Here is a 45,134-nt window from a genome sequence, read left to right as displayed (position 1 = left end):
AGTTCAAGATCAAGGCTTGCGCGATTTCGAAGAATGCAGCGTACTTATCCGTACGTGAAATTCTGAGAAATCGCGCGTAACGCAGATATTGGACTTTTTCCGGTGCCATCAAAAACCGGCGGCAAGCCCCGATAGGAGAAAACCATGAGCTCCTCTTTGTTTGATTTCCTGTCCACTGTCCCGCCTTTTGACGTGCTGCCTGAACATGAACTGCGAAAAGCCGCCCGGGAACTGACCAAGAGCCATCGCTACCGGGACATGGTTCTTTTTGTTCAAAACAAAACCGTGCTCAATTATGTGTATATCCTCCTGGAAGGCCGGCTGGAAAAATATATCCAGGACGGGGACAAAAAAACCCTGGACGGGGTGCTCGAAGAAAAAAGCATCTACGGGGCCCTGTCGATTTTGTTTAACAAAAGCGTTTCCATCCGCACGGTCCAGACCCTTGAAGACAGCACCTTTTACTGCCTTCCCAAGGAGCTGTTTCTCGAATTTTGCTCCCATTACCCCAAGTTCACCAGTTTTTTTACAGAGCAGTTCAGCGAAAAAATGCTGCAGGAACCCTACGTGGATTTAATCGCCAAAACCCCGGAAACCCGGGAATCCGGCGATCAGAGTTTTTTGAACCTGACTTTGCAGGATATTTTTTCCAGGGAATTTGCCGCGTGCAGCACAGATGCCACAATTCAGGAGGCAGCACAGCTCATGACCCAAAAAAAAAGAAGCTCTGTTGTGGTCATGGACGCGGACGGCAAAAGCATCGGCCTGATCACGGATCATGACATGCGCAAAAAAGTGGTGGCCGAGGCCTATCCCGTACACAAACCCGTAAGCGACATTGTCGGCGGCCCCCTGATTACCATGCCCGCCCAGTCCCAGATATTTGAAGCCATAATGCAGATGATGAAATACGACATCAAGCACCTGGCTGTCACAGACAATGCGCAAAAAATGCTCGGAATTGCAACCGAGCAGGACCTGCTGCTGGCCCAGGGCCGATCCCCGGTCTATCTCATGCGGGAAATCCAGCTTGCAGACAGTGTGCAGGAGCTAAAAGCCCGGCACAAACAACTTCCCGGCCTGATCAAGTCCATGATCGACAGCGGGGCCATCGCCAACCATTTAAACCGCATTATCACAGAACTCTCTGACGCCATTCTCAAAAAAATTATCGGCTTTGCAATCGATGAGATGGGAGAGCCCCCGGTTGAGTTTGCCTTCATGATCATGGGCAGCGAGGGGCGCAGGGAACAGACCCTGAAAACCGACCAGGACAATGCCATTGTTTTCAGAGATGTGGCCGCAGACAAGGAAAAGGAGGTTCAGGCCTTTTTCCTGGCCCTGGGCCAAAAGGTCTGCACCTGGCTCAATGAGGCGGGCTACAGCCTGTGTGAGTACGAAATCATGGCCCAAAACCCCAAATGGTGTCAGCCTCTTGGCAAGTGGAAACAGTATTTCCGGCAATGGATCCACGAAGCCGACCCGGAAGCCCTTCTTCATTCAAGCATCTTCTTTGATTTCCGGCTCGGATTCGGGCAGGCCGATATTGTCGATGAACTGCGGGCGGATCTGTTTAAAGCCCTTTCGGGCTGGGCGGGCTTTTACCGTCATTTTGCCGAAAATGCCCTCCATTTTAAACCGCCTCTGGACTTTTTCGGCAACCTGATCCTCAAAACCAGGGACGGGCGAAAAAACAGCCTGGACATCAAAACCCCAATGCGGCTCATTGTGGATTTCGCCCGCATCTATGCCCTGCAAAACCACATAGAATCCACCAACACCATGGAACGGCTGGAAGAAGTCCAGCTAAAAGGCGCCCTGGAAAAAAAGGATTATGAGGAACTGGCCCTGGCCTACGGATTTCTGATGCACATGCGCCTGGCCCACCAGGTGAATGTGCTGGTGGAAGAAAAACAAAACCCCGACAATTTCATCGAGCCCAACAAACTCACCCATATGGAACGGCAGTCCCTGAAAGAAGCCTTCAAACGCATAAAGATCGCCCAGGGAAAGATGCGAATGGATCTGACTCAGGACATCGGCATCACCTGATCCTTTTTGGGACCCACATACTTGACCTGCTCGGTGACCGCCCTGGCCTCCTGAAGCGTATTGACGCCCTTGTTTTTCAGAAGCGCAATCAACTGCAGAAAAATCTCTGCAGTGGTCAGGGCATCTCCCATGGAGGTGTGTCTGGGATATATTCGGGTACCCAGCCTGCCGGCAATGGCTTCCAAAGAATGATCCTTTTGGCCGGGATGCACATACAGGGAAAGCAAAAGCACGTCAAGTACCGGATTTTCAAACTTAAGACCGATATTCTGCTCCTTTAGCTGCAGAAAGGTCAGATCAAAATCCGCGCAATACGCCACCAGCACACTGTCTCTGGCAAATTCCCAGAAATGCGAAAGCACCTGTTCAATGCCCGGCTGGTTGGCAACCATTTCATCGGTGATGCCGTGCACACGTATGGATTCGGGACCAATGGAGCGATTCGGATTCACCAGGCGGTCAAACGTCTCGCCGGGTACAATTCGATAGTTAAAAATCCTGACTGCGCTGATGGAAACAATCTCATCGCCGCTCAGGGGATCCAAGCCGGTGGTTTCCAGATCCAGCACAGTGTATGTCAGCTCGGAGAGTTCGCGCATGTCCATGGGCGAACTTTTCTGCTGCCGGTACAAAAGCTGAAAATCATAGGTACAGGGCCGGCCGTTTTGCAGTATGCCCGCCCCCTGATTTTGGGCAGCAAAATCCGGGCTGCCCATGCTATGCAGAAAAAAAGACTGCTGATCATGGGGCTGGAGCAGACAATAGTCCTCGTGTGCATGCAGAAAAAGGCCATATCCCAGAATTGAATGTTCATGATCCTGGATGCAGACCATCTGGGCCGGCACGTCCTCCCCCTGTTCCTGCCTGACCTGGAGGTAGGAAACAGGCTCCCGGACACCATCGTCGAGCTGAGCATGCAGATCATGCATGGCCAGGGCGATATCGTCCTGGTTTAAAAATGCGGACAGGGATCGCCCCAGCCCGAGTGATATTCCGGAACCGTTGGCCGGAAAACCCCTTTTGCAAAGCAGTTCATCTGCTTTCCTGTTATATAAAAGAATTTTGCCCCGCCGGTTGCAGACCACCACCCCCAGGGGCATGCGGGTAAAAAGAGAGGCCAGGGTCTCCCGGTCGGTCCGCAGTTCCGAGTCGGGCTGGTTTTGCTGGCGGACCTGCTCCTGTAAATACTGCAGCTTGTCTGCGGCCTTGTTGATCTTTTGCACCACGCTTTTGATCTCTTTGCCGCCCTCTGTCACGTTGATCCTGTGGCCGGCGTTGACCGTGCTGATCAGTTCGATTTCCTCGCTGATTCTCGACAGGGGCAGGATATAACTCTGGAAGATCTCGTTTAGCAGAAATAAAAATCCCATGAGGATCACCAGGCCGATTAAAAACAACAGCCCGAAAAATTCCCCCTGGGATTGCCAGATGCTTTGCCTGGCGGTTTCCGGCAGCTGAGTCCACAAGCGAGAAAACAGATACCCGAGCAGGGCGAGCTGGACGGTGATGATGGTAAGGGTCAGCACCCAGAACTTACTTTTCAGATCCATATACCTTCATCTCCTGACGCCGGGATATCTGTCTTAAGCAACGACCCTGATAATGCCGAATTTTTGCCGGCCGGATACAACATTGTATTGCCGGCCCGGAAAAAGTCCGGGCCGGCATTTCATCTTTGCACTGCGGTTATGTTATCCCAGCAGGCCCATTCCGATAAGAATGACCCACAGGATGGAAAAACCCACGACAATCAGCATCCACATATCTTCTGGTTTCATATTCCCTCCTTTTGCCGGTTAAATCATTAGGGCTTTTTTCTAAGTGGTTTCCTCCACCACGATGTTGGGCTCGTTTTCCGCCCGCTGGATCATCTTTTCAGTAATGCTTGACATCTCGGCCTTAAAAGCAAGAGCCCACATCATGATGATGCCCAGGATCCACCACGTGATCTGCCAGGACCACAGGGGCGGAAATCCGGCAAACGAAAAAGCGCTGTTGCCGAGAATACACAGGGGGCCGATGGCAAATATGTACCATGCCGGCACCACGAATTTCATGGCATTGCGCCATTTGCGGCCGCTTTCACTGGGCACTTCCACGTTATCCAGCCAGCCCCGGAACTCACTTTGCCGCTCCACGGTCTCGGCACTGTCCTTGATGCCAAGGCCCCGGCACAGATACGCCACGACAAGGCCTGTGGCCGTGCCCCAGAACGCGCTGTGCATGGTCAGGGGGTTGGGCCAGACCTTGTAGGTCAGAAAGACCGCGATCAGCCCGGCCAGAATACCCAGGACCGTGCCGTAGGAAGGCCAGCGGAAACCCCAGAGCGTTCCCAGCAGGGGCACGTACATGACAAAGCCGAATGCCGTTGCCAGGGCCCCCAGGATCACCAGGGCCGCCTGGGAATTTAATCCCACGGCAAGGGCGATAATGGTGATAATGGTGACAAACAGCCGGTTGACCCAGATCTGCTCGGCATGCCCGCCTTTTTTCTTGCGGATCTTGAGCCACCAGATGTCTCTTAGCAGCATGGAGCCGGCAGTGCCGATATAGGGCGCGGCCGTGGAGTGCATGGCCGCAATCAGCCCGACAAAAGTGACACCCAGCAGAAACGAGGGGATGTAACTGGCCATGAGCTGCGGGACCACGTCACTGTCAGCAGCCAGGCTCAGCTCCCCGGCGCGGTTTAAAATAATGGCGCCCATGCCCTGGAAGGCGGTGAAGAAAAACAGGGCAAAGCCCACGATAAAGGTGGACATAAACACCTGCTGCCAGGCAAAGGGCCTGGGGTTTTTGTTGGAAAACTGCCACATGATAAAGGCAGGCGAAGACTGAATACCCATCAAAGCAAACATATAGGTCAGAATCATCACCGTTGTCCATGTGGTCTTGCCCACTGTAAACTCAATCAGTGACGGCACCTGCAGATACCTTTCCGGCAGGTTGGCCACCTGCTCGCTCATGGCGCTCCACCCGCCCAGATGGGCCAGGGTAAAGGCGCCCACCAGGATGATGGCCAGAACCAGCAGAACAAACTGGATCACCCCCACCCAGGTACTGGCCCGAAGGCCGCCGGTGACCACGTAAAACCACACAATGCCGGCCATGATGATGGCCCCCCAGGCCAGGGGAATGCCCGTGACCCACTTAAACAGGGCGGCAGCGGCCATGAGCTGGACCGCGGAGTAAAACACCCCGTAGAGCACCGCTGTGATGACCACCAGATAACGCACGCCGTCATTGTTGTAATAATAGGCAAACATGTCGCCGGGAGTGACAAAGCCGTATCTCTTGCCGGCCAGCCAGACCCGTTTGGCAAAAAAGGTTCCCGTGATCGGGATGGTCAGCACGTAAAATGAGGCAAATGCATAGGCCAAACCGGCGCTCCAGATCAGTCCGGGATGGCCGACCGTGGTCCAGCCGCTGAATGAGGCAGCGGTGGCCGCCATCAGAAAGGCGATCATGGGGATTTCTCTGCCGCCGAGGGTATAGCCCGAAGAGGTCTTCTCCGTGAAATACCCTCTCAATCCCCAGTAGAAACAGTAAACCACATACAACCCAAGAAAAATCCAGACCCATGTTGTGTCAACTCCACCGTTTCCCATAATTTTTCCCCCCTTTTGTTTGTTTGCTTGCCGGCCGGGATCCGGCCGGCAAGCCGGTCAAAAAAACACGGTTATCCCTGGACCATGTGACGAATCTCCTCGACAATTTCCGGGTTGGCCAGAGTTGTGACATCGCCCACATCATTGTAACTGGAAATCGAGGCCAGAATCCGGCGCATGATCTTTCCGGAACGGGTCTTGGGCATATCGGGAACAATATAGACATGGCCTGGCTTGGCGATCTTGCCAAGAACATCTGAGACCGCGTCAGAAACCTTCTTGGCCAGCTCAGTGGTTGCTTCATAGCCGGGTTTGAGAGACACGTAGAGATCCGGCACAGTGCCCTTGATTTCATCAGGCACGGCCACCACAGCGGCTTCAGCCACTTCCACCGCAGACAGGGCCGCAGACTCGATCTCCTTGGTGCCCAGCCGGTGACCGGAGACATTGATCACGTCGTCTATTCTGCCCAGGATGCGCACGTAGCCGTCTTCTGCCATTACCGCGGCATCCCCGGCCATGTAAGGCCAGTCTCTCCAGTCCGTGCTCTGGGGGTTTTTGCAGTATTTACCGTAATAACTCTTGATATAGCGTTCCTTGTCCTTCCAGATGGTCTGAAACGCCCCGGGCCAGGGGTTTTGAACGCAGAGATTGCCGGCCTTGCCCGCCCCGGGCGGAATCTCGTTGCCGTCATCATCATAGACTATGGGATGGATTCCCGGAAGGCCCGGGCCTGCACTGCCCGGTTTCATGGGCTGAAGTGCCGGAATGGTGCTGCACAGAAACCCGCCGGTTTCCGTCTGCCACCAGGTATCGACCACCACGGCTTTGCCCCTGCCCACAACCTCATAGTACCAGCGCCAGACCTCGGGCTCGATGGGCTCGCCAACGGTAGTCATATGTTTGAAATGATAGTTGTATTTTGCCGGCTCATCACCGCCCACCTTGCGCAGGGCGCGGATGGCGGTGGGTGAGGTGTGGAAGATATTGACATCGAGTTCCTCGGCAATGCGCCAGCAGCGCCCGGGATCCGGGTAAGTGGGCACGCCTTCATAGATCACGGTGCTGGCCGCAAGGGCCAGGGGGCCGTAGACAATAAAGGAATGACCGGTGATCCAGCCGATATCGGCCATGCACCAGTACACGTCCTCGGGATGGATGTCCTGGACATATTTCGACATCCAGGTCACATAGGAGAGATATCCGCCGATACTGTGCTGGCAGCCTTTGGGCCGGCCGGTGGAGCCGCTGGTATACATGAGAAACAAAATGCCCTCGGCCGGCATGGATACCGGCGGAACTTCGGCATTCTTGTACTTTTGCATCAGCTCGTCTGCAAAGAAATCCCGGCCCTCGACCATATCCGTGGACGATGAATACGTGCCCGGATAACGTCTCCAGACCAGAACCTTTTTAACCTTCTGGCCCTGCTTTTCCGCCGCTGCAACGGCCTCGTCGGAATTGGCCTTGTGATTTAACAGCTTGCCGCTTCTGTAATAGGCATCCATTGTAATCAGGACCTCGCTTTCCGAGTCCCAGATCCTGTCGCCGCAGGCCTTGCCGCTAAAACCCGCAAAAACCTGGCAATGAATGATCCCCAGCCTGGCGCAGGCCAGCATGGTAATGGGCAGCTCCGGAGTCATGGGCAGATACAGGGTGACCCGGTCGCCGGCTTTAAGTCCGCAGAAATCCTGCAGCACGGCTGCGGTCTCATTGACCCGGCGATAAAGCTCCTGATAGGTCATGTGAACGATGGGCTCTTCTTCAAGCTCAGGGACAAAATGGATGGCGGTCTTGTTTTTATATTTGGCCAGATGGCGGTCCACACAGTTATAGGAGGCATTGAGTCTGCCACCCACAAACCATTTCCAGACCGGGGCCTCGCTGGTATCCAGGGTGGTGTGCCAGTATTGGTCCCAGTCCAGCAGATCCCCGAATTCCTTGAAGCACTCAGGGAAATTGTCCAGACTGAAGCGTTCAAAAATATCCGGATCAGTGCAGTTGGCCTGGCCGATAAATTCCGGCCTGGGGTAATAAACCCCCTCTTCCTGCCAATGAACAGCGTAGTGGGAATTTAAACCTTGTTCACTCTCAGCCATGTGCCCCCCTTTCGTTGATGTTAAGTGTTTTGTTCAGTGAAAGGTGTTTTCTAAGCTGTAATGTGTTTTTTTCTAAAAAAAAGTTTTACACAATGCTTTATTGATGACTGAAAAGTGTTTGAGCAAACAAGATCAGGAGTCGAAGTGCGACGATAAAAACTTCTTCTTATACGCCTTGTACCTTAAAATTGCAGTCAGGGGTGGAGATTGTCAAGTTTTTTTTCCGGGTAATCGGTTTTTGCCATTTTTTTTTATACAGACAGCTTTTCCCATTTCAGAACGTCTACCACCACTATTTCGAAAAATATAACCTTGCACAGCACCGGCCGCAAAAAATTTTTAAGGCCTGCGGTTTAGCTCTCCAATGTGTCAGCAAGGCTTTCAAACAGCTCATCGAGTATCTGCTCTGCCCTGCGCAGCTGCTCCCCGGATACAAACACCGAATGCAGATGCCGGAATATCTGGTCATAGCCTGAACCGGACCGGCCGGTTTTGGTGTAATCAACCCGGGGTTTGGGGTATAGCTGGTCATTGAAAAAATAATTGGCCATGGGCCGGGATTCTGCGGCAAAAGGCCAGTTGATTTTCAGCTCAAACAATTTGTTCCACAACCTGAAAATTTCCGGATCTTTGATGGATTCGGGATTCGGCCAGGCCCCCTGACTGCGGGTGGTGATTTGCGCATAAAAGGCCTGCAGCAGTTCAGCTTCCTGGACAATAAGGCCGAAAACATACCAGTCCCGGATCACCCCTTGCAGCATTTTTTTCAAATCATTGGGGACCTTGTGATGAGTGGGACAGAAATACATCCTGCAGGTCATGGATCCGTAGTCGCTCAGCCCCCGCAAATCCACTCCGGCATTGTACCTTGCTTCGGGATGGAGCATGCAACCCACCCGGCTTTTGTCCCGGCCGATGAAACCCAGATATGGACAATGATGAAATTGCGGCATGGGGACCCCTTGGGCGGCCACCCGCTGCGACTCTTTGCTGCCGAATGCAAGGATGGCATCCATTTGCCGGGGCACCCGGGCAAAGGCATGCGTGCGTCTTTCCAGCATGCGGCAGAGGCCCTGCCTGGAGGCATCGGCCACATTGTAGAGCCCGCAGCAGGCCCCGCAGGAAACCGTATCCCCCACCTGGCAGAGATAGATTTCCTTTGGGCCGTCGGCAACCCCGGGCGTTTTTCGGACTGTTACGGGCATTTGTCTTTCTCCTCCTGCAAACTCATCTGCATGCAAAAAAATACCAGTGCTTATGCATGCCGGAAAAAATCGTGGAAAAGCCGGGTGCCGATCTGCTATCATCATTAATTCAGGTAACAATCAATGATGGAATCGTAAAAAGGCCCAAATCGGATATAACCGCTAATCAATGAAGAAATAACTTATTGATTTTACTTAACACTTAATCACTTAAAACTTAACACTGCCTGTAAAAAAGACTTTTTACAGGCTTATCAATCAATACAAAATCAAAACCACGGGCCCGCCGTCAGCAGGCCCCGGATCAGGCTTGTGTGCGCCCCATGGACAACACCCGGCTTGTGAGCATTGAAAATACGGATATCACGTATCATCAGCAACGGATTTTTTCAAACCTGAACCTTGAAATCCGAAAAAACCAGCACCTGGCTGTGGCGGGAGAAAGCGGATCGGGCAAAAGCGCCCTGCTCCGGGCGCTTGACGGGCAATTGCCTGTGTTAAGAGGCAAAATCCGGCACAACGAATATGAGCGCATCCGAAAATCCCCTCCCGCAACCCCGGCTGCGGCCAACCGGCGCCGATCCGTATACGTGGACATCCGCCATGATTTTCAGCCCCCTGCCGGCGCCGGCCGTTTTTATTACCAGCAGCGCTTTAATGCCGGCTATGCCGACCACGCGCCAACTGTGGCGCAATACCTGGCTGAAAAGGCGCAAAAAGCAAGCCCGGACACCCCCTGGACATTGGAACGCATATATGCCTGCTTCAAACTTGAATCCATCGCCCGGCGCCACGTGATCAAACTTTCCAGCGGAGAAAGCAAGCGACTGCGCATTGCCGCAGCCCTTTTACAGCATCCGGTTTTGCTGCTGCTGGATTGCCCCCTGGCCGGTCTGGATGAAAAAACGCGTCAAACCTTTGAGGATCTTTTTTTTCAAATTGCAGAATCCGGCATCTGCCTGGTCATGGCCACCAACCCGGACCAGATCCCGGGTGTAATTACGCATGTGGCCGTACCGACACCGGAAAAAAACCTCCAGGTGTATGAAAAAAAGGCATTCTGCCCATCCTTTGGGCAAAACCGGTTTCCGGGCCAGGCAGACACCCGTCGGCTCAGGACACTGATGAACAACAATGCCAGGCAGCGATTTAACCTGATGGTGGGCATGAAAAATGTCCGGGTGGCCTATGGCGGCACTGTGATTTTTGAAAACATCAACTGGCAGATCCGCCAGGGCGAGCACTGGGCCTTGTCCGGTCCAAACGGATCCGGCAAATCCACATTGCTCAGCCTTATCAACGGGGATCACCCGCAGGCCTACGCCAATGACATTGTCTTGTTTGACCGCAAACGCGGCTCCGGGGAAAGCATCTGGGAGATCAAGAAAAAAAACCGGTTTCATGTCCCCGGAGCTGTTCCAGTACTTTCCGCTCCGATACACCTGTGTTGACGTGGTGGAGTCGGGTTTTTACGACACCCTGGGCGTGTTGCGGCAAACCAGCCCCCAAAACCGTCAAAAAGCAGAGCAGTGGATGGGCATCCTGGGCTTGTCTGAATTTGGCGCCAGGTATTTTTCGCAATTGTCAGCCGGAAAACAGCGGCTGTGCCTGCTGGCCCGGGCTCTGGTGAAAAATCCGTATCTTTTGCTCCTCGACGAACCCTGCCAGGGCCTGGCGCGCAGTCAGCAAAGGGCGTTTCAGCAGCTTACAGACGCCATTGCCGCCATCAGCGATCTCACCATTGTTTATGTAACCCACCAGGCAGAACAGCTGCCGTCCTGTATCCAGCACACTCTGCACCTGCCCGCCAGGCTTTCTTGAACAATCCCTTTTACATGGAAAGAATTTTTGAAAATTGTTCTGGAAAATCATGACAATTGCATGTAGAATGGGGTTTTGAAATATGAACGGACAATCAAAACACAATACCGGGTAAAAACCCGCCGGTTTTTTTTGAAAGGAGCATGAATCGTGGCGTTAAGAACCCTTGAACAACTCAAGACAGAGGAAAGAGAAGCCCGCCGCCGGCTGATTGCCGATACAGCCCGGGATCTTTTTTCCAGAAAGGTTTTCCGGGATGTCACGGTCCGGGAAATCGCAAAAACCGCCGGTGTGAGTGTGGGTACCATTTACAATCATTATACCAGCCTGGGCGAAGTCTTTCTGGACGTATTTCTGGAAAGCGCCAAGGAAATCACCGACCTGATGGATTCGGCCCTGGAAAACAAGGACGAGGATGTTTTCCCAAGATTTTGCAGGACTTATGTCAATTATCTAAACGAAAACATGACCTTTTTTCAGATGATGAGCAACTTTATCCTCGGCGGCGAGCTCTCCGAGGACGGAGTCCATAATCTCAACAACAGCATGCGCTCCATGGTGGACCGCATCGAACAGGCGGTGATTTTGGCCGGCATCCAAAAGGATACAAGAATTGCCGCCCATGCGCTGTTTTCAGCGCTAAACGGCCTGATGATCAGCTATGGCCGGTATCCCGGAAGAACCCCGGAGGAAATCCGGCAGCACACCCTGCGGCTCACCGACGTGCTGGCGGCCACGTTTGAAGCCTCTACCCGCGGATAAGCTCCAAAACCCGGGGCAAAACAGCGGCATTTGCGGATATGGCCTCGTTTGCGAAAATGGTTTCATTGCCGGACCAATCGCCGAAATAACCGCCGGCTTCCTTTAAAATCGGCGGAAACGGGGCGCAGTCCCAGACATTGACCACGGCATCGAGCATGACTTCGGCCCGGCCCGTGGCCACCAGGCAGTGCCCATAGGCATCGCCCCAGCCGGCGCGCACGTAAGCCGCCTGCCCAATTCTTTGCCAGGCTTCGGCACGCCCGTATTGGGCAAAGCTGCCCGGATCCGTGAATGCGGCCACTGCATCGGCCATTTTCTCAACCGAAGACACCCTGGCCGGCCGGCCGTTGAAACGGCAGCCAAGGCCGGTGGCGGCCGCCACCATCTCATCCAGCGCCGGAAAATAGGCCACACCGGCTTCCACCCGCCCCTCGATTTCCAGGCCCAGCAAGACTCCGTAAAGGGGAACGCCCCGGGTAAAGGCTTTTGTGCCGTCAATGGGATCAATATACCAGCGATGGCTTGCCCCTTTATGCGTTGATTCTCCGAATTCCTCGCCCACAATGGCATGATCCGGAAATTTTTTTTCAATGCGGCCACGGATGAGTTCCTCTGCCTTTTGATCAGCCACGGTCACAGGCGTCTGATCCGCCTTGAAATCCGGGCGAATGCCCGCCTGAAAATATCCCAGTGTCAGCCGCCCGGCCAGGTAGGCGGTTTCCACGGCAAAATCCAGATAAGATGCCAGATGCTTGCTCAACTGCTTTTCTCCAATGCCATGCCGGCCTTAATTGCGCATGCTGGTTACAGACGCGGGCAGCCGCCCGCCCCGTTTTAAAAATTGCCTTGATGAAAACCCGTTGACATGCATCACCGGGGCGGTGCCCAGAAGTCCGCCGAATTGGACCAAATCCCCGGCCTTTTTACCCGGCACCGGAATGACCCGCACGGCTGTTGTCTTGTTGTTGATCACCCCGATTGCCAGTTCATCGGCAATAATGGCGCAAAGGGTTTCTTCGGGCGTATCACCGGGAACGGCAAACATGTCCAGGCCCACGGAGCAGACCGCGGTCAGGGCTTCGAGCTTATCCAGGCCAAGGGCGCCTGCGCATACGGCATCGATCATACCCGAGTCCTCGCTGATGGGAATAAATGTGCCGCTCAAGCCCCCCACATTTCCGCTGGCCATGGCCCCGCCTTTTTTCACCGCATTCATCAAAAGCGCCAGGGCCAGGGTGGAGCCGTGGGCCCCGATTTTTTCAATGCCGAAGGCCTCAATCACCCCGGCCACGGAATCGCCCCGGGCCGTGGTGGAAGCCAGGGAAATATCCACGATCCCGAATCCGATGCCCAGGGCACCGGCCAGTTCCCGGCCGATTAACTCCCCGGCCCGGGTGATTTTAAACACCGTGCGCTTGATCACCTCTGACAGCCGGGTCAGGTCGCAGTCCCGGTTCTGCTCAACCACGCTTCGAACCACGCCGGGGCCGCTGATGCCGATATTTAATGCCGCATCCGCCTCGCCAACCCCGTGAAAGGCCCCGGCCATAAACGGATTGTCCTCAGGAGCATTGACAAACACCACAAACTTGGCACACCCAACGGCGTTTTCGCTTTTGGCTGCGGTCTGTTTGAGCATCGGCCCAATCCGGTTGACCGCATCCAGGTTCATGCCCGAGACAAAGGAGCCCACATTCAAAAAAGAGCAGACCCTTTCGGTCTGGGACAAAACATCGGGCAGCACCTCAATGAGCATGCTGTCAGCACGGGTCAGCCCCTTTTGCACCAGGGCGCCGAATCCGCCGATAAAATCCACCCCCGCGTCCCGGGCGGCCGCATCCAGGGTCTGGGCCATTTCCAGAAACTTTTCCGGCTCGCAGTGGGTTTCCATGATCAGGTTCACCGGGGTGACGGCAATGCGCTTGTTGACAACAGGAATGCCGTATTTGCGTTCAAGCCTTGCAGATTCGGCAATCAGCCGTTCGGCATGGGAGCAGACCTTGTCATAGACATTTTTGCGAAAAACCCCGAAGTCGGAATCAATGCAGTCCTTGAGATTCAGGCCCAGGGTGGTGGTCCGGATGTCTAAATGCTGGCGCAGGATCATGCTGGCGGTTTCGTAGATCTCTTCGACTTCAAATGGCATTTTTTTCAGATCCTGTGCATCATCCGGAAAATGTTTTCATGCTGCACCTGCACGGACATGGCCAGATCCTGACCGATTTTTTCAAGGCCCAGGCTCAGTTCCTCCATGTTGACCGCTGCATCGCAGACATCAACAAACATGGACATGACAAAACAGCCGTCAGGCATGATCCGCTGGTTGATATCGATGATATTAATGTTTTGATGATAAAGATAGGTGGCCACCGTGGCCACGATTCCTTTTTTGTCCTCGCCAATAACGGTGATAAACACCATTTCCTTTTTCTTTTCCATGGGCGCGTTTTCCGCTTGCGTTCAAATGTCTTGTTTGCCCACAGGGGCATTAATCATTATTCTTCTGCCATGGAAAAGCGCCAGGCGCAATACCATTCTTCTGGATGCTCGTCAGGCGGGCATCCGATGCACTCGGTGCGGATGCGCGGATCAACGGCTGCGGCAAAATAGCTGTATTCAACCAACCCTGCGGATTTACAGGGATAATCGGCCAGGTTCTTGCGCTTTCTGGCCACCTGGACCCGGCATTCATTCATCTGGAACACAAAACTGTTGGGTCCTTCGTCAATAATGGACTGGGTGTTGATATTGGCATACATGCGAAATCCAAGGGCCTTTTTGAGTCCCTCCAGGCCGGATTTTTTTGAAAGCCCCAGAAACCGGCGGATCAGGCCGGCTTCCACCGGAGAAAACTGGCTCCAGCAGGAATCATTGCACCGCTTGGCTTCGTTCATGCCGTGGGTCTGCTCCACGGTCTGAAACCAGACCCCGTCATTGACCAGCCAGTTGGCGCACAGGGCGCCAATGAGTTCACCCTTTTTCTCCGCTGAAAGATCGAGCAGAGGCGCAGGCAGGCCGTCTCTGATCTCAAAGCCCAGAACTTTGGAAAGGCGTTTGAGCTGAATCTGAAAACTTGTTTCAAAGGCCTGATCCAGCATTTCCATGGCCTGTTCAAAGCCCATCTGGTGCTTGACCTCGGAGAACCATAGCACGTGGTGCATGACCATCCGGTGCATCATGGTGACCATATACCGGCCCAGGTCGGATTCAGTCATCTCTTCAATGGAGGAAAACGCCGCTGTTTGATTTTTTTGTGTCATGGTGGTTTTCTACTCCTCATGCACTTGCTTGATGTTGGCATAAAAATCGAGTACATCCGGGTTTAAAAGTGCGTCCCGGTTGCTCACGGGTTTGTTTTCAATGATGTTTTTAACCGCCAGCTCCACTTTTTTCATGTTAAGTGTATAGGGAATATCGGGTACTTCCAGAATTTTGGCCGGCACGTGGCGGGGTGAGGCATTCTGCCGCAGATTTTTTTTGATCCGGTCTTTCAGATCCTCATCCACTGCACAGCCCTGGACCGGTTTGACAAACAGCACCACCCGCTCGTCGCCCTTCCAGTCCTGGCCCACCACCAGGCTGTCTTCGACCTCGGCAAAATCATTGACCCGGCGATAGATCTCAGCCGTGCCAATGCGCACGCCCCCGGGATTTAATGTGGCATCCGACCGGCCGTAAATCCTGACCCCGCCGCGCTCGTTGATCTCGATATAGTCCCCGTGCCGCCACACCCCGGGATAGACATCAAAATAAGCGGACAAATATTTTTTGTTGTCCGGATCATTCCAAAAATACAAGGGCATGGACGGAAACGGCGCGGTGCATACCAGTTCTGCCTGCCGCCCCGTAACCGGCCGCCCCTGGTCATCATAGGCTTCCACTTTCATGCCAAGACCCCGGCACTGCAATTCGCCTGCGTAGACCGGGCCCATGGGATTGCCCAGGGCAAAGCATCCGTTTAAATCCGTGCCGCCTGAAATGGAGGCCAGCTGCAGGTCACCTTTGATGGCGTCATAAACAAACTCAAAGCCTTCCTCGGACAAGGGCGAGCCGGTGGACAAAACCGCCCGCAGACCGCTCAGATCAAAGCGGTCACCCGGCCGCAATCCGGAATTTTCCAGGGCTCCCAGGTATCCTGCGCTGGTGCCGAAAACGCTGATTTTCTGATCTTCCGCCATTTTCCACAAGGCTTCCGGCCCCGGGTAAAACGGATTGCCGTCATAGAGCACAATGGTGGCGCCCGTGGCCAGGGCGCTGACAAGCCAGTTCCACATCATCCACCCGCAGGTGGTGAAATAAAAAACCGTGTCTTCGCGTCCCACATCCGTGTGCAGCACCATTTCCTTTAACTGGTTGACCAGTATTCCCGCGGCCCCCTGGACCATGCACTTGGGAAGACCCGTGGTGCCGGAAGAATACATGATATAAAGAGGGTGATCGGCCGGCAATTGAGCAAATTCCATTTCCGGTGCCGGCCCGCCGGCCCGGAAATCCGGATACATCACGGCGTTTTTGATACCCGAAATGTCAGGGTTTTCCATGGTATAGGGCACAACCACAAATCGTTTGACCGACGGGATTTGCCCGGCAATTTCTTCCAGGCGGGAGATGGTGTCGATGCGCTTGCCCTTGAAAAAATAGCCGTCAGCGGCAAACAGCACAGTGGGCTCAATCTGGCCGAACCGATCGAGCACGCCCTTGATGCCAAAATCCGGAGAGCACGAAGACCAGGTGGCCCCCAGGCTCACGGCCGCCAGCATGGCAATGACGGTTTCAGCCATGTTGGGCATATACCCGGCCACCCGGTGGCCCGGACCCACGCCCAGTTCCTTCATGGATGCGGCCAGGCGCGCGGCTTCTTCATAGACCCGGGCATAGCTCCAGTACACCGGGGCCCGGTCTTCACCCTGGAAAACCAGGGCGGTTTTGTCATCGCGATATCGCAGCAGATTTTCCGCAAAATTGAGCCTGGCACCGCCAAACCATTTGGCCCCGGGCATTTTGGTCGCATCGTCGATGACCTGATCATAGGGCACAGATGCCCGGATCTCCATGAAATCCCAGACCGCTGCCCAGAAATCGGCAATCTCTGTGACAGACCACTGGTACAAATGGTCATAACAGGAAAAATCCTTGTTGTACCGTTCATTGACATAAGCCATGAACCGGTACATGCGCGTCTGCCGGATTCGTTGTTCAGATGGCTGCCAAAGCAGTTTTGACATCTTCGGCCCCCCTTTTTTTGATCGCAGTGCTTTTTGGTTTCCGGCCTGTCCCGTTTTCAGGATAAAGCCGACTTTACCCGGGCCTGTGTTGTTTTGGCAGCAGCGCCTGGTCTCCCCAATCTGCCGGTACCAACTGACCCGGGCTTTCCCCCTGCTTTTGCTTGAGCTTTTTTAAGCCGGGCCGGGCAAACTTCATGTGCCCCTCCTTTAATGTCCGGCCGTTGATCACCGCCTCGCTGCGCAGCCTGTGACCGGCGGTGCGCTCCATCTGGCGGCCCAGCCAGAGCACCCGGTCCACGTCGTATCCGTGGGCAATGCCCATCTCATCGATCTGCACCAGCATGTCCTCCAGGCAGTTTAATCCCACATACCGAGGATCATCGTAATAATATTCCCCGGTTCCCGGCACAGGGCAGTCATCCAGAAAATTGGCGGGCTGACCGCCCATGCCGCCAAGGGTGGCTTCAAACTGGGTGATGCCCGCCTGCAGGGCTGCCAGAATGGAGGCTGCGGCAACCCGCTTGGTTTCATGGAAATGGGCCAGGTGCAAATCCGTGTTGGGTATTTCATCGAGGATCATGGAAAAATAGCGGTATACATCAGCGGCTGAAGCGCTTCCGTCATGATCTGCATGCTCGATATCCGCGGCCCCGATTTCCAGCCACCGCTTGGTAAACTCCACTGCATCCTTTAATTCCGTGGCCCCGGCAATGGGGCTGCCCCAGATGGTGCTCACGGTGCCGCACATCTTGATTCCGGCATCCGTACATTTTTTGATGCACCGTTCGGCCTCCTTCCAGTACATGGGCAGCGTGACTCCGGAATTGGCAAAATGATGCTCCTCTTCTGTGGAAACCATCATCAGCACCCGGTCCGGGCCGATACCCTTCTGCTTTAGATCAATGGCCCGATCCACTGCTGGTTCCCGGATGGTCACGGCCGTGATGCAGACATCATCCGGGTTGATCCCCCTTTTGGCGCAGCGCTTTTTAAACCGTTCTCCCCGAAGATAGCCCAGCACTTCCTCTGCATCCGAGAACTGGGGCAGCAGGTAGGGGTTTCCCAGGTTGGTGACCTCGATGTTGCGGCACCCGGCAAAAATCATTTCTTCTGCGTAAAAGATCTTGGCCCGGGTGGAGATAAACTTTTCCAGATGCTGGAACCCGTCGCGGACAGTAATGTCGCCGATGGTGACTTTTCCGGGCATGCGCGGAAAAATTTTCCAGAGATCATATTCGGTCATAAAGCCCCCCTGTTGGTTCAATGTTCAAGGTTCAATGTTCAGGGTTCAAAGTTCAAGGTTGATGGCGCCGTAAAAAGTTCAAGATCAAGGCTTGCGCAGTTTCGAAGAATGCAGCGTACTTGGCCGTACGTGAAATTCTGAGAAATTGCGCGTAACGCAGATATTGAACTTTTTACGGCGCCATCAATGTTTAAAAGCGGAAATTGCCGAAGCCGGGCTCGCCAACGGGCTGGAGTGTGCTGACTTCCGCGGCCATGGCCAGCCAGTCCCGAATTTCGGTAAATTTCAGGGTCCGGTCATTTAAGAGCCGGGCTCCGCAGAAAAACGGATGGGCTTCACCGTCGTATTTTTCCACCATTTTTTTGTAAAATGCATCGCGCTCTTCGTCGGTCATGGGGCGGCCCTGGGCCTGTCGCTTTCTGTCCTCAATGGAAAGCAGCACCCCGCCGGCACTTCGCCCGCTCATCACCGAAGTCCGGCCCCGCATGGTGTTAAACAAAAACGTGGGCCGGTACGCCCTTCCGCACATGCCGTAGTTGGCCGCCCCGTTGTCCTGGCCGATAACCAGCTGAATCCTCGGCACCTGGGCGCAGGACACGGCTCTTACCATGTCGGCCCCGTATTTTCCGATGCCGTTGTGCTCGGCATCCGATCCCACCATGTAGCCGGGCGAGCCCTGGACAAACAAGATGGGGATCTTTTCATGAGAGCAGCGCACGATCCATTCCGCGGCCTTTCGGGCGGCTTCCTCGAATATGATCCCGATGCGGTTCGAAGCGATCACGCCCATGGGATAGCCCTTGATCCGGACCTTGCCGGCAAGAATGTTATCGCCCCGGCCAGGGGCGTAATGGGCCTTGTATTCAATGAAATGGCTGTCGTCTGCAATGGTTTCGATCACGGACCGGGTATCAATGGCCTGGCTGCCCAGGGCGGGCAAAATATCATAGATCCGTTCCATGGGATATAAAGGCGGGCTTTCCTCAAAACGCTGAAGATGACAGGTCTGCAAAGGTTCCAGGGACAACACTTCCCGCACTTTCTCGATGGCTTCGTCCTGGTTTTTGCAGAAATGATCAGCGCCCCCCGACACATGGGTATGCACCCGCGCACCGCCCAGGTCTTCCGCGGAAATCTCCTCTCCTGTGGCCATTTTCACCAAAGGCGGTCCGCCCAGAAAGGAATAGGACATCTTGTCGATCATCACCGCCTCGCAGGCCATAAACACGATATAGGCCCCGCCCGCGGTATTGCCGCCGGTGCTCAGGGTCACCTGCTTTAATCCCTTGGCCGACATCCGGGCCATGTTGTAAAACATGGAGCCGAAATGCTGGTCATCCGGGAACACATCAGCCTGCATGGGCAGAAACGCCCCGCCGGAATCAGCGATATAGACGCAGTTGAGCCCGTTTTTTTCCGCAATGGCCTGGGCGCGCATGTGCTTTTTCAGGGTAATGGGAAAATAGGTCCCGGCCTTGACCCGGCTGTCATTGGCAATAATCATGGTCCAGTTGCCGTAGATTTTTCCAAGGCCCGTGACAACCCCGGCGCAGGGCACGTCCTCGACCCCCGGGTAATTCATCCCGAATCCGGCAATCCGGGAGAGCTCAAAAAATTGGGTGCCCGGATCAATCAACTGATCAATAAGCTCGCGCACGGGTTTTTTTCCCTGTTTGGCCAGGCGGTCCACAGCCTCCTGCCCGCCGGGCCACAAAGCCTCATTGACGCGTTCATCGAGCTTTGCTTCCTCATTTAACCAATGCTGCCGGCTTTCACTCATGGCTTCTGTCATGGGATGGATCTCCTATTTGCCTTTGTACACGGGTTTGCGCTTTTCCCGGAACGCAGCCAGGCCCTCTAAACGGTCCTGGGTGGGAATGGTAATCCAGTAGGCATTGGACTCAATGGCAAGACCGGTTTTTAAATCCGTTTCCATTCCTGCATCAATGGCAAACTTGGCCTGCTCAATGGCAATGGGGCCGGTTTCGCAAATCATCTCCGCCATTTTCAGGGCCTCATCAATGAGCAGTTCCGGCTCACAGATGCTGTTGACCAGGCTGATCTCCAGGGCCTCCTGGGCATCCACCCGCCGGCCGGTGAAAATCAATTCCTTTGCCTTGCCCCGTCCCACAAGCCGGGGCAGCCGCTGGGTGCCGCCGCCGCCGGGAATGATGGCCAGCCGGGTTTCGGTCAGCCCCATGGAGGCGTTCATGGAGGCAATGCGCAAATCGCTGGCCAGGGCAATCTCGGTTCCCCCTCCCAGGGCAATGCCGTTTACCGCTGAAATCACCGGCTTGTTCAGCGATTCAATATCGCTTAGCAGGTTGCGGATGGTGTAGATAAATTCCTTGACCTGGATATCGGTGAGGGTGGCGCGCTCCTTTAAATCCGCACCCGCACAAAAAGCTTTTTCCCCGGTCCCGGTGATGATCACCACCCGGATATCGGGATCAAAGCGCAGGGCCTCTATTTCGGACTTCAGGGCCCGAAGCATGGCAAAATTCACCGAATTCATCATGTCGGGACGATTCAGGGTCAGAATCCGAACCTGGCCCCGGTCTTCTTTTACAAGGACATTTTCATTTTCCATGACTGGATCCTCCTGTATTGATGTCCGCACACAGGCCCCGGCAACGGGGTCTTCAGCAACCAATGTTTCTGGAAATCACCAGGCGCTGGACTTCGGAAGTGCCCTCGCCGATATCCAGCAGCTTCTGATCCCTGTAGAATCGTTCCACGTTGTATTCCTTCATCAGCCCGTATCCGCCGTGGATCTGCACGGCATGATCCGCCACCCGGCCCATGAGTTCGGAGCAGTAGAGCTTGGCCATGGCCGCCTCCTTCTGAAACGGCCGTTTCTTGTCCCGCAGCCAGCAGGCCTTGTACAAAAGATTTCTGGCACATTCGATTTCCATGGCCGAATCCGCCAGTTTAAAACCAATGGCCTGGAATCGGGAAATGGGTTTTCCGAACTGGACCCGCTGTTTTGCATACTTCAGGGCCGTCTCATATGCCCCCTGGGCTCCGCCAAGGCCCATGGCGGCAATGGAGAGCCGTCCGCCGTCAAGGGTGTTTAACATCTGGTGAAAGCCCTCGCCCTGGCGGCCGAGGATGTTTTGCGCCGGTACGCGCACATCATCAAAATACAGCTCCGCCGTATTAGAGGCCCGCCACATCATTTTTTTGTGCATGGGTTTGGCAACAAAGCCCCGTGTGCCGTGTTCCACGAGAAAACAGGTGTATTCCGGCCGCCCGTCATCGCGCCGGCCGGTCACGGCCTGGACCGTAACCCCCATTGACATTTCGCAGGCAGCATTTGTGATAAAAATCTTGGATCCGTTGATCACCCACTCATTGCCGTCTTTGACTGCGGTGGTCCGGGTTCCGCCCGCATCTGAGCCGGCTGTGGGTTCGGTGAGCCCAAAGCCCCAGAGAGCCTCGCCGGCACACAGCTTTGGAAGGTATTTGTTTTTTTGCTCGGGAGTGCCGAAATAGTGGATCGGACCAATGCCCAGGGAATTTCCGGCAGCCACCGTGGCCGCCTGGGAGCCGTCCACCCGGGCGATTTCCTCCACTGCAATAATATAGGAAATGTAATCAAGCTCCTGTCCGCCGAATTTTTCGGAAACAAACATGCCAAACAGGCCGATATCGCCCATTTTTCGGGTCAGTTCCGGAGAAAAAGCTTCCTGGTCATCGAGTTCAGCAGCCACCGGCCCGATCTGTCTTTCGGCAAATTTGCGGATTTCCTTGCGAATCATTTCCTGTTCAGTGGTAAGATCGAAATCCAAGATTCACCTCCTTATGTCAGTGGCAGGGAGCCTCGTCCGCCCGGAACCCGGGCGCCGGGGAACGGATGCAACAATACAATGATCATAAAAGTAAAATCTGTTTTAAAAAAGTAACGTAAACGTTAAGTTTTGTAAAGCAATTTTCCCGCCTTCCGGAAAGAAAAATGCACGAGGCTATCTTGACACCCCGAAGTTTGTGATTACATTCCATCTGAAGACCAACATCCTGATATATATGAATAAACAACTGTACCAGCAATAACGGAAGCTTATTGTCCACAAAACCCGTTTGAGCAAAAAAAGGAGGGAATTGCCATGATCACCAGACGCTTTCTTGATTTTCCGGATTTTGCCGGGAGAAATCCCTTCGAGGAAATGGACAGGGTGCGCAGATATCTCGATCAGGTCATCGGCCAGGCCGATGCCGGCTACCGCATTCCAAGAGCCGGTGTATTTCCCCTGGTCAACCTCACAGAGACAAAGGAGAACTATATCCTGCGCGCGGAATTGCCCGGAGTGAAAGGTGAGGATCTCGATATCCAGGCCACCGACAGAAACATCACCATTTCCGGGCAGCGCACCATCGAGCCCGATCCAAATGCCCGGTATCACCGAAGGGAACGTGAAGCCGGCCGGTTTTCCAGGGCATTGACCCTTCCCGGCGAGATTGACCGGGATAAAATCGATGCCCGGCTCACCAACGGCGTTCTGACATTGACCATTGCCAAATCTGAAAAAGCCAGACCCAAGCAGATTCAGATCAAGGCATAAAACAATCATCCGATCTTTTGCAAAAGGAGGATGCGATATGGCAAACGAAGCACAGAGCAGGGACATGCAGGTAAAGGGAAAACAGGAAGTCGCAGGCGCCGAGCAGACCCGGCCGGGGCCTGTGTTTATCCCGGCAGTCGATATTTTTGAAAATGAAGACGGCATCACACTCATGGCGGACATGCCGGGTGTGGCACCCAATGACGTCAATATTGATGTGCGGGAAAACACCCTGACACTGACCGGCGAGATCAAACCGTTTGAAAGCCAGGACGAAACCGACATCCTGGTGGAATACGAAATCGGGCAATATTACCGGCAGTTCACCCTGCCGGAGCTGGTGGACCAGGAAAAAATCGACGCCGAGCTAAAAGACGGGGTGCTCCACTTGGTACTGCCAAAGGCCGAAGCGGCAAAACCCAGAAAAATCGAAATCAAAACCAACTGAAATACAGTATCTTTGCATCCAGGCAAAAACAGGCGGCACCGGATCTCCGGACCGCCTGTTTTTTTGGGAAGGAAGCCCTGGGGCCGGGGTCAGTTTTTTCGCTCCTGACCGTTTCCGGGTTTTTTCCATCCAGTCCTGGGCAATTTGAAATTTTACTCGCTCCGGCGTTGGCTGAATTTATCCCGGAAACGCTCAATGTCGCTTCATAAACCGACCCCGCCCCCGGCCTTCCTTGGAAGGGTTCTTGCCGGGCCAGCCCACGGGACCGGGCATGAAAACATCGCTTTTTAAGACTTGAATGTGTTCCTTCTGACTCCCTTGGCGTAAAACTTTGCACACCGTCGGCCATGATGCCGGCCCGGGGGTGGTTTGCGAGTCGCATTGAGCGCGCAAGCGGTCAGCAGGGAGCAAATCGCCACCGGGCCGGCATCATGCGAAAATTATAGAACCAGGCATTAAAGGAAGGCTTCAAAGGTGCTGGTAAATATCCTCAAGGCTTAAGTCACAGGCCAGCATCATGACCTGAGTGTGATAGAGCAGCTGGGCGATTTCCGCTGCGGTCTGCTCCCGGCTTTCGTACCGGGCCGCCATCCAGACCTCGCCGGCTTCCTCCACCAGTTTTTTGCCGATCTCATGGGGGCCCCGGGCCAGGCGGGCCACGGTGCCCGAATCCGGATCCGCGGTTTTCTTTTTTTGCTCCAATTGCCAAAACAAATCTTCAAAGCTTTTCATGATCCGGTCCCGTATCTGGCATCCGCATACTCCACCCATCCGCCGGTAGCCACCAGTGCCCGGTCAAACTCGGACACGGTAAAAGCAATCCTTGTCTGCCGGCCCTGTTTTTCCACAGTCAGCTCGCCTGTCTCCAGGTCTGCATAAATTTCCGTGTCCGGGCCGGCAAACTCGTTAAAAAGCCGGTCAATGGTTTCTTCGGGCAGATCAATGGCCAGCATGCCGCAATTAAACATATTCTGCCGGAAAATCCGGGCATAGCTTCGGGCAATCACCATGTGAATGCCGTTGACCTCCAAAGCCCAAGGAGCATGCTCCCGCGAGGAGCCGCACCCGAAGTTGGCCCGGGTCACGATCACCCGGCAGCCGGCAATGTCTTTTGCCGGATCAAAGCCTTCCAGGTTCAGATCCTCGAGCAGGTAGGGCTGCAGCGCCTTCTTGGAGATTTCGGTTAAATACTTGGCAGGAATGATTTCGTCTGTATTGATATCCGACCGGTCCAGAAACAGGGTCTTGCCCCCGAACGTATGCATATGACTTGGCCTCGCTGGTGATGTTTTATTGTCTGTAAAGGTTCGAATTGGCAATATGGCCGGCAAGGGCAGTGGCCGCGGCAGTGGCCGGGCTCATCAAATGCACCATGCCGCCTTTTCCCATGCGGCCGTAGAAATTGCGGTTGGTGGTGGAGGCGCAGACCTCCCCTTCTGCGATCACCCCGCAGCTCATGCCCAGGCAGGCCCCGCAGGTGGGGTTGGCCACGCAGAAGCCGGCATCCATGAAGGTTTTGATAATGCCTTCATCCAGAGCCTTTTGATAGATTTCCGGGGTGGCCGGGGAGACAATTCCCCGGACCGAATCGCTGATCCGCTGTCCCGAAAGCACCCGGGCGGCCACCCGCAGATCCTCTATTCGGCCGTTGGTGCACGAACCGATATAGATTTGATCCACGGCAGTTCCCTGCATTTCCGAAACCGGGCACACTTTGTCCGGCTTATAGCCGTAGGTGATCTGCGGAGGCAGATCCGTGACATCAAATTGCAGCACCTGCTGGTAAACAGCGTCTTGATCCGGCTGCCACCTGCGATAATCTTCCAGCGCGGCTTGCCGGGAGTCATACTCTGTGCGGATAAAAGGCCAGAGGTATTCCACGGTGGTCATGTCCGGATAGCAGATGCCGCAGGTGGCCCCGGCTTCAACGGCCATGTTGCACAGGGTCATGCGCGCCTCCATGCTCATGGCCGCCACCACCGGACCGGCAAACTCGATGACACAGTCAGTGGCTCCGTTGACTCCGATTTGACCGATAATATGCAGAATCACATCCTTGGCAAATACACCGTCTGCCAGCTCACCGGTGATTTCAATTTTAATGGAGCGGGGATAGCGAAACGCGCAGACTCCGTTTAAAATTCCCACTTCCAGGTCGGTGGTGCCCACGCCGGCGGCAAAGGCGCCGAATGCGCCATGGGTGCAGGTGTGGGAATCGCCCATGATGATGGTATAACCCGGCCGGACAAATCCTTTTTCCGGAAACAGGGCGTGGCAGACACCGTTTCTGCCGATATCGAAAAAATGCTCGAGATCATGGCGCCGGGCCCAATCCCGCATGATCTTTCCCTGCATGGCGGTTTTGGAGTCCTTGGCCGGGGTCACATGATCAATGACCGCCATGATGCGCGAGGGGTCAAAAACCCGGTCCTTTCCCCTGGCAATCAGATCGTTGATGGCCACCGGCGTGGTGATTTCATGGCAGAACACCGCATCCAAACCCAGCACAACCATATCCCCGGCCGGGTTGTCGACCCGGTGGGCGTCAAATATCTTTTCTGCTGCTGTTTTACCTGTATTTTCCGGCATCTAAGATTCCCACCCCCCGATCATGTGCATGTGCAGATGAAAAATCTCCTGTCCCCCGCCCTTTTCCACATTGAAAAACAGCCTGTAGCCGGTGGTGCTCACACCGGTTTTGACGGCCATTTCCTTTGCGGCGAAAATCAGCTTTGAAAGAATCGGGCTGTCCGTATCTTCCAAATCATTGATACTGCGGATATGCCGTTTTGGCACAAGCAGCAGATGCACCGGCGCAAGCGGATTGATATCCTTGAACACCACCAGATCGTCGGTTTCCATCAACAATTCCGTATCCATTTCTTTGTTTGCAATCTTGCAAAACAGGCAATCAGACGCCATAACGCCTCCCTGCGACACAATTATCGGATTTTGCGATACCCGGGGATGGGCAGTGGACATGCATCAGCCGGTTTTCACCACCAGCACCGCGGTTTTGCCCAGGGCCCGGATCAGTTTGATGCTGATATCGCCAAGAACGAACTCTTCCTGTTTGGACATTTTTTTTCTGCCGATCATCAGCATATCAAAATCCCCCTGGTTATAATAATCAATGATTCCTTCGGTAATCGTCGGATAGGGCTCTTGTACCAGCTCAACGCGGATTTTTTCAGGATCAAAGCCCTTTTCATCCCAAAACGATGAGCCCTGCATGAAAAATGGATGGCCCTCCACAAGTTCGAGAATCCGGCTTTCCTTTTCCGGGTTCCGGAAACAGCGGATTTTCACGCCGGCCAGGGATGTGTAAAAGCTTTCAAAAAAGGCAAATTTTAAAAGTTTTCTTTCCCCGGTTTCCACATCCAAGGCCCGCTTGACCCAGAATTTGGGGTCTTCGATGCCAAAGCGCCGCTCCCGTTCAAATCCGGTAATCCGGTATCTCCGTTGCCCAAGGACGATTTCGTCGCCGCAGTCAATACGGGAAAAATCCCCGAAGTCCGGCGTCAACACCGCCATCAGGAACTCCCGCGGATTCTGGGCGGCAGATTGTCAATGGCCATTTTGATCTGTTCCACAAAATTTCTCAGCCCGTTGGCCTCAATGACCACTCCGAGCTGGCAGGCCATGACTTTCAGCGAATCCACATCCTCATCATGCATGCAGAGCCGGTCACTGTGGCAGATCCGGATAAGACCGGTATTGATATTGTGGTACTTGATGGGAATCGACATCATGGAAACAATGCCTTCTCTGGCTGCCGCCTCGGGGTACTGCACCCGTTCATCACTCTGAAAATCCTCCACCACCTCCACCTTGCCGGTGTAAAAGGCGCATTTTTTCGGATCCGCAAAAACCGGGCCTTTCTCCACGTAAGCCTCGCTGATGCCGTGACTGCTGACCCGGAACAGCTCCTGCTCAATTTCGTCGAGAATCATGATACTGGCACCTTTTACCCCAAAAGTCCGGCACAAGCCTTCAGCAAGGTGGTTGACCAGCTGGGTGAAATCCTCGTAAGTGGCAATGGCCAGGCTGATGGACTTGAAATGTTTCAGGTAAAACTTGCGTTCAGGCCCGTGATTCATGCAAACCTCCTTTAATGGCCATCAAGGGTCCGTTTTTGACACATCCGGAGGCCCCTGGGGTCTCAGTACCCCCGGTTTCCACAGCCGGAAAAATCCGGAAGCGGGACCACCCACTTGTCCCTTTGGGTCGGTTTTTTCAGGGAAGTTCGCAGCTGCCGCAAAAACACCTTCCTGGGCACTTCCCGGGCCCCCATCCATACCAAGTGGGCTGTTGCCACCTGACAGTCGATCATGTCAAATTGATTTTTCTCCATGTGCCGGCAAAGGGCCACCAGGGCCACCTTGGAGGCGTCCCTGGCCCGGGTGAACATGGATTCGCCGAAAAAGCAGCCGCCGAGACACACTCCGTAAAGCCCGCCAACCAGTTGGTCGTTTTGCCAGGTTTCCACGCTGTGGGCGTATCCGTCTTCGTGAAGCCGACAGTAGGCCTCGATCATGTCATCGACCAGCCAGGTCTCCTCGTTGTTTTCCAGGCGAACCCGGGCGCACTGCCGAATCACCCGGTCAAAAACGGTATCGCTTGTGACCCGGAAACAGCCGCTTTTGATGGTCCGGCGCAGGCGGTCGGGTACATGCACCTGCCCGGGATACAAAACCAGACGCGGGTCCGGACACCACCACAGAATCGGGTCATATGGCGAATACCACGGAAAAATGCCGTTTTCATAAGCCAGCAGCAGCCTTTCCCGGCTCAGGTCGCCGCCAATGGCCAGCAGGCCGTTTGCCGCCGCAAAATGCGGCGGCGGAAACGACACTTTCTCGGAAAGGCGAAAGATTGGCATGGTCTTCTATCTGAAAGAAAACATCAGCCGGTCATCTTTGACCTTTATAAAGACCTCGCCGCCCTTTGTGAGCCGGCCGAAAAGGATCTCGTCGGTGAGCACGTCCTTGATTTCCTTCTGGATCAGCCGGTCCAGGGGCCGGGCGCCAAAATGCGGATCATGGCCCTTTTGGGCCAGCCATTTGCGGGCATTGGCCGAAAGCCGCACAGAGACCTTTTTCGCTGCAAGCTGCGGGGCCAGCTCATCCATGAATTTGTCCACCACCTGTTCCATGATCTCCTGGGTCAGGGGCTGGAAATTAATGGTGTCATCGAGCCGGTTGCGGAACTCCGGACTGAAAAAGTTCTCAATGGCCTTTTTGCCCTTTCGGCCGAAATCCTCGGGCTGCCGGCCGGCAAATCCGATGGTGTTGGCCGCCATTTCCCTGGCACCGGCATTGGAAGTCATGATCAGAATCACGTTCCGGAAATCAGCCACTTTGCCGTTGTTGTCTGTCAACGCAGCGTGATCCATGACCTGGAGCAGGATGTTGTACATGTCAATGTGGGCTTTTTCGATTTCATCGAGCAGCAGGACGGCATAGGGATTTTTCCGGATCTGCTCTGTGAGCAGCCCGCCCTGTTCAAAGCCGATATAGCCCGGAGGTGCTCCGATGAGCCGTGCCACGGCATGTTTTTCCATGTACTCGCTCATATCAAAGCGCAGAAACTTCACCCCCAGGTTGGCCGCCATTTGCCGGGCCACCTCGGTTTTGCCCACACCCGTGGGACCGGTGAACAAAAACGAACCAATGGGCCGTTCAGGTGCGCCCAGGCCGGCCCGGGACCGCTTGATGGCCGTCACCAGGGAGTCAATGGCGCTGTGCTGGCCGAAAATCTTTTCTTCAAGCCGGGTTTCCAGACTGGCCAGATTGGTCTTGTCCGTGGAGGTGACCCGATTGGCCGGCACGCGGGAAATCTTGGCCACCACCTTTTCCATATCCGTGGGCTGAACCCGCTTTCTTCTGCCCGAACCGGTGAGCCGCAGCAGCACCCCGGCCTCATCCATGACATCAATGGCCTTGTCCGGCAGATAACGGTCATTGATGTACTTGGCCGACAGCTCGGCTGCAGCCTTTAAAGCAGCATCCGTGTATCCGATGCAGTGATGTTGCTCATAGTAGGATTTCAGCCCTTTTAAAATTTTGACAGTATCATCGACAGAGGGCTCGGAAATCTCGATTTTTTCAAACCGGCGGGAAAAAGCCCTGTCCTTTTCAAAGAAGTTCTTGAACTCCTCATAAGTGGTCGAACCAATGCAGCGCATCTCCCCGCTTGCCAGTGCGGGCTTCAAGATATTGGAGGCATCCATGGACCCGCTGCTGGTGGCCCCGGCCCCCACAATGGTGTGGATCTCGTCAATGAACAAAATGGCGTTTTCCCGCTTTTGCAGTTCATTGATCACGGATTTGAGCCGCTGCTCAAAATCGCCCCGGTACTTGGTGCCTGCCAGCAGCGCCCCCAGATCCAGGGCATAAATGCGTGCGCCCTCGAGCAGATCCGGAATCTGTCCTTCGGCAATGCGCTGGGCCAGACCCTCGGCCATGGCGGTTTTGCCCACCCCGGGCTCACCCACAAACACGGGATTGTTTTTCCGCCTGCGGCACAGCACCTGCACGGTGCGCTCCGTTTCCACCTGCCGGCCGATCAATGGATCGAGCCGGCCGCACAAGGCCTGTTCCACAAGATCCACGGCATAAACTTCCAGGGGATCGGCTTCCTTTTTCTTCTGCTTTTTGCCCGTGGTAATGCCGGTATCCGAACTTTCCTTAAACATTTCATTGGATGTGCCGTGGGAAATCACGTTTAACACGTCCAGCCGGGTAATGCCCTGGGCGGCCATGAAATAAGCCGCATGGGATTTTCGCTCCTCCAGGATGGAGGCCAGAATATCGCCCACATACACCGATTCCTTCTCCGCGGACCGGGCGTGGTTGACCGCCCGCTGGATCACCCGCTGAAAGCGGATGGTCTGCTGGAGGATATATTCATGGTCATTGGGTACTTTTTCCAATTTTTCGTCAAAAAACCGCTCCAGCTCCTGCTGGATGGTTTCCACATTGCCGCCGCAGGATTCGATAATCTCGCTGCCAACGCTGTCTTGAAGTATTGCATGGAGCATGTGTTCCACGCACACATACTCATGCCGTCTTTTCCGGGCCTCTTTAACGGCCTGGCTCAACACGATACTCAGTCCCTTGCTGATCATAGGCTACACCTTTTCCATAGAGCTTTTCAGCGGAAACCCTCTTTCAGTAGCCAGTTGATGGACCGTTTCAATCTTTGTTTCCGCCACTTCATAAGTATATACGCCGCACACCCCGGCTCCGGATCTGTGAATCCGCAGCATGATACGGGTGGCTTCCTCGAAAGATTTCTGAAATACGTTCATCAACAGCTCCACCACAAAATCCATGGTGGTATAATCATCATTGTGGAGCAGCACCCGGTACATGGGCGGCTCCTGAAGTGATTTCCGGGTCTTTGAAATTACTTTTTCTTCGGTTCCCGGCCTGTTTTCCTGCATATTTCCTCCGCTTCACCGAAAACACCCCTCTTGCCTGAAAAAATAATTTCGTGCAAATTTTCGGGATTTTAATTCAATATAAACACCGATACCCGGACTGTCAGCCCGGGTAATTAAAATTATAAAATCATTGGCATCCAAAATTCAACCCCAAATTCATCAAATGCGGCCTGCAGAAAGGATCACCAACAGGGCAGAATGAAAGGAAACAGGGATAAGAGGCCTATTTGCCGCAGCACTTCTTGTACTTTTTACCGCTGCCGCAAGGGCAGGGATCATTGCGGCCCACCTTGGCCGCCTGGCGTTTGTGGGGCTTTTTGGCCGCAGCCTCGCCGCTGCCGTGGGAAAATGACATTTCCTGTTCTTCGGGCTGAACCAGGTCATCGACTTCGGCAGAGGGCGCAATCTGAATCCGGAACAATATTTTGAGGGTTTCCTCTTTAATCCGGTCGATCATCTCCTGGAACATGGCAAAGGCTTCGCGCTTGTAAACCATCAGGGGATCCTGCTGGGCGTAACTGCGCAGCCCGATGCCCTCCTTTAGATGATCCATGGACAGCAGGTGGTCCTTCCAGAGGCTGTCCACGGTCTGGAGCATGATAATGCGTTCCAGGTGGCGAAATTCTTCCTCCGGCAGCATTTTTTCCTTTTCGTGATAGGCTGCTGTGGCTTCATCTGCAATCCGGCGGGCAAGAGCCTCAGCGTCCAGTCCTTCCAGGCGTCCGGGACTCAAATCGATTTTAAAATTAAACTGCCTGAACACGGCATCTGACAAGGTCTTTAAATCCCACTGCTCGGGCGGAGTTTTTTCCTCGGCATAGGTCCAGGCAATCTGTTCGGCCTTTTCTTCGATTATTTCCAGGATTACCGGCCGAAGGCTGTCGTCGCTTAATGCCTGCTGGCGCTGGCGGTAAATCACTTCCCGCTGCTGGTTCATCACATCATCGAAATCCAGGAGCTGCTTGCGGATATCGAAATTGTGAGCCTCGACCTTGCGCTGGGCGTTTTCAATAGCCCGGGAGATCATCTTGTGCTCAATGGGCTCGCCCTCGTTCATGCCCATGCGGTTCATAATCCCGGAAATCCGCTCGCCGCCGAAAATCCGCAGCAGATCATCTTCCAGGGAGAGATAGAATCGTGAAGAACCGGGATCGCCCTGCCGCCCGGAACGGCCCCGGAGCTGGTTGTCAATCCGCCGGCTCTCATGGCGTTCAGTACCCAGGATATGAAGGCCTCCGAGTTCCACCACCCCGTCGCCGAGCACGATGTCGGTTCCCCGGCCGGCCATGTTGGTGGAGATGGTCACCACTCCCTTTTGGCCGGCATTGGCGATGATCTCGGCTTCGGCCTCGTGGTTTTTGGCGTTTAGCACATTGTGGGCAACACCCCGTTTTTTGAGCAAATCGCTTAAATACTCCGAAACATCGATGGAAACCGTTCCCACCAATACCGGACGACCCATACGGTTTAACTCAATGATCTCCTCGATGGCGGCATCGTATTTCTCCTTTTTGGTCATGTATATCGCATCCGGATAATCCTCCCGGATCATGGGCTCATTGGTGGGAATGATGACCACGTCGAGATCGTAGATCTTCTTGAATTCCGCGGCTTCGGTATCGGCCGTGCCGGTCATGCCTGAGAGCTTGTCATACATGCGGAAAAAATTCTGAAAGGTGATGGTGGCCAGGGTCTGGTTCTCGTTTTCGATTTTGACGTTTTCCTTGGCCTCCAGCGCCTGGTGCAGCCCTTCACTGTATCTTCTGCCCGGCATGAGCCGGCCTGTGAATTCATCAACAATGATGACCTGGTTGTCCTTGATAATGTAGTCCACATCACGGGTAAACAGGGCATGGGCCTTTAATGCCTGATTGACGTGGTGCAGCAGTTCAATGTTTTTGGGATCATAGAGGTTTTCCACCTGGAGCTGCTGCTCGGCCATGGCCACGCCGGCCTCGGTCAGGGTCACGGATTTGGCCTTCTCATCCACAGTGTAGTGTTCTTCGGGCTTTAAGTGGGGCACAATGCCGTTGACCTGGTAATACAGATGCGTGGATTTCTCCGCAGGCCCGGAAATGATCAAAGGGGTGCGCGCCTCGTCAATGAGGATACTGTCAACCTCGTCGACAATGGCAAAGTGAAGCTCGCGCTGCACCAGCGATTCCTTGTCAAACTTCATGTTGTCGCGCAGATAATCAAACCCGAACTCGTTGTTGGTGCCGTAAGTGATATCGCAGGCGTAGCCTTCCTTGCGCTCCTGGTCGTTCATCCCGTGGACGATATTGCCCACGCTCATGCCCAGAAAGCGGTAAATCTTGCCCATCCACTCGGCATCGCGCCGGGCCAGGTAATCGTTGACCGTGACCACGTGGGCGCCTTTTCCGGTCAGGGCGTTTAGATAAATGGCCAGGGTGGCCACCAGGGTTTTTCCCTCACCGGTTTTCATCTCTGCGATATTGCCCTGGTGCAGGACAATGCCGCCCAGAATCTGCATGTCAAAATGGCGCATGCCCAGGGTGCGCCGGGAGGCTTCGCGAACCACGGCAAAGGCGTCGGGCAGCAGGTCCTCAAGGGACTCTCCCTGCTGGTACCGGGATTTGAGCAAGGGTGTCTGGCCGGCCAGATCCGCATCGTTCATGGCCGCGTATTTGGGTTCAAGGGCGTTGACCGCATCGACCACCGGGTAGAGCTTTTTTAAGACCCGCTCGTTTTTGCTGCCGAATAGTTTGGTTAAAAAATTGCCTGCGGCAAGTGCTGCCATGGAAATCCTGTTCAAGGTTCAGGGTTTAAAGTTCAAGGTTCAACGTTCAACGTTCAACGTTCAACGTTCAATGTTCAATGTTCAATGTTCAATGTTCAATGTTCAGGGTTTTGCGCTAAAGTCCGCTATAATATATTTACTGACCGTGGTGCCGTCAAGGTGTCGGGTATGAAGGCAAAAGGCCCGCTTCACAGGGGAAGCGGGCCCTGGTTTTGGAACCCGGATAACAGACTATTTCAGTCCCAGCTGATATTTCAGAGAATTGAGGGTGTTTTTCATGAGCATGGTAATGGTCATGGGACCCACGCCGCCGGGCACCGGTGTAATGGAACCGGCGATTTCCTTGGCGGCATCAAAATCCACGTCCCCGCGCAGGATGGCAATGGTTTTACCGGTTTTCTCGCTGACCTTTTCGCCCACGCGGTTAACACCCACGTCAATGACGCACGCGCCCGGCTTGATCCATTCCGGCTTGACCAGCCCGGGCACGCCTGCGGCAACGATCAGGATATCTGCGCGCTTGCAGTGGGCGGCCAGGTCCTTTGTTCGGGTGTGCACAATGGTAACCGTGGAGTTGGCGCCCTCGCCTTTCTGACACATCATCATGGCGATGGGTTTGCCAACGATATTGGAGCGGCCCACCACCACGACCTCGGCACCGCTGGTTTCAACACCGGCGCGCACGATCATCTCCTGGATGCCGGCCGGGGTGCAGGGCGCGTATTTCACCTCTGATCCGCCGATCATCAAACGGCCCACGTTGACCGGATGAAACCCGTCCACATCCTTGTCCGGATCAATGGCATTGAGGATCTTTTTCTCGTTGATGTGCTTGGGCAGGGGCAGCTGCACCAGAATGCCGTGAATTTCATTATCCTTGTTGTATTTGTCAATCAGGGCAAGCAGGTCCGCCTCGGAGACGTCTTCGGGCTGGTTGTCCTGAATTTCCTTGTAACCCAGACGATCCGCGGTTTTGATCTTTAAGGTCACATAAGACACCGAGGCGGGGTTTTCGCCCACCAGGATGGTAACCAGACCGGGCACCTTGTTGTGCTTCTCCTTGATCTGTTTGACTTCCTCTGCGATCTCCTCGAGGATCTGCTCCCGGATTTCGGTTCCTTTAATCAGTTTTGCCGTCATTTTTCCAACTCCTTTGTTTGGGGTTACACATTAGGGGCATATTTTTGTGTCATCACGGCCAATCACACCGGATACGGGGCTGCTGTCAGGCCGGCGGTTTCAGAAAGTCCCCACATGAGGTTCATGTTCTGCACAGCCTGGCCGGCCGCTCCCTTGACCAGATTGTCAATGGCCGACATCAGAACCAGCCGGCGGTTTTGATCATCCACCACAAAACCAATATCGCAGTAATTGGTGCCGCGCACGTCCCGGGTATCCGGCGGCCGGCCCTGCTTTGTAATCCGCACAAACCTGCGGTCCCGGTAATACTGCTCCAGACACTGCCGGATATCCGGCTCATTTACGCCACTGGCCAGGCTCGCATAAATTGTTGTCTCCATGCCGCGAATCATGGGCACCAGGTGAGGTACAAAGGTTATGTTCACAGGTTTTTGCCCCGCCTGGGTAAGCTTTTCTTCCATTTCCGGTTCGTGCCGGTGAGAAGCCACCTTGTATGCCTTGAAAGACTGGCTGACCTCGCTGTAGAGGCTGGTGACAGACGGATTTCGACCCGCACCGCTGACCCCGGACTTGGAGTCGGCAATAATGGTGCTGCTGTCAATCAGGCCGGCCTGCACCAGTGGCACCAGAGGCAGCAGCACACTGGTTGGATAACAGCCCGGATTGCCCACCAGTCGCGCACCGGCAATATCGTCAGCAAAAACCTCGCAAAGCCCGTAAACAGATTGGCCAAGCAGCTGTTTTGCCGCGTGGGTCTGGTATGCAGCCTCATACAGGGCCGGATCCCGGAACCGGAAATCCGCGGACAGATCCACCACCCGGCAGCCCTTGTCAATGATTTCCGGAATGATTTCCATGGGGAGTTTATGGGGAAGGGCCGTAAACACAACGTCCGCACGCCGGCAGACCGAATCGGCATCAAAGGTCTCACACTTCTGGGTGATGATCCCCGCCATGGCCGGATATATGCTGTCAAAGGCCACGTCCGCATACTGCCGCGAGGTTAAAGCCGTTATCACCACTTCCGGGTGCCCGGCAAGAATCCGCACCAGTTCTGCGCCGGCATAGCCGGTGGCCCCGACAACAGCGGCTCTGATCATGGATCCTCCTTACAGTTTGTTTAAAAAAACGATTTCCTGCACCAGGAAATCGGAACTTATGGGTTGAAATCTAGAACAAATAGCAGAGCTTTTCGGCAAATTCAAGGCGTTTCATGGCAGTGGCCCGTTTTTCCGGCACCCTGCCCTCTCTGCTGTCCGCCCCCGGAAGAAACCGGAACAAAAGCCGCATACAGATCTGTGCGGGCAATAAAGTCCATCACCTGAAAATCAGAATCCAGGATCTGTTCCGGATTCATGAACAAATCCCGGTCCAGGCGGTTTAACATCGGCCAGTCAAGTCTTTCCAAAGGCGGCAGATCTTCCTCCGCGGCCATGCTCAAATGCAGGTGCGGCGGCAGCCAGCGTTTTTTGTTCTCACCGGAAATACGGGCAAAACACCGGCCTGCTTCCAGAGGCTGCCCTGGATGCAGGTCCTTGTCCGGCGTGATGTGGGCATAAAACACAAGGCACCTGCGGGTACGGCCGGCCATCTCATGGGCTGCGATCACTGTGGTCCCGAGAAAATCGGGAATCATGGCCACCACCCGGCTGTCAAATGCCGCCGGCACACAGACGGTTTCATCCAGCCGGAAATACCGGCCGGACCTGTCTGCAAAAAAACAAAGATCCAGCCCTTCATGGGACTGAGGCCGGGGCCTGCCGTGGCCCCACCAGCTTTTCCGGCTGCCAAAGCGCATGCCGGCAAAAAACAGCAGCCGGTCAAACTCAATGCTCCGGCAAATGCTATTTGCAATCAACAGATCCCGGACAAAACCGGTCTTTCCGGCACAGTGGCCTGAAGCCTTCACGCCTGCTGCCTCATCCGGTCGGCGAGTTCAAGGTAGCGGGCCGCCTGATCCGACTCGCCCTGTTTTTCATACAACCGGCCGATTCGCTGATAATACCCGCCCCGGTTGTCCGGATCCTCCTGGACCAGGGAAAAAAACAAATCCAGCAGCTTGGTTGAGGTCTCGCCGCTTTGAAAGGAAAGTTCGGCAAACCGGCGCTTGATAAAGGGATCAATGCGCTGTTGACAGGACACACACTGGTTCATGATCCGGGCATATGCATCCCGGGCTTCTGTCACGTGTCCGGAAGCCTCCAATGTCTTGGCCAGGGCCCGGGACACGATCTCGTCTTCGCCGTGAGCGTCGGCACAGGCCTGGAACATGCCCAGGGCTTTTTCCAGGTCCCCGGCCTGAAAAAAGGTTTCTCCCATCAGCATCTGCATATCACGGGTTTCCTGAATCTCTTCGGGTGCCGCAGCCAGCAGTTTCCAGGCTTCGGAATACTGCCCGTTTTCCCAGAACAATTCGCAGAGCAGCTGATAGGCCTGGATTTCCGCAGGATTTTGTTCCAGGCAGGTTTCCAGCAACTGTCTGGCCCTGTCGTGGTCTTCAGCATGGAGGCAGGCCGTGGCCAGTTCCATGACAATCAAATTTTTGCCGGGGTTTTGTTCCATGGCCGCGGAAAGCTCGGTGACAGCCCTGGAAAAATCGCCCTGATTCAATGCGGTATACCCCCGGACAAAGGCATCCCCATAGGAACGGTATTCTTCTGCAATCTCTTCGGGAAGCGCGTGGCAGAGCACAGCAAACATATCCGCCTCGTCTGTGTCAAATTGCCCGGGCCCGCCGGACAAATCCGGCTCTGCCGCAGAATCGGAATATTGTGCTTCAGCATGCCGGTGCATTTCTTTTCCCCCGCGGACGAGGCCGGATAAGCCCTGCCGGATCTTTTCCCGGGTTGCGGCCTTTTCTGTCAGGCCCATGGCCAGCTCATAGAATTCAGCAGCTTCCCTGGTATCCCCGGCTTCGGCCAGGGCCCGGGCGTTTTCCACATGGTTTTGCGCCAATGCCTCGCTGGCCGCTTGATGCTTTTGCGCAATCCGGTCAAGCAGGTGGGTTTTTTCCGGATGCCGGGTTTTGATTTTATTCAATGCCTTTTCAAATTCGATCCGGGCTTCCCCATAGGCGGCGTTTCGATAACATTCATCGCCTTTTTCTTCATGTTCCTCCGGGGATTTTCCGGAAAATATGCGAAACAAACCCATTGCTTGTCTTTCCTTTCCAATCAACGAAAGTTTATGCCGCAGGTTCCGAAAAATCCGAACTGCAGCGTTGGTATAAAAAATTTCTGGCTGCGGCGACCCCTTGCTCAAAACCCTCCAGGATCTTTTCCTCGCTTCGGGTCAGGCGATGGACCCGGAAATCAGACGGCGGATAAATCACGTCAATGCGGTGCCTGGTTTCCAGATCATCAAGGAGTTGATTGTATGTCCCCCAGTGACGGTCCAGGGCGGCAATCAGGTGCTGGTAGCGATCCTTTTTGTAAAAGGATTCATACAACATCTTAACCCAGAACGATTCCCGCTCCTTTCGATATCCCCGGGGCCGGGTGGCCACCACGAGAATGTCTTTTTCCGCAAAGCCCAGTTCCAGGGCCTTTTTGTACGGCAGGGGATTGCAGACACTTCCGTCCATTAACTGGTATCCGCCATAGGAGATAAAATTGCGGTACAAAAACGGAATGGCCGACGAGGCCTTTAATGCCTCCGGGATATCATGGATTTTGCTTTCCAGATACACGGGTTCCGGGGGTGCGTCTTCATAAAAACGGGTAACGGCAATCCACAGGGGACATCCCGTGCTGCGCAGCCGTCGTACATGAAGCGGTTCAGGTCCGGCAATGAACTGATCCACCAGCCAGTCCAGATTCAAGACGTGCTTTTCCGGCCTGAAAATATTGCTCATCCGGATAAACCGGCCGGTCAGCAGTTCAGAGAAAAACGCGTCCCGGGCCAGGTGGATTTGCCGGGCGGCATATGCCGCCCCGATCAGGGCGCCAGCAGAAGTTCCGATGATGGCGCGCCACGGATAATAGCCCCGCTCCCAAAAAGCCTGAAGCACGCCAACCAGAAAAATGCCGCGCATGCCCCCGCCTTCAAGCACCAGCACCTTTTTGGGGGGAAAGCCCGGCAGGCGGCTTTTAATGGATCGGCACTCACTGAAAAGCCTGGAAATCAACGTCATGGTCCCCCTGTCCCGGCTTCCGGCTGTTTTTAAATGTTTACGGTAATATAATATCCCTGATTGCCGCGCTGCAGCAACAGCACCACCGAGGATTTCCAGCGGTACCGGACAATTGCCTTATACAAAGACTGCGGATCATTAATTCGGATTTCATCAATTTTCCGGATCACATCTCCGGGCCGGGCCCCGATGTTGTGCAGTACGGAGTTTTGATCGATTTCCGAGATAATCACACCCGTATCTGCTGTAATGGGCCGGTCAAAACGGCCTTTTTCCGAAAGTTCGGTCACCCTGACACCCAGCAGCCGACGCACCAGTTTGGGCGCCAGTTTTTCCGGAAACAGACCGGCTTTGGCCGTCAACGTTTTTTCCAGGCCGTTTCGCAGAATCCGCACGCTGATGGATTGCCCCTTGTTGGTCCCGCGCATGGCCGCCTGGTAATCGGATTTCTGCTTCATGGTTCTGCCGTCCACTGCAACCAAAACATCGCCCTGCCGGATGCCGGCCTTGTCTGCCGGACTGCCCGGTTCAACCTCCCGGATTATGAGCCCGGCATCCCGGGGCAAATCCATGTATTCGGCCATTTGGGAGTCCATGTATGGCAGAAAATTTTCTTCGGCTTCATTTGTGTTCCCTGTTGACACTTATGCCTAAATTGCGTGTTTTCGGATGGATTTTTTTATTCATAATACATCCGGCCTGTCCCTGAAAAGCATAAAATCGCAAACTCTCAGCAGCCGGCCGCATCGCGAAGCCTTAATCCAGGTAAACGGTTTTGTTTCTGTCAGATTTTCTTTCTTGCACCTTTGCCCTTTGGCCTTTACCCTTAGGATCATGACAACCATTCGACAGCAGATCATCGCGATTCTGGAGCAGGGACTCTGTGATGCCAGAGATCTTTCCCAGGAACTGGGCATCAGCGAAAAAGAAGTCTATGCCCACCTGCCCCATGTGGGCAAAAGCGTTGCTCCCCAGGGCAAAAAACTCCACATTCAGCCCGCCCGCTGTCTGGCCTGCGGATTTGTGTTCGGCAGCCGCAAACGGGTCACCCGGCCGGGCCGTTGTCCGGAATGCAAAAACCAGCGCATCCAGAGCCCCAGGTTTGAGGTCAGATAAGAATCTGTTACAGGCCAAGCACGGCTTGCAGCTCCGTCAGGGCAACAGGTGAAACCATACAATCCCCAATGGCCGAAAGCAGAACAAACCAGATAAAATCCGCCTCACGCTTTTTGTCCCGGGCCAGGGCGTCAAAAACCGCGGCCGGATCCGCAGGCAGGGAAACCGGAAGGCTGAAGCTTGCCAGCAAATCAGAAAGGCGCTGCATGTCAGATTCGCGCAGCAGCCCTTTTTTCACAGACAACCGGGCGGCAGCAACCATGCCCGCGCTTACGGCCTGACCGTGACTGCACCCAATGGTTTTTTCAATGGCGTGGCCCAAAGTGTGGCCGAAATTGAGTTTCCGTCGCTCGCCTTTTTCCCGTTCGTCCCGGTTGACAATATCGGATTTGATCACAACGGAGTCATAAACAATCTGCTCGATGACATCCGGGCTCAGGGCCATGGCCTCTTCGGCCCGGGTTTCCAGCCGGCTGAAATAGCCGGCATCGGCTATGGCGGCATGCTTGATAATTTCGGCAAACCCGGAAACCACCTCATGGCCGGGCAGGGTTTTCAAAAGGTGCGGGTCGCATATGACAAACCCGGGCTGATGAAAAACCCCGACCATGTTTTTGTAGCCGTCCAGGTTAACCCCGGTCTTGCCGCCCACGCTGGCATCCACCTGGGCCAGCAGGGTGGTGGCTGCACTGGCAAACCGCACGCCCCGCAGATAGGTGGCAGCCACAAAACCGGCAATGTCGCACACAATGCCCCCTCCCACCCCGAACAAAAACACGCTGCGGTCTGCTTCCAGCTCAATTAACCGCCGGTAGATAAACGCAGCCGTATCCAGGGTCTTGGACGCCTCGCCGCAACCGATGACAATGCGCTCTGCATCCGGCATCTTCTGACCGTAAAGCCGGTTAACGGTTTCATCGGTGATCACAATCACACGCGTATTTTCAGGCAAATACGCGCCTGCGTTTTCCAGGCGCTCCCCCACCAGGATTTGCGAGACCCCGGCCTGGCCGGCAATTTCAAGACGCTTCATTACCACCTCTTTTCAAATACCCAAATTGCGTTCAGCAGGAAGCAAAAATATCGCAGATGGCCCTTGCCTGCCGGCACATAAGCGCAAACTGATCCGGGTACAGCGACTGGCCCCCGTCGCACTGAGCAAAATCGGGCATATCATGGACCTCCACCATGAGCCCGTGGGCACCCACGGCCGCCGCGGCCCTGGCCAGGGGCAGAACCTGGTCCCGGTATCCGGCGGCATGGCTCGGGTCAATGATCACCGGGAGGTGACTTTCCCGCCGGACCACGGGGATCGCGGAAAAATCCAGGGTGTTTCGGCTGTGACGCACAAAGGTTCGCACCCCTCGCTCACACAAAATGATATTTTCGTTTCCTTCGGACATGATATATTCTGCGGCCATGAGCCATTCATCCACTGTGGCTGACATGCCGCGCTTTAACATCACCGGTTTTTTTGACTCCCCGGCCCGGCGCAAAAGGCTGAAATTCTGCATGTTCCGGGTTCCGATCTGGACGATATCGGCATATTGCTCCACCATGTCAAAATGTTCCAGGTCCAAAACCTCCGTGACCACGGGCATGTCAAAGGTTTCACGTACCTTTGCCAGGATTTTCAGCCCCTCTTCGCCCAGGCCCTGGAAAGCGTAAGGCGAGGTGCGGGGCTTAAACGCGCCGCCCCGAAAAATGTCGGCCCCGGCCTTTTTCACGTGTTCGGCGGTTGCCATGGCCAGTGATTCGCTTTCCACCGCGCACGGCCCGCCGATAATGGATAGGCGGCTGCCCCCGATTTCTGTATTGCCCACCCTCACAATTGTGTCATGGGGCTTTACTTCCCGGCTGACCAATTTGTATGGACGGGTTACGGCAATGGCCTCCTTGACCCCGGCCAGGGCCTGAAAACCGGCTTGATCCAGGGGGCCCTTGTTGTATAAAACCCCGATGGAAACCCTTTCTCCGCCGGGAATGGGCCGGGCCCGGCAGCCTTTTTCCTCGATAATGCCAATGACCGCATCAATCTGCTCCTGTGTGGCATCCTGCCGCATGACGATCAGCATGATTTTTCCTCCTGTCTCAGATCACTGATAAAAAATTTTTTCCGCAAAACAAAAAAACCGTGAAGCCCGACGGGGCCCCACGGTTTGTCTGTGTGTCAACTTTTGCCGGCGGCTTTACAGCGGCACCGGCCGAAGGGCATACCCCGTCTGCTCGGCCTTGGACCACCAGCGCCAAAAAAAGGACCAAACGAAATTATGATTGTCGGATATGTCCATGATAAGCTATTGTCGAATTTCAGAACAGACCGGTCAGCCGGTCGGTAAAACTCCGCAGTTTTTTATGCTATAGGCAAAAACCGGATCCGCGTCAAGGAAAAATACCACATGATCGGGATCCCCCCGCGGAGGCGGCCATGACCACCAAGGATCTTTTGCTCACCATTGACAACGGCACCCAGAGCTTAAAGGCCATGGCATTTGACCTCTCCGGCCGGATGCAGGCCATTGTCAAAATCCCGTTCACCCCCTATTTTTCCGAAAAACCGGGCTGGGCCGAACAGGACCCGGAAATGTACTGGGAACTGCTCGGCCGGGCCTGCCAGCGATTGTGGAGTGAAAAAAAAATCGAGCGAAAGCGCCTCGCCGGTGTCTCGCTCACCACCCAGCGGGGGACCGTAATCAACGTGGATAAAAACGGCCGCCCCCTGCGGCCTGCAATCCTGTGGCTGGATCAGCGCAGAGCAATGAACCCCCCGCCCGTGGGCGGACTCTGGGGCCTGCTTTTCAAGGTTGCAGGCCTATCCAGTACCGTGGCCTATTTTCAGCAGGAAGCCGAGGCCAACTGGCTGCAAGCCCATCAGCCGGAAATCTGGGAAAAGACCCACAAGTATCTGCTTTTGTCCGGGTATCTCACCTACCGGCTCACCGGGGAATTTTCCGATTCCGTGGGCTGTCAGGTGGCATATCTGCCGTTTGACTACAAGCGCCTTGCCTGGGCCGGAAATTCGGACTGGAAATGGCGGGCCCTGCCCGTTGACCCGGACATGCTGCCCCGGCTGATCCCGCCGGGCGGCCGTCTTGGATTGATTAGCGCCACAGCCGCCCGGCATACAGGAATTCCCGAGGGCCTGCCGGTTATTGCCGCGGCCGCGGACAAGGCCTGCGAGGTTATTGGCTCGGGCAGCATGGATGCACAAACCGGATGCATCAGCTACGGCACCACGGCCACCATCAATGTCACCCATAATCGCTATGTAGAGCCCATATCCCTGATCCCGCCCTACCCGTCTGCCATTCCGGGCCATCATTCCCTTGAAGTGCAGATTTTCCGCGGCTATTGGATGGTCAGCTGGTTTAAAAACGAATTCGGGCACAAAGAAAAGCAAAAGGCACAAAACCTGGGCGTGGACGCAGAAGCGCTGTTCGACCGCCTGATTGACGACATTGCACCCGGATGCATGGGACTGATGCTCCAGCCCTACTGGACTCCGGGCATTAAAATGCCCGGCCCCGAGGCCAAGGGCAGCATCATCGGTTTCGGCGACATCCATTCCCGCGGCCACGTGTACCGGGCCATCCTGGAAGGCCTGGCCTATGCCCTGCGCGAAGGAAAGGAGCGCATTGAAAAACGGACCAAAACGCCCATCCGGCAGCTGCTGGTTTCCGGGGGCGGCTCCCAGAGCCGCAATGCCATGCAGGTCACCGCAGATGTTTTCAACCTGCCGGCATCCAGGCCGCATATTTATGAAACCTCCGGGCTGGGAGCGGCCATCAACACGGCCGTGGGATTGAATCTGCACCCGGACTATCCCGCTGCAATTGAAGCCATGACCCGCATCGGAAACAAATTTGAGCCCATTGCCGAAAACCAGAGGCTTTATGACGCATTATACAGGCGCATCTATCAAAAAATGTATGCCCGGCTCAAACCATTGTACGAAGAAATCCGGGAAATTACCGGGTACCCGCAATAAGCGGTTTGATCCGGCACTTGACATTAAAAAAAAAATCCTTTAAGCATAAACAGGCATTTATGAGAATTTCTCATAAAAAAAAGCCCGTTTCCAACCTTTTTTCTTTTACATTGTTGGAAGTGGTTGGAAAACCACTTCCGGAAAAACCCGTTAACCACCACAAGGGGCAGGGCATGAGAACGCAATCCAAATCCAGGCGAACCCGGAAACTTGTAACCGCCGGTCTGTGCGCGGCGCTCGTGATGTTTTTCTTTGCATCAGCAAACGCCGGTATTGAAGAGCACATCATTGAAACAGAAACCGGTTTTTACTACACAGTCCAAAAGGGTGACACCCTGTGGGATCTGTCTGAAGAGTTTTCAGACTCTCCCTGGCAATGGCCGGATTTATGGCACTACAACCCACAGATTCCCAATCCGCACTGGATCTACCCGGGCCAGAAAATCCGGATATACAAAAAAAGCTTTGGAGATAAAAAAAGGCTGGAAACCGAACCCACCCGGGAAGAAATCGAGCAGTATTTTACTTATACCCCGATCCGGACAGTGGGATTTATCCGCAAGCAACCTGTTGAAACCCTGGGGACGCTCGCACTTGAACGCCATAATTATAACCTGTTAAGCACCGGGGATAAGGTCTACATTCGCCCGGAGCCCGGCGGGAACATCGTCAATGGGGAAAAATACCTGATTTACCGCATGAAAGGCGCTGTTGACGATCCTTCCACTGATCAATACATCGGAGATCAGTACCTGCTCACCGGCGTCATAGAAATCACGGATTCCCAATCGGACTTTGCCGCAGGCAGAATCGTGGAGGCATTTCACGACATTCAAAAAAACGACAAAATCATGCCCATGATGGATCGACAGGCAGACATCCGGCTCAAACCCGGCATTGAAAATCTGAATGCCAGCCTCATGAAGTCAGAAGAGGACTGGAATTTCATTGGTCAAGACACCATTGCCTTTATCAACAAGGGCCGGGACGCCGGCATTGAAGTCGGCCAGCAGTACACGGTTCTTTTCGAGGTCACCACTGACCCGGACTGGGGGCCGGATTCCCCGAAATATCTGACCAGCGAGGAGATCGGCACCCTGCTGGTGCTCCACACCGAAGACAACACGGCAACAGTACTGGTCACGGACTCAAAGGAAGATCTTAAGGCCGGCATGCCGCTGCAGGCTTTTAAATAAACACATATCCGGCGCCGGCTTTCTTTTTTTTCCCGGCAGGACGGAAGGAGTTCCGTCCTGCCGGGATTTTTAAAAGCCCGCCTGCTGAAAACCGTTTCCGCAAAAGCGCTGAATTGCCCGCCGATCCAGGTTATTGTAAAATTTTTCAGACGAGACCTAAAGAACAGTCCGGCCTGTCCGATAGGAAAAATATAACAAGTAAGACTTGACCCGCTCGTAAAAAGCCGATTTTTAGATGGCGCCGTAAAAAGTTCAAGATCAAGGCTTGCGCGATTTCGAAGAATGCAGCGTACTTATCCGTACGTGAAATTCTGAGAAATCGCGCGTAACGC

At 54.6% G+C, this 45,134-nt stretch carries 40 protein-coding genes; 9 read left to right on the top strand and 31 right to left on the bottom strand.

The features are described 5' to 3' along the window. Positions 1-144 precede the first annotated feature (144 nt). Entirely contained in the window at positions 145-2,052 is a 1,908-nt protein-coding gene (locus ACTCIA_RS07590) for a DUF294 nucleotidyltransferase-like domain-containing protein (RefSeq protein WP_463001204.1), read from the top strand. On the opposite strand, the gene ACTCIA_RS07585 is transcribed toward ACTCIA_RS07590, so the two are convergent. The 4 genes from ACTCIA_RS07585 to ACTCIA_RS07570 form a co-directional block, all read right to left on the bottom strand. Continuing rightward, positions 2,031-3,602, bottom strand: a complete 1,572-nt coding sequence (locus tag ACTCIA_RS07585) for a 3'-5' exonuclease (RefSeq protein ID WP_463001203.1) — start codon at positions 3,600-3,602, stop codon at positions 2,031-2,033. The two genes, ACTCIA_RS07590 and ACTCIA_RS07585, sit on opposite strands and share 22 nt — an antisense overlap. Before the next feature lie 267 nt (positions 3,603-3,869). Further along, the gene (locus ACTCIA_RS07580) at positions 3,870-5,657 is read right to left on the bottom strand and encodes a sodium:solute symporter family protein (RefSeq protein ID WP_463001202.1); all 1,788 of its coding nucleotides are present in this window, start codon (positions 5,655-5,657) and stop codon (positions 3,870-3,872) included. 71 nt (positions 5,658-5,728) lie between these two features. Continuing rightward, positions 5,729-7,756 (bottom strand): acetate--CoA ligase, encoded by a 2,028-nt coding sequence (gene acs / locus ACTCIA_RS07575; RefSeq protein WP_463001201.1) that lies wholly within the window; start codon positions 7,754-7,756, stop codon positions 5,729-5,731. A gap of 353 nt (positions 7,757-8,109) precedes the next feature. Further along, on the bottom strand, positions 8,110-8,961 hold the full coding sequence (locus ACTCIA_RS07570; protein WP_463001200.1) for a hypothetical protein: 852 nt from the start codon (positions 8,959-8,961) through the stop codon (positions 8,110-8,112). A 323-nt stretch (positions 8,962-9,284) separates the two neighbouring features. On the opposite strand from ACTCIA_RS07570, the gene ACTCIA_RS07565 reads away from it, so the two are divergent. The 3 genes from ACTCIA_RS07565 to ACTCIA_RS07555 all read left to right on the top strand — a co-directional run bounded on the left by ACTCIA_RS07565 (position 9,285) and on the right by ACTCIA_RS07555 (position 11,544). Further along, positions 9,285-10,412 carry an ATP-binding cassette domain-containing protein gene (locus ACTCIA_RS07565; RefSeq protein WP_463001199.1) on the top strand — a complete coding sequence of 376 codons (1,128 nt, stop codon included), beginning with the start codon at positions 9,285-9,287 and terminating at the stop codon, positions 10,410-10,412. Continuing rightward, positions 10,363-10,782, top strand: coding sequence for an ATP-binding cassette domain-containing protein (locus tag ACTCIA_RS07560; RefSeq protein ID WP_463001198.1), 420 nt, complete (start codon positions 10,363-10,365; stop codon positions 10,780-10,782). Before ACTCIA_RS07565 ends, ACTCIA_RS07560 begins: the two co-directional genes overlap by 50 nt. A 150-nt stretch (positions 10,783-10,932) precedes the next feature. Beyond that, positions 10,933-11,544, top strand: a complete 612-nt coding sequence (locus ACTCIA_RS07555) for a TetR/AcrR family transcriptional regulator (RefSeq protein WP_463001197.1) — start codon at positions 10,933-10,935, stop codon at positions 11,542-11,544. Here the strand turns inward: ACTCIA_RS07555 and ACTCIA_RS07550 are convergent. The 9 genes from ACTCIA_RS07550 to ACTCIA_RS07510 form a co-directional block, all read right to left on the bottom strand. Further along, on the bottom strand, positions 11,531-12,304 hold the full coding sequence (locus ACTCIA_RS07550) for an inositol monophosphatase family protein (protein ID WP_463001196.1): 774 nt from the start codon (positions 12,302-12,304) through the stop codon (positions 11,531-11,533). The genes ACTCIA_RS07555 and ACTCIA_RS07550 overlap by 14 nt on opposite strands. A gap of 27 nt (positions 12,305-12,331) precedes the next feature. After that, the gene (locus tag ACTCIA_RS07545) at positions 12,332-13,690 is read right to left on the bottom strand and encodes a DUF711 family protein (RefSeq protein ID WP_463001195.1); all 1,359 of its coding nucleotides are present in this window, start codon (positions 13,688-13,690) and stop codon (positions 12,332-12,334) included. Positions 13,691-13,695: 5 nt separating this feature from the next. Further along, complete coding sequence (locus ACTCIA_RS07540; protein WP_463001194.1) at positions 13,696-13,983, bottom strand: ACT domain-containing protein; 288 nt, start codon at positions 13,981-13,983, stop codon at positions 13,696-13,698. A gap of 56 nt (positions 13,984-14,039) precedes the next feature. Further along, positions 14,040-14,804 (bottom strand): DUF6125 family protein, encoded by a 765-nt coding sequence (locus ACTCIA_RS07535; RefSeq protein WP_463001193.1) that lies wholly within the window; start codon positions 14,802-14,804, stop codon positions 14,040-14,042. 9 nt (positions 14,805-14,813) lie between these two features. Further along, the gene (locus ACTCIA_RS07530; protein WP_463001192.1) at positions 14,814-16,769 is read right to left on the bottom strand and encodes an acetoacetate--CoA ligase; all 1,956 of its coding nucleotides are present in this window, start codon (positions 16,767-16,769) and stop codon (positions 14,814-14,816) included. Between the two features lie 73 nt (positions 16,770-16,842). Then, on the bottom strand, positions 16,843-18,012 hold the full coding sequence (locus ACTCIA_RS07525) for a beta/alpha barrel domain-containing protein (protein ID WP_463001191.1): 1,170 nt from the start codon (positions 18,010-18,012) through the stop codon (positions 16,843-16,845). A gap of 190 nt (positions 18,013-18,202) precedes the next feature. Further along, positions 18,203-19,804, bottom strand: a complete 1,602-nt coding sequence (locus ACTCIA_RS07520) for an acyl-CoA carboxylase subunit beta (RefSeq protein WP_463001190.1) — start codon at positions 19,802-19,804, stop codon at positions 18,203-18,205. A 12-nt stretch (positions 19,805-19,816) separates the two neighbouring features. Beyond that, positions 19,817-20,602 carry an enoyl-CoA hydratase-related protein gene (locus ACTCIA_RS07515; RefSeq protein ID WP_463001189.1) on the bottom strand — a complete coding sequence of 262 codons (786 nt, stop codon included), beginning with the start codon at positions 20,600-20,602 and terminating at the stop codon, positions 19,817-19,819. Positions 20,603-20,654: 52 nt separating this feature from the next. Continuing rightward, positions 20,655-21,803: an acyl-CoA dehydrogenase family protein gene (locus ACTCIA_RS07510; RefSeq protein WP_463001188.1), complete on the bottom strand. Its 1,149-nt coding sequence runs from the start codon at positions 21,801-21,803 to the stop codon at positions 20,655-20,657. A gap of 315 nt (positions 21,804-22,118) precedes the next feature. On the opposite strand from ACTCIA_RS07510, the gene ACTCIA_RS07505 reads away from it, so the two are divergent. Beyond that, positions 22,119-22,574, top strand: a complete 456-nt coding sequence (locus ACTCIA_RS07505) for an Hsp20/alpha crystallin family protein (RefSeq protein ID WP_463001187.1) — start codon at positions 22,119-22,121, stop codon at positions 22,572-22,574. Between the two features lie 37 nt (positions 22,575-22,611). Beyond that, complete coding sequence (locus tag ACTCIA_RS07500) at positions 22,612-23,022, top strand: Hsp20/alpha crystallin family protein (RefSeq protein WP_463001186.1); 411 nt, start codon at positions 22,612-22,614, stop codon at positions 23,020-23,022. A 468-nt stretch (positions 23,023-23,490) separates the two neighbouring features. Here the strand turns inward: ACTCIA_RS07500 and ACTCIA_RS07495 are convergent, their stop codons facing one another. The 16 genes from ACTCIA_RS07495 to ACTCIA_RS07420 all read right to left on the bottom strand — a co-directional run bounded on the left by ACTCIA_RS07495 (position 23,491) and on the right by ACTCIA_RS07420 (position 39,146). Next, positions 23,491-23,754, bottom strand: coding sequence for a phosphoribosyl-ATP diphosphatase (locus ACTCIA_RS07495; RefSeq protein WP_463001185.1), 264 nt, complete (start codon positions 23,752-23,754; stop codon positions 23,491-23,493). Beyond that, positions 23,751-24,287 (bottom strand): 3-isopropylmalate dehydratase small subunit, encoded by a 537-nt coding sequence (locus ACTCIA_RS07490; protein WP_463001184.1) that lies wholly within the window; start codon positions 24,285-24,287, stop codon positions 23,751-23,753. Before ACTCIA_RS07490 ends, ACTCIA_RS07495 begins: the two co-directional genes overlap by 4 nt. A gap of 25 nt (positions 24,288-24,312) precedes the next feature. Continuing rightward, on the bottom strand, positions 24,313-25,611 hold the full coding sequence (locus tag ACTCIA_RS07485) for a 3-isopropylmalate dehydratase large subunit (RefSeq protein ID WP_463001183.1): 1,299 nt from the start codon (positions 25,609-25,611) through the stop codon (positions 24,313-24,315). Continuing rightward, complete coding sequence (locus ACTCIA_RS07480) at positions 25,612-25,944, bottom strand: histidine triad nucleotide-binding protein (protein WP_463001182.1); 333 nt, start codon at positions 25,942-25,944, stop codon at positions 25,612-25,614. 63 nt (positions 25,945-26,007) lie between these two features. Then, positions 26,008-26,556, bottom strand: a complete 549-nt coding sequence (locus tag ACTCIA_RS07475) for an adenine nucleotide alpha hydrolase family protein (protein ID WP_463001181.1) — start codon at positions 26,554-26,556, stop codon at positions 26,008-26,010. Continuing rightward, positions 26,556-27,122, bottom strand: a complete 567-nt coding sequence (locus ACTCIA_RS07470; RefSeq protein ID WP_463001180.1) for a GAF domain-containing protein — start codon at positions 27,120-27,122, stop codon at positions 26,556-26,558. The genes ACTCIA_RS07475 and ACTCIA_RS07470 overlap by 1 nt, the downstream gene beginning before the upstream one ends. Before the next feature lie 62 nt (positions 27,123-27,184). Then, positions 27,185-27,904, bottom strand: a complete 720-nt coding sequence (gene aat, locus ACTCIA_RS07465) for a leucyl/phenylalanyl-tRNA--protein transferase (protein WP_463001179.1) — start codon at positions 27,902-27,904, stop codon at positions 27,185-27,187. Positions 27,905-27,910: 6 nt separating this feature from the next. Further along, the gene (clpA, locus tag ACTCIA_RS07460) at positions 27,911-30,151 is read right to left on the bottom strand and encodes an ATP-dependent Clp protease ATP-binding subunit ClpA (RefSeq protein ID WP_463001178.1); all 2,241 of its coding nucleotides are present in this window, start codon (positions 30,149-30,151) and stop codon (positions 27,911-27,913) included. A 3-nt stretch (positions 30,152-30,154) separates the two neighbouring features. Beyond that, positions 30,155-30,469 (bottom strand): ATP-dependent Clp protease adapter ClpS, encoded by a 315-nt coding sequence (gene clpS / locus ACTCIA_RS07455; RefSeq protein ID WP_181550496.1) that lies wholly within the window; start codon positions 30,467-30,469, stop codon positions 30,155-30,157. A 223-nt stretch (positions 30,470-30,692) separates the two neighbouring features. Continuing rightward, positions 30,693-33,230 (bottom strand): preprotein translocase subunit SecA, encoded by a 2,538-nt coding sequence (gene secA / locus ACTCIA_RS07450; protein ID WP_463001177.1) that lies wholly within the window; start codon positions 33,228-33,230, stop codon positions 30,693-30,695. Between the two features lie 231 nt (positions 33,231-33,461). Further along, the gene (gene folD, locus ACTCIA_RS07445) at positions 33,462-34,370 is read right to left on the bottom strand and encodes a bifunctional methylenetetrahydrofolate dehydrogenase/methenyltetrahydrofolate cyclohydrolase FolD (protein WP_463001176.1); all 909 of its coding nucleotides are present in this window, start codon (positions 34,368-34,370) and stop codon (positions 33,462-33,464) included. A gap of 62 nt (positions 34,371-34,432) precedes the next feature. Continuing rightward, positions 34,433-35,470: an N-acetyl-gamma-glutamyl-phosphate reductase gene (gene argC / locus ACTCIA_RS07440; protein ID WP_463001175.1), complete on the bottom strand. Its 1,038-nt coding sequence runs from the start codon at positions 35,468-35,470 to the stop codon at positions 34,433-34,435. A gap of 101 nt (positions 35,471-35,571) precedes the next feature. Next, a complete protein-coding gene (locus ACTCIA_RS07435; protein WP_463001174.1) occupies positions 35,572-36,279 on the bottom strand; it encodes a hypothetical protein in 708 nt (235 codons plus the stop codon). Next, positions 36,276-37,523 carry a tetratricopeptide repeat protein gene (locus ACTCIA_RS07430; RefSeq protein ID WP_463001173.1) on the bottom strand — a complete coding sequence of 416 codons (1,248 nt, stop codon included), beginning with the start codon at positions 37,521-37,523 and terminating at the stop codon, positions 36,276-36,278. Before ACTCIA_RS07430 ends, ACTCIA_RS07435 begins: the two co-directional genes overlap by 4 nt. 31 nt (positions 37,524-37,554) lie before the next feature. Then, on the bottom strand, positions 37,555-38,502 hold the full coding sequence (locus ACTCIA_RS07425) for a patatin-like phospholipase family protein (RefSeq protein WP_463001172.1): 948 nt from the start codon (positions 38,500-38,502) through the stop codon (positions 37,555-37,557). A 29-nt stretch (positions 38,503-38,531) separates the two neighbouring features. Further along, positions 38,532-39,146 carry a PDZ domain-containing protein gene (locus ACTCIA_RS07420; protein WP_463001171.1) on the bottom strand — a complete coding sequence of 205 codons (615 nt, stop codon included), beginning with the start codon at positions 39,144-39,146 and terminating at the stop codon, positions 38,532-38,534. A gap of 190 nt (positions 39,147-39,336) precedes the next feature. Between ACTCIA_RS07420 and ACTCIA_RS07415 the strand changes: the two genes are divergently transcribed. Beyond that, on the top strand, positions 39,337-39,618 hold the full coding sequence (locus ACTCIA_RS07415) for a transcriptional regulator (RefSeq protein ID WP_463001170.1): 282 nt from the start codon (positions 39,337-39,339) through the stop codon (positions 39,616-39,618). A 7-nt stretch (positions 39,619-39,625) separates the two neighbouring features. On the opposite strand, the gene aroB is transcribed toward ACTCIA_RS07415, so the two are convergent. Together aroB and aroF are read right to left on the bottom strand one after the other, a co-directional pair. Beyond that, positions 39,626-40,651, bottom strand: coding sequence for a 3-dehydroquinate synthase (gene aroB, locus ACTCIA_RS07410; protein ID WP_463001169.1), 1,026 nt, complete (start codon positions 40,649-40,651; stop codon positions 39,626-39,628). Positions 40,652-40,682: 31 nt separating this feature from the next. Further along, complete coding sequence (gene aroF, locus ACTCIA_RS07405) at positions 40,683-41,693, bottom strand: 3-deoxy-7-phosphoheptulonate synthase (protein WP_463001168.1); 1,011 nt, start codon at positions 41,691-41,693, stop codon at positions 40,683-40,685. A 353-nt stretch (positions 41,694-42,046) separates the two neighbouring features. Here aroF and ACTCIA_RS07400 point away from each other — a divergent pair, with 353 nt between their 5' ends. Both ACTCIA_RS07400 and ACTCIA_RS07395 read left to right on the top strand, forming a co-directional pair. Next, positions 42,047-43,606, top strand: a complete 1,560-nt coding sequence (locus ACTCIA_RS07400) for an FGGY-family carbohydrate kinase (protein WP_463001167.1) — start codon at positions 42,047-42,049, stop codon at positions 43,604-43,606. A gap of 173 nt (positions 43,607-43,779) precedes the next feature. Further along, positions 43,780-44,802, top strand: coding sequence for a LysM peptidoglycan-binding domain-containing protein (locus tag ACTCIA_RS07395; protein ID WP_463001166.1), 1,023 nt, complete (start codon positions 43,780-43,782; stop codon positions 44,800-44,802). The last annotated feature ends 332 nt before the right edge of the window (positions 44,803-45,134 follow it).

This window comes from Desulfosalsimonas sp. (genome assembly GCF_055149105.1).
This window is presented reverse-complemented; position numbering and strand designations above follow the sequence as displayed.

Bases quoted from the DNA above. Each gene is read 5' to 3' on its own strand.
- ACTCIA_RS07475 (WP_463001181.1), bottom strand. From the start codon at position 26,556: ATGGCGGTGTTGACGCCGGACTTCGGGGATTTTTCCCGTATTGACTGC.
- ACTCIA_RS07400 (WP_463001167.1), top strand. From the start codon at position 42,047: ATGACCACCAAGGATCTTTTGCTCACCATTGACAACGGCACCCAGAGC.
- ACTCIA_RS07395 (WP_463001166.1), top strand. From the start codon at position 43,780: ATGAGAACGCAATCCAAATCCAGGCGAACCCGGAAACTTGTAACCGCC.
- ACTCIA_RS07535 (WP_463001193.1), bottom strand. From the start codon at position 14,804: ATGACACAAAAAAATCAAACAGCGGCGTTTTCCTCCATTGAAGAGATG.
- argC (WP_463001175.1), bottom strand. From the start codon at position 35,470: ATGATCAGAGCCGCTGTTGTCGGGGCCACCGGCTATGCCGGCGCAGAA.
- folD (WP_463001176.1), bottom strand. From the start codon at position 34,370: ATGACGGCAAAACTGATTAAAGGAACCGAAATCCGGGAGCAGATCCTC.
- secA (WP_463001177.1), bottom strand. From the start codon at position 33,230: ATGGCAGCACTTGCCGCAGGCAATTTTTTAACCAAACTATTCGGCAGC.
- ACTCIA_RS07540 (WP_463001194.1), bottom strand. From the start codon at position 13,983: ATGGAAAAGAAAAAGGAAATGGTGTTTATCACCGTTATTGGCGAGGAC.
- ACTCIA_RS07560 (WP_463001198.1), top strand. From the start codon at position 10,363: ATGTCCCCGGAGCTGTTCCAGTACTTTCCGCTCCGATACACCTGTGTT.
- ACTCIA_RS07525 (WP_463001191.1), bottom strand. From the start codon at position 18,012: ATGACCGAATATGATCTCTGGAAAATTTTTCCGCGCATGCCCGGAAAA.
- ACTCIA_RS07425 (WP_463001172.1), bottom strand. From the start codon at position 38,502: ATGACGTTGATTTCCAGGCTTTTCAGTGAGTGCCGATCCATTAAAAGC.
- ACTCIA_RS07570 (WP_463001200.1), bottom strand. From the start codon at position 8,961: ATGCCCGTAACAGTCCGAAAAACGCCCGGGGTTGCCGACGGCCCAAAG.
- ACTCIA_RS07580 (WP_463001202.1), bottom strand. From the start codon at position 5,657: ATGGGAAACGGTGGAGTTGACACAACATGGGTCTGGATTTTTCTTGGG.
- ACTCIA_RS07500 (WP_463001186.1), top strand. From the start codon at position 22,612: ATGGCAAACGAAGCACAGAGCAGGGACATGCAGGTAAAGGGAAAACAG.
- ACTCIA_RS07515 (WP_463001189.1), bottom strand. From the start codon at position 20,602: ATGGAAAATGAAAATGTCCTTGTAAAAGAAGACCGGGGCCAGGTTCGG.
- aat (WP_463001179.1), bottom strand. From the start codon at position 27,904: ATGCCAATCTTTCGCCTTTCCGAGAAAGTGTCGTTTCCGCCGCCGCAT.
- acs (WP_463001201.1), bottom strand. From the start codon at position 7,756: ATGGCTGAGAGTGAACAAGGTTTAAATTCCCACTACGCTGTTCATTGG.
- aroB (WP_463001169.1), bottom strand. From the start codon at position 40,651: ATGAAGCGTCTTGAAATTGCCGGCCAGGCCGGGGTCTCGCAAATCCTG.
- clpA (WP_463001178.1), bottom strand. From the start codon at position 30,151: ATGATCAGCAAGGGACTGAGTATCGTGTTGAGCCAGGCCGTTAAAGAG.
- aroF (WP_463001168.1), bottom strand. From the start codon at position 41,693: ATGCTGATCGTCATGCGGCAGGATGCCACACAGGAGCAGATTGATGCG.
- ACTCIA_RS07505 (WP_463001187.1), top strand. From the start codon at position 22,119: ATGATCACCAGACGCTTTCTTGATTTTCCGGATTTTGCCGGGAGAAAT.
- clpS (WP_181550496.1), bottom strand. From the start codon at position 30,469: ATGCAGGAAAACAGGCCGGGAACCGAAGAAAAAGTAATTTCAAAGACC.
- ACTCIA_RS07480 (WP_463001182.1), bottom strand. From the start codon at position 25,944: ATGGCGTCTGATTGCCTGTTTTGCAAGATTGCAAACAAAGAAATGGAT.
- ACTCIA_RS07490 (WP_463001184.1), bottom strand. From the start codon at position 24,287: ATGCATACGTTCGGGGGCAAGACCCTGTTTCTGGACCGGTCGGATATC.
- ACTCIA_RS07495 (WP_463001185.1), bottom strand. From the start codon at position 23,754: ATGAAAAGCTTTGAAGATTTGTTTTGGCAATTGGAGCAAAAAAAGAAA.
- ACTCIA_RS07430 (WP_463001173.1), bottom strand. From the start codon at position 37,523: ATGGGTTTGTTTCGCATATTTTCCGGAAAATCCCCGGAGGAACATGAA.
- ACTCIA_RS07585 (WP_463001203.1), bottom strand. From the start codon at position 3,602: ATGGATCTGAAAAGTAAGTTCTGGGTGCTGACCCTTACCATCATCACC.
- ACTCIA_RS07530 (WP_463001192.1), bottom strand. From the start codon at position 16,769: ATGTCAAAACTGCTTTGGCAGCCATCTGAACAACGAATCCGGCAGACG.
- ACTCIA_RS07590 (WP_463001204.1), top strand. From the start codon at position 145: ATGAGCTCCTCTTTGTTTGATTTCCTGTCCACTGTCCCGCCTTTTGAC.
- ACTCIA_RS07415 (WP_463001170.1), top strand. From the start codon at position 39,337: ATGACAACCATTCGACAGCAGATCATCGCGATTCTGGAGCAGGGACTC.
- ACTCIA_RS07485 (WP_463001183.1), bottom strand. From the start codon at position 25,611: ATGCCGGAAAATACAGGTAAAACAGCAGCAGAAAAGATATTTGACGCC.
- ACTCIA_RS07565 (WP_463001199.1), top strand. From the start codon at position 9,285: ATGGACAACACCCGGCTTGTGAGCATTGAAAATACGGATATCACGTAT.
- ACTCIA_RS07520 (WP_463001190.1), bottom strand. From the start codon at position 19,804: ATGACAGAAGCCATGAGTGAAAGCCGGCAGCATTGGTTAAATGAGGAA.
- ACTCIA_RS07470 (WP_463001180.1), bottom strand. From the start codon at position 27,122: ATGAATCACGGGCCTGAACGCAAGTTTTACCTGAAACATTTCAAGTCC.
- ACTCIA_RS07545 (WP_463001195.1), bottom strand. From the start codon at position 13,690: ATGCCATTTGAAGTCGAAGAGATCTACGAAACCGCCAGCATGATCCTG.